This is a genomic window from Streptomyces sp. NPDC046122 (assembly GCF_056429965.1).
This window is the reverse complement of the sequence record NZ_JBWKLQ010000007.1, coordinates 261,423-318,444: the sequence shown is the minus strand read 5'-3', so window position 1 is coordinate 318,444 and position 57,022 is coordinate 261,423. Positions and strand designations below refer to the sequence as shown.

The 57,022-nt window shown below is 72.9% G+C and carries 47 protein-coding genes and 2 pseudogenes (1 of these 49 running past the window's edge); 29 read left to right on the top strand and 20 right to left on the bottom strand.

Annotated features, from left to right (window positions below):
• Positions 1 to 440, top strand: the final stretch of a protein-coding gene (locus tag AC07FK_RS21240) for an acyl-CoA dehydrogenase family protein (protein ID WP_479106461.1). It extends 769 nt beyond the left edge of the window; the window shows 440 of its 1,209 coding nt (coding positions 770-1,209); its start codon lies off the left edge, out of view; the stop codon is at positions 438 to 440.
• A gap of 12 nt (positions 441 to 452) precedes the next feature.
• Here the strand turns inward: AC07FK_RS21240 and AC07FK_RS21235 are convergent, their stop codons facing one another.
• Positions 453 to 893, bottom strand: a complete 441-nt coding sequence (locus AC07FK_RS21235) for a cell division protein SepF (RefSeq protein ID WP_479106460.1) — start codon at positions 891 to 893, stop codon at positions 453 to 455.
• 291 nt (positions 894 to 1,184) lie between these two features.
• Here AC07FK_RS21235 and AC07FK_RS21230 point away from each other — a divergent pair, with 291 nt between their 5' ends.
• The 4 genes from AC07FK_RS21230 to AC07FK_RS21215 all read left to right on the top strand — a co-directional run bounded on the left by AC07FK_RS21230 (position 1,185) and on the right by AC07FK_RS21215 (position 6,102).
• A complete protein-coding gene (locus AC07FK_RS21230; RefSeq protein ID WP_479106459.1) occupies positions 1,185 to 2,414 on the top strand; it encodes a DUF5685 family protein in 1,230 nt (409 codons plus the stop codon).
• Positions 2,415 to 2,625: 211 nt separating this feature from the next.
• On the top strand, positions 2,626 to 3,417 hold the full coding sequence (locus tag AC07FK_RS21225) for a DUF1684 domain-containing protein (protein ID WP_479106458.1): 792 nt from the start codon (positions 2,626 to 2,628) through the stop codon (positions 3,415 to 3,417).
• A 295-nt stretch (positions 3,418 to 3,712) separates the two neighbouring features.
• Positions 3,713 to 4,615, top strand: coding sequence for a S1 family peptidase (locus AC07FK_RS21220; protein ID WP_479106457.1), 903 nt, complete (start codon positions 3,713 to 3,715; stop codon positions 4,613 to 4,615).
• Between the two features lie 404 nt (positions 4,616 to 5,019).
• Complete coding sequence (locus AC07FK_RS21215; protein ID WP_479106456.1) at positions 5,020 to 6,102, top strand: S1 family peptidase; 1,083 nt, start codon at positions 5,020 to 5,022, stop codon at positions 6,100 to 6,102.
• A 197-nt stretch (positions 6,103 to 6,299) separates the two neighbouring features.
• On the opposite strand, the gene AC07FK_RS21210 is transcribed toward AC07FK_RS21215, so the two are convergent.
• The gene (locus tag AC07FK_RS21210; protein WP_479106455.1) at positions 6,300 to 7,325 is read right to left on the bottom strand and encodes a DUF3533 domain-containing protein; all 1,026 of its coding nucleotides are present in this window, start codon (positions 7,323 to 7,325) and stop codon (positions 6,300 to 6,302) included.
• Between the two features lie 151 nt (positions 7,326 to 7,476).
• Between AC07FK_RS21210 and AC07FK_RS21205 the strand changes: the two genes are divergently transcribed.
• From AC07FK_RS21205 to AC07FK_RS21195, 3 genes are all read left to right on the top strand, one after another.
• Positions 7,477 to 10,968, top strand: a complete 3,492-nt coding sequence (locus AC07FK_RS21205) for a DNA polymerase III subunit alpha (RefSeq protein ID WP_479106454.1) — start codon at positions 7,477 to 7,479, stop codon at positions 10,966 to 10,968.
• The gene (locus AC07FK_RS21200) at positions 10,965 to 11,942 is read left to right on the top strand and encodes a DNA polymerase Y family protein (RefSeq protein WP_479106452.1); all 978 of its coding nucleotides are present in this window, start codon (positions 10,965 to 10,967) and stop codon (positions 11,940 to 11,942) included. Before AC07FK_RS21205 ends, AC07FK_RS21200 begins: the two co-directional genes overlap by 4 nt.
• A gap of 176 nt (positions 11,943 to 12,118) precedes the next feature.
• Entirely contained in the window at positions 12,119 to 12,979 is an 861-nt protein-coding gene (locus AC07FK_RS21195) for an esterase/lipase family protein (RefSeq protein WP_479106451.1), read from the top strand.
• Between the two features lie 104 nt (positions 12,980 to 13,083).
• Here AC07FK_RS21195 and AC07FK_RS21190 read toward each other — a convergent pair whose 3' ends face one another.
• The gene (locus AC07FK_RS21190; RefSeq protein WP_479106450.1) at positions 13,084 to 14,142 is read right to left on the bottom strand and encodes a lytic polysaccharide monooxygenase auxiliary activity family 9 protein; all 1,059 of its coding nucleotides are present in this window, start codon (positions 14,140 to 14,142) and stop codon (positions 13,084 to 13,086) included.
• A gap of 413 nt (positions 14,143 to 14,555) precedes the next feature.
• Here AC07FK_RS21190 and AC07FK_RS21185 point away from each other — a divergent pair, with 413 nt between their 5' ends.
• The 3 genes and pseudogenes from AC07FK_RS21185 to AC07FK_RS21175 all read left to right on the top strand — a co-directional run bounded on the left by AC07FK_RS21185 (position 14,556) and on the right by AC07FK_RS21175 (position 19,090).
• Positions 14,556 to 17,099 (top strand): tetratricopeptide repeat protein, encoded by a 2,544-nt coding sequence (locus AC07FK_RS21185; RefSeq protein WP_479106449.1) that lies wholly within the window; start codon positions 14,556 to 14,558, stop codon positions 17,097 to 17,099.
• A gap of 191 nt (positions 17,100 to 17,290) precedes the next feature.
• A pseudogene (locus tag AC07FK_RS21180) lies at positions 17,291 to 18,382 on the top strand (methyltransferase domain-containing protein); the annotation flags it as partial.
• Positions 18,383 to 18,442: 60 nt separating this feature from the next.
• Entirely contained in the window at positions 18,443 to 19,090 is a 648-nt protein-coding gene (locus tag AC07FK_RS21175) for a hypothetical protein (RefSeq protein WP_479106448.1), read from the top strand.
• Positions 19,091 to 19,219: 129 nt separating this feature from the next.
• On the opposite strand, the gene AC07FK_RS21170 is transcribed toward AC07FK_RS21175, so the two are convergent.
• Both AC07FK_RS21170 and AC07FK_RS21165 read right to left on the bottom strand, forming a co-directional pair.
• Entirely contained in the window at positions 19,220 to 19,723 is a 504-nt protein-coding gene (locus AC07FK_RS21170; RefSeq protein WP_479106447.1) for a ribonuclease FAU-1 family protein, read from the bottom strand.
• Complete coding sequence (locus AC07FK_RS21165) at positions 19,701 to 20,624, bottom strand: GNAT family N-acetyltransferase (protein ID WP_479106446.1); 924 nt, start codon at positions 20,622 to 20,624, stop codon at positions 19,701 to 19,703. Before AC07FK_RS21165 ends, AC07FK_RS21170 begins: the two co-directional genes overlap by 23 nt.
• Positions 20,625 to 20,694: 70 nt before the next feature.
• Between AC07FK_RS21165 and AC07FK_RS21160 the strand changes: the two genes are divergently transcribed.
• Positions 20,695 to 21,069: a GntR family transcriptional regulator gene (locus AC07FK_RS21160; RefSeq protein WP_479106445.1), complete on the top strand. Its 375-nt coding sequence runs from the start codon at positions 20,695 to 20,697 to the stop codon at positions 21,067 to 21,069.
• A 45-nt stretch (positions 21,070 to 21,114) separates the two neighbouring features.
• Here AC07FK_RS21160 and AC07FK_RS21155 read toward each other — a convergent pair whose 3' ends face one another.
• Entirely contained in the window at positions 21,115 to 22,209 is a 1,095-nt protein-coding gene (locus tag AC07FK_RS21155) for a DUF5925 domain-containing protein (RefSeq protein ID WP_479106444.1), read from the bottom strand.
• Positions 22,210 to 22,348: 139 nt separating this feature from the next.
• Here AC07FK_RS21155 and AC07FK_RS21150 point away from each other — a divergent pair, with 139 nt between their 5' ends.
• A complete protein-coding gene (locus AC07FK_RS21150) occupies positions 22,349 to 23,773 on the top strand; it encodes a xylan 1,4-beta-xylosidase (protein WP_479106443.1) in 1,425 nt (474 codons plus the stop codon).
• A gap of 38 nt (positions 23,774 to 23,811) precedes the next feature.
• Here AC07FK_RS21150 and AC07FK_RS21145 read toward each other — a convergent pair whose 3' ends face one another.
• The 6 genes from AC07FK_RS21145 to AC07FK_RS21120 form a co-directional block, all read right to left on the bottom strand.
• Complete coding sequence (locus AC07FK_RS21145) at positions 23,812 to 27,609, bottom strand: lipopolysaccharide biosynthesis protein (protein ID WP_479106442.1); 3,798 nt, start codon at positions 27,607 to 27,609, stop codon at positions 23,812 to 23,814.
• Positions 27,602 to 28,375, bottom strand: coding sequence for a polysaccharide deacetylase family protein (locus tag AC07FK_RS21140; protein ID WP_479106521.1), 774 nt, complete (start codon positions 28,373 to 28,375; stop codon positions 27,602 to 27,604). The genes AC07FK_RS21145 and AC07FK_RS21140 overlap by 8 nt, the downstream gene beginning before the upstream one ends.
• A 20-nt stretch (positions 28,376 to 28,395) precedes the next feature.
• On the bottom strand, positions 28,396 to 29,547 hold the full coding sequence (locus AC07FK_RS21135; RefSeq protein ID WP_479106441.1) for a glycosyltransferase family 2 protein: 1,152 nt from the start codon (positions 29,545 to 29,547) through the stop codon (positions 28,396 to 28,398).
• Positions 29,544 to 30,365, bottom strand: a complete 822-nt coding sequence (locus tag AC07FK_RS21130) for a glycosyltransferase family 2 protein (protein ID WP_479106440.1) — start codon at positions 30,363 to 30,365, stop codon at positions 29,544 to 29,546. Before AC07FK_RS21130 ends, AC07FK_RS21135 begins: the two co-directional genes overlap by 4 nt.
• A 371-nt stretch (positions 30,366 to 30,736) precedes the next feature.
• Positions 30,737 to 31,840 carry a GNAT family N-acetyltransferase gene (locus AC07FK_RS21125; RefSeq protein WP_479106439.1) on the bottom strand — a complete coding sequence of 368 codons (1,104 nt, stop codon included), beginning with the start codon at positions 31,838 to 31,840 and terminating at the stop codon, positions 30,737 to 30,739.
• Positions 31,841 to 31,842: 2 nt separating this feature from the next.
• Positions 31,843 to 32,238: a hypothetical protein gene (locus AC07FK_RS21120; protein WP_479106438.1), complete on the bottom strand. Its 396-nt coding sequence runs from the start codon at positions 32,236 to 32,238 to the stop codon at positions 31,843 to 31,845.
• A 184-nt stretch (positions 32,239 to 32,422) separates the two neighbouring features.
• Between AC07FK_RS21120 and AC07FK_RS21115 the strand changes: the two genes are divergently transcribed.
• The gene (locus tag AC07FK_RS21115) at positions 32,423 to 33,232 is read left to right on the top strand and encodes an SGNH/GDSL hydrolase family protein (protein ID WP_479106437.1); all 810 of its coding nucleotides are present in this window, start codon (positions 32,423 to 32,425) and stop codon (positions 33,230 to 33,232) included.
• Here AC07FK_RS21115 and AC07FK_RS21110 read toward each other — a convergent pair.
• Complete coding sequence (locus AC07FK_RS21110) at positions 33,216 to 34,937, bottom strand: serine/threonine-protein kinase (RefSeq protein ID WP_479106520.1); 1,722 nt, start codon at positions 34,935 to 34,937, stop codon at positions 33,216 to 33,218. The two genes, AC07FK_RS21115 and AC07FK_RS21110, sit on opposite strands and share 17 nt — an antisense overlap.
• A 371-nt stretch (positions 34,938 to 35,308) precedes the next feature.
• On the opposite strand from AC07FK_RS21110, the gene AC07FK_RS21105 reads away from it, so the two are divergent.
• The gene (locus AC07FK_RS21105; protein ID WP_453406141.1) at positions 35,309 to 35,572 is read left to right on the top strand and encodes a hypothetical protein; all 264 of its coding nucleotides are present in this window, start codon (positions 35,309 to 35,311) and stop codon (positions 35,570 to 35,572) included.
• Positions 35,573 to 35,601: 29 nt separating this feature from the next.
• On the opposite strand, the gene AC07FK_RS21100 is transcribed toward AC07FK_RS21105, so the two are convergent.
• From AC07FK_RS21100 to AC07FK_RS21090, 3 genes are all read right to left on the bottom strand, one after another.
• Positions 35,602 to 36,798 carry a CaiB/BaiF CoA transferase family protein gene (locus tag AC07FK_RS21100; protein WP_479106436.1) on the bottom strand — a complete coding sequence of 399 codons (1,197 nt, stop codon included), beginning with the start codon at positions 36,796 to 36,798 and terminating at the stop codon, positions 35,602 to 35,604.
• A gap of 62 nt (positions 36,799 to 36,860) precedes the next feature.
• Entirely contained in the window at positions 36,861 to 37,643 is a 783-nt protein-coding gene (locus AC07FK_RS21095; RefSeq protein ID WP_479106435.1) for an ABC transporter permease, read from the bottom strand.
• Entirely contained in the window at positions 37,640 to 38,605 is a 966-nt protein-coding gene (locus AC07FK_RS21090; RefSeq protein ID WP_479106434.1) for an ATP-binding cassette domain-containing protein, read from the bottom strand. The genes AC07FK_RS21095 and AC07FK_RS21090 overlap by 4 nt, the downstream gene beginning before the upstream one ends.
• A gap of 64 nt (positions 38,606 to 38,669) precedes the next feature.
• Here AC07FK_RS21090 and AC07FK_RS21085 point away from each other — a divergent pair, with 64 nt between their 5' ends.
• The gene (locus AC07FK_RS21085) at positions 38,670 to 39,383 is read left to right on the top strand and encodes a TetR/AcrR family transcriptional regulator (protein WP_479106433.1); all 714 of its coding nucleotides are present in this window, start codon (positions 38,670 to 38,672) and stop codon (positions 39,381 to 39,383) included.
• Positions 39,384 to 39,428: 45 nt separating this feature from the next.
• On the opposite strand, the gene AC07FK_RS21080 is transcribed toward AC07FK_RS21085, so the two are convergent.
• From AC07FK_RS21080 to hmgA, 3 genes are read right to left on the bottom strand one after another with little or no spacing between them, the layout of a single operon-like run.
• Positions 39,429 to 40,640: a type ISP restriction/modification enzyme gene (locus AC07FK_RS21080; RefSeq protein ID WP_479106432.1), complete on the bottom strand. Its 1,212-nt coding sequence runs from the start codon at positions 40,638 to 40,640 to the stop codon at positions 39,429 to 39,431.
• A 34-nt stretch (positions 40,641 to 40,674) separates the two neighbouring features.
• A complete protein-coding gene (locus AC07FK_RS21075; RefSeq protein WP_479106431.1) occupies positions 40,675 to 41,424 on the bottom strand; it encodes a GntR family transcriptional regulator in 750 nt (249 codons plus the stop codon).
• A gap of 21 nt (positions 41,425 to 41,445) precedes the next feature.
• Positions 41,446 to 42,765: a homogentisate 1,2-dioxygenase gene (gene hmgA / locus AC07FK_RS21070; protein ID WP_479106430.1), complete on the bottom strand. Its 1,320-nt coding sequence runs from the start codon at positions 42,763 to 42,765 to the stop codon at positions 41,446 to 41,448.
• Positions 42,766 to 42,871: 106 nt separating this feature from the next.
• Here hmgA and AC07FK_RS21065 point away from each other — a divergent pair, with 106 nt between their 5' ends.
• From AC07FK_RS21065 to AC07FK_RS21045, 5 genes are all read left to right on the top strand, one after another.
• A complete protein-coding gene (locus tag AC07FK_RS21065; RefSeq protein WP_479106429.1) occupies positions 42,872 to 43,486 on the top strand; it encodes a TetR/AcrR family transcriptional regulator in 615 nt (204 codons plus the stop codon).
• A gap of 243 nt (positions 43,487 to 43,729) precedes the next feature.
• Positions 43,730 to 45,949, top strand: coding sequence for a molybdopterin oxidoreductase family protein (locus AC07FK_RS21060; protein WP_479106428.1), 2,220 nt, complete (start codon positions 43,730 to 43,732; stop codon positions 45,947 to 45,949).
• A 120-nt stretch (positions 45,950 to 46,069) separates the two neighbouring features.
• Positions 46,070 to 47,461, top strand: a complete 1,392-nt coding sequence (locus tag AC07FK_RS21055) for a CitMHS family transporter (protein ID WP_479106427.1) — start codon at positions 46,070 to 46,072, stop codon at positions 47,459 to 47,461.
• The gene (locus AC07FK_RS21050; RefSeq protein ID WP_479106426.1) at positions 47,461 to 48,729 is read left to right on the top strand and encodes an MFS transporter; all 1,269 of its coding nucleotides are present in this window, start codon (positions 47,461 to 47,463) and stop codon (positions 48,727 to 48,729) included. Before AC07FK_RS21055 ends, AC07FK_RS21050 begins: the two co-directional genes overlap by 1 nt.
• Positions 48,730 to 48,832: 103 nt before the next feature.
• Positions 48,833 to 49,465, top strand: a complete 633-nt coding sequence (locus tag AC07FK_RS21045) for a hypothetical protein (protein WP_479106425.1) — start codon at positions 48,833 to 48,835, stop codon at positions 49,463 to 49,465.
• A 138-nt stretch (positions 49,466 to 49,603) separates the two neighbouring features.
• Here AC07FK_RS21045 and AC07FK_RS21040 read toward each other — a convergent pair whose 3' ends face one another.
• Positions 49,604 to 49,861: a hypothetical protein gene (locus AC07FK_RS21040; RefSeq protein ID WP_479106424.1), complete on the bottom strand. Its 258-nt coding sequence runs from the start codon at positions 49,859 to 49,861 to the stop codon at positions 49,604 to 49,606.
• On the opposite strand from AC07FK_RS21040, the gene AC07FK_RS21035 reads away from it, so the two are divergent.
• From AC07FK_RS21035 to AC07FK_RS21000, 8 genes and pseudogenes are all read left to right on the top strand, one after another.
• Positions 49,845 to 50,357, top strand: a complete 513-nt coding sequence (locus AC07FK_RS21035; RefSeq protein WP_479106423.1) for a class F sortase — start codon at positions 49,845 to 49,847, stop codon at positions 50,355 to 50,357. The genes AC07FK_RS21040 and AC07FK_RS21035 overlap by 17 nt on opposite strands.
• Positions 50,358 to 50,541: 184 nt before the next feature.
• A pseudogene (locus tag AC07FK_RS21030) lies at positions 50,542 to 50,747 on the top strand (Scr1 family TA system antitoxin-like transcriptional regulator); the annotation flags it as partial.
• On the top strand, positions 50,744 to 50,989 hold the full coding sequence (locus tag AC07FK_RS21025; RefSeq protein WP_479106422.1) for a DUF397 domain-containing protein: 246 nt from the start codon (positions 50,744 to 50,746) through the stop codon (positions 50,987 to 50,989). The pseudogene AC07FK_RS21030 and the gene AC07FK_RS21025, both read left to right, overlap by 4 nt.
• Before the next feature lie 17 nt (positions 50,990 to 51,006).
• Positions 51,007 to 51,891 (top strand): helix-turn-helix domain-containing protein, encoded by an 885-nt coding sequence (locus AC07FK_RS21020; RefSeq protein WP_479106519.1) that lies wholly within the window; start codon positions 51,007 to 51,009, stop codon positions 51,889 to 51,891.
• A gap of 47 nt (positions 51,892 to 51,938) precedes the next feature.
• Positions 51,939 to 52,766, top strand: a complete 828-nt coding sequence (locus AC07FK_RS21015) for a dioxygenase family protein (RefSeq protein ID WP_479106421.1) — start codon at positions 51,939 to 51,941, stop codon at positions 52,764 to 52,766.
• 85 nt (positions 52,767 to 52,851) lie between these two features.
• A complete protein-coding gene (locus AC07FK_RS21010; RefSeq protein ID WP_479106420.1) occupies positions 52,852 to 54,246 on the top strand; it encodes an aldehyde dehydrogenase family protein in 1,395 nt (464 codons plus the stop codon).
• 17 nt (positions 54,247 to 54,263) lie between these two features.
• Complete coding sequence (locus AC07FK_RS21005) at positions 54,264 to 55,349, top strand: Zn-dependent alcohol dehydrogenase (protein ID WP_479106419.1); 1,086 nt, start codon at positions 54,264 to 54,266, stop codon at positions 55,347 to 55,349.
• Between the two features lie 208 nt (positions 55,350 to 55,557).
• Entirely contained in the window at positions 55,558 to 56,898 is a 1,341-nt protein-coding gene (locus AC07FK_RS21000; protein WP_479106418.1) for an MFS transporter, read from the top strand.
• Positions 56,899 to 57,022: the final 124 nt, after the last annotated feature.

Below are 57,022 nucleotides of genomic sequence, written 5' to 3'. Positions count from 1 at the left end.
TGAGCCACGCGCGCTACGGAATCGTGTGGGGCGCGATGGGCGCCGCGCGCGCCAGCTTCGAGGCGGCGGTCGACTACGCGAAGACGCGCGAGCAGTTCGGCAAGCCGATCGGCGGCTTCCAGCTCACCCAGGCCAAGCTCGCCGACATGGCGGTCGAACTGCACAAGGGCATCCTGCTCGCCCACCACCTCGGGCAGCGCATGGACGCGGGCCGGCTGCGCCCCGAGCAGGTCAGTTTCGGCAAGCTCAACAACGTGCGGGAGGCGATCGAGATCTGCCGCACGAGCAGGACGATCCTGGGCGCGAACGGGATCTCGCTGGAGTACCCCGTGATGCGGCACGCGACGAACCTCGAATCGGTGCTCACCTACGAGGGCACCGTGGAGATGCACCAGCTCGTGCTGGGCAAGGCGCTCACCGGCCTGGACGCCTTCCGGTGAGCGGCTCGCCCCTCAGCTCTGGTTGAAGAAGCCGTGCGTGTCGCGGCCCGCGGCCTCACCGCTGACGACCTCGGTGTCCGCGGGGCTCAGCAGGAAGACGCGGTTCGCGACGCGCTCGATCGAACCGCGCAGGCCGAAGGTGAGGCCGGCGGCGAAGTCGACGATGCGCTTGGCGTCGGAGGGCTCCATGGACGTGAGGTTCATGATGACCGGGACACCGTCCCGGAAGAGCTCGCCGATGCCGCGCGCGTCCCGGAAGCCGTCCGGGGTGACCGTGGCGATCCGGGGGCTCTTGTCGTCGGCGGACTCGGAGACCGCCTTGACCCGCGGGTCCGTGACCCAGGGCTCGGCGGTCTCGTTGTTTCCCTCGGCGTACTCGTCGTCGTAGTAGCGGTCGTCGTCGCTGTCCTCGACGAGCCCGAGCCAGGCACTGGCCTTGCGCACCGATCCCATGGGACGCCTCCTTTCACCGCGGTCGGTCTGTGTACCGCTCCCCCTATCGTCGTCCATCATGCGGATTACGCGCCAAGTGGATAGCCGCCGCGCAGGGGATTCGTGACGGTACTGGTGCAGAAGTTGTGGCGATTCGTCAAGGTCCGTCCTGTGTCGGGCTGCTGACAGGGTGAAAAATAGGACCGTCGGGCCACACGGGTGATGAGGGGGACGGACGGGTGAACACGGCGTCCTCCCGACCGCCTCGGTACGATGCGGGCCGCACCGTTCAACAACTCTCGGGGGAGCGCCTTGTTCGGAATCGTCAGGCCATGCAGCCACAGGCTCTCGGAAGGGCTCAGGGCCGAGTGGATGGCCCATCTCTGCGGTCTGTGCCTGGCACTTCGCGGTGACCACGGGCAGCTCGCGAGGGTCGTCACCAACTACGACGGGCTCATCGTCTCGGTTCTGACGGAGGCTCAGTCCGAGTCCGTCACGGGTCGGCGGCGTACGGCCGGGCCCTGTCCACTGCGCGCGATGCGCACCGCGCCCGTGGCGCAGGGCGAGGGGGCCAGGCTCGCGGCCGCCGTCTCGCTCGTGCTGGCCTCGGCGAAGATGCGGGACCACGTCGCCGACCGGGACGGGCTGTTGGCCCGCAAGCCGGTGGCGGCGGCGGCCCGGCGGGTCGCCGCGGGCTGGGACAGGGCCGGTGCGCGCACCGGCGCCTCGCTGGGCTTCGACACCGCGCTGCTGGTCGACGCGGTGGACCGGCAGGTCGGCATCGAGGCGCTGGCGGGGCCCGGCACCTCCGTCCTCGCGGTCACCGAACCGGCCGAGACGGCCACCGCCGCGGCCTTCGCGCACACCGCCGTACTCGCGGGCCGGCCGCAGAACGCCGCGCCGCTCGCGGAGGCGGGCCGGCTCTTCGGCCGGCTCGCGCACCTGCTGGACGCCGTGGAGGACCTCGAAACTGACGTGGCGTCGGGTAAGTGGAACCCGCTGACAGCCACCGGGACCACGCTCGCCGAGGCGCGCCGGCTCTGCGACGACGCCGTGCACGGCGTACGGCTGGCACTGCGCGACGCGCACTTCACCGACGACAGGCTGGCGCACGTACTGCTGGCGCACGAGCTGAGCCGCTCCGTGGACCGGGCGTTCGGAACGGTGGCCTGCGGCCACGAGGGGCAGGTCCAGGCGTACGGCGCGCCGCCGCCCGGGGCCGGGCACGGTGGCGGCAATCCGTACGGCTCGAACAACCCCTACGGCGGCGCCGGGGCCGGCGCCGGGGCTCCGGGCGGCGGTTACGGCGGTTACGGTCCGCCCGGCGGTCACGGCGGGATGCCGCCCGGCTTCAACGGAGAACCGCACCGGCCCGGCAGGCGCGGCTTCTGGGCGGGGTGCGCCGTCGCGATCGGGCTGTGCTGCACCTGCAAACTGTGCTGCGCCAAGGAGTACGAGGGGGCCTGGTCGCGGAAGAAGCGCGAGGGCCTGTGCCACAAGTGCGACTGCGACTGCTGCGAGTGCTGCGGCTGCGACTGCTGACGCGGGCGACTCGGGTGGTTGCCGTGGGCGGTGCGCGGGACCGGGTGGCCGGTGACGGGGGCGGTGCGCGGGCTTGGGCGGGTGACGGGCCGGGCGGTGTGCGGGTGCGGGGTGGCCGGTGCGTGGGAGCGGGCGGTTGCGGGCCCGGCGCCGGCCGGTACGAGGTGTCCCCTCGGCGTGACCGGGGCGCCCGTGTGGAAGGGTGGCGCGCATGAGCACCGACCCCCGGCAGCAGTGGCAGCACTGGCACGAGCGGCGCGCCGAGACGGTCGCCGCGCCGTACGGTCCGCTCTCGCTCACCGGCACCCACTGGCTCTCCGACTATCCGGAAGGTCGCATTCCAGGCGTTCCGGGCCGGTGGGCGGCCGACTGCGACGAGGTCGTCCTGACCGTCTCGCCGCACGACGGGATCACGGTCGACGGGGAGCCGCCGGCCGGCGAGGTCCGGCTGACCGCCGACACGGGGCCCGTCCCGGAGTCCCGGGTCGCGGCGGCCGGCCACCGGCTGGTCGTGCTGCGCCGCGAAGGGCTGTGGGCGGTGCGGGTCTTCGACCCCGGGTCCCCGGCGAGGCGGGGTTTCACGGGCATGGAAGTGACGCCGTACGACGCGAAGTGGGCGCTGCGGGGCCGGTTCCGTCCGTACGCCGAAGGGCGCACCACCGTCCGGGTCGAGAACGCGGACGGGCGGGAACGGGGGCTCGGGCTCGCCGGGGAGATCGCCTTCGAGATCGACGGCGCCGAGCACACGCTCCAGGTCGCCGTCGAGGGCGACGGCTCGCTCTGGGCCGTCTTCGCCGACGCGACCGGCGGGGCCGGTTCGTACCGCTTCCGCTTCCTGCGCCCGCCCGCGCCCGCTGCCGACGGCACGGTGACGGTCGACTTCAACCGGGCGCTGCTGCCGCCGTGCGCCTTCGCCGACCACTTCATCTGTCCGTTCCCGCCGCCGGGCAACACGCTGCCGGTCGCGGTGCCGGCGGGGGAGCGGAACCGTATCGACCGCTGACCCGTCCCAACGGCGGACACCGGCCCCGGCCGGCTCCTCGCCCCACGCCGCAACCCGCTCGGCGAACCGTGCCGCACCCGCCCCGCCGGCCCCGTGCCGCCGGGGCCGCGAGCCGTGCCCGGACGCGCGCGGCCGAAAGGCGCCCTTGCGCGCGCTGTTGGCGCCCCGAATACTCCCGAGGAGCGCTTGTCAGGAGCACGACGTGTCCGGAATCCGGACCCGTTCTCTGACTGCGCCTCACGGACCTGCTCACCCCACGAGCGGGTCACCTACTTCCCCCCGGGAGGAACGAGAAGTGAGGATCAAGCGCACCACCCCCCGCAGTGGCACAGCGAGACGATCCCGCCTGGTCGCCGTCACGGCAGGTCTCGTCGCCGCAGCCGCACTCACCGTACCGAGCGCCAGCGCCGACACGGCCGGCACGTTCAGCGCCAACCAGCTCTCCTCCGCGAGTGACGCGGTCCTCGAAGCCGATGTCGCCGGTACCGCCTGGCACATCGACAAGGCGAAGAACACCCTGGTGGTGACGGCCGACAGCACCGTCTCCGCCGCCGAGATCGCCAAGATCAAGCGGGAGGCCGGTGCGAACGCGTCCGCCATCCGCGTCGAGCGCACCCCCGGCAAGTTCTCCAAGCTCCTCGCCGGCGGCGACGCGATCTACGCCACGAGCTGGCGCTGCTCGGCGGGCTTCAACGTCCGCAACAGCGCGGGTACGTACTTCTTCGTGACCGCCGGCCACTGCACCGACGGCAACCCGCCCTGGTACACCAACTCCTCCCGCACCACGAGCATCGGCCCGACGGCCGGATCGAGCTTCCCGGGCAACGACTACGGCCTCGTGCGGTACGCGAACACCTCGCTCTCGCACCCCGGCACCGTCGGCAACCAGGACATCACCAGCGCGGCCAACGCCACGGTCGGCATGTCCGTCACCCGTCGCGGTTCCACCACCGGCACCCACAGCGGTTCCGTCACCGGCCTCAACGCCACGGTGAACTACGGCGGCGGCGACATCGTCTACGGCATGATCCGCACCAACGTGTGCGCCGAGCCCGGCGACAGCGGTGGTCCGCTGTACTCCGGCACCCGCGCCATCGGTCTGACCTCGGGCGGCAGCGGCAACTGCTCCTCCGGCGGCACGACCTTCTTCCAGCCGGTCACCGAGGCGCTGAGCGCGTACGGAGTGAGCGTCTACTAGAGGAGCCGTCCGTACCACGGGCCCTGAGCCCGAAGGACGCAGCCAGCGGCACACGTGTCCCCGTCCGGTCCGACCGGACGGGGACACGTTCGTTCCGCAACCCGCTGCGACGCGAGCTGAGTTGACCGCGATGCGTGTCGTGGCCGCCGGAATCCGGCCCGCGAGGGCGAGTACCGGACAGGACTAGTCCTCACCCGCTGCTGCCCGAGTGATCGCACCCGGTGTTCGCGAACGTGACCGGCGCAAGCGGCGCCCGGCTTGTAAAGACCTCGGGGGCGCACGGGGGTTGTCGTGTGCGCGTCCTGAAGTCGACCTTGTGTGCTACCGATCAGCCTCGGAATAGTGGGCGTACTCGGTCCTGCCCCCCACTTCGCAGGGCCGAACCCCCCACAGGAGGTCATTACGTGAAGCACCGACGCATAGCCAAGCGGCGTGTGGCGATCGCGGGAGCAGGCATCGCGGCCCTCGTAGCAGCGGGAGTCACCTTGCAGACTGCGAACGCGAGTGAGGAACCCCCTCAGTACACCGTCAAGACGCTGTCGGCGAGCGGGGCCGGAAAGCTCGCCTCCGACCTCGACTCGCTTCTGGGCGGCGACGCGGCCGGGGCGTACTACGACAGCGAGTCCAAGGCGCTCGTGGTCAACGTCGTGGACGAGGCGGCGGCCCAGGGCGTGCGGAAGGCGGGCGGCAAGGCCAGAATCGTCGAGAACTCCCTCGCCGAACTGAAGGCCGTGCGCAGCACCCTGAGCGACAAGGCCACCATTCCCGGCACCGCGTGGGCCACCGACCCGGTCACCAACAAGGTCGTCGTGACGGCCGACCGTACGGTCAAGGGCGAGGAGTGGGCGAAGCTGGAGAAGGTCGTCGGCGCGCTCGGGCAGAAGGCCGAACTCAAGAAGTCGGCCGGGGAGTTCAAGCCCCTCATCGCGGGCGGCGACGCGATCCTCAACGGCGGCGGGCGGTGCTCGCTCGGCTTCAACGTCGTCAAGGACGGCGCTCCGCACTTCATCACGGCGGGTCACTGCGGCCAGGCCGGCACCCAGTGGACGGACTCCACGGGCGGGGCGCTCGGCACGATGGCCGCCTCCACGTTCCCCGGCAACGACTTCGCGCTCGTGAAGTACGACGACGGGGTCGAGCACCCGAGCGAGGTCAACCTCTACAACGGCAGCACGCAGCCGATCACCAAGGCGGGCGAGGCGACCGTGGGCATGAAGGTGACGCGCAGCGGTTCCACCACGCAGGTGCACGACGGTGAGGTCACCGCGCTCGACGCGACCGTGAACTACGGCAACGGCGACATCGTGAACGGGCTCATCCAGACCACGGTCTGCGCCGAGCCCGGCGACAGCGGCGGTTCGCTCTTCGCGGGCGACACGGCGATCGGTCTCACCTCGGGCGGCAGCGGCGACTGCACGTCGGGCGGCGAGACGTTCTTCCAGCCGGTGCCGGCGGCGCTGGCGGCACTGGGGGCGGAGATCGGCTGACGCCGCCCGACCGCTGAGGCCCCGTCCGGTACGCGCGTACGCCACGTACCGGGCGGGGCCTCGCGCGGTACTTTCGCCGTCGCGAAACCGCGGCCCTCGCGCGGCCGCGCCGACAGCGGGCTCCGGAGCCCGGGCGGCCGCGATTCCGCCGCCGCGGGCTTCAGGCTCCGTGCGTCGTGATTCCGCCGCTGCGGGCTCTAGGTTCCGACCGGGCGCGAATCCGCCGCGGCGGGGCCGCGTCGCCGGGCCGCCATCGCCAGGGTGATCGCGCCGCCCGCGACCGCCCACGCGGCGAGGACCAGGAACGGGCCGAGGAGCGCGTTCCCCCCGAAGTACGCGATCGAGCGCGCCGCCCACGTGCCCGCCCCCGGCGGCAGGGCCGGCCCGATCGCCTCCCAGAACGGCGGCAGCATCGGCAGCGGGAACGCGCCGCCCGCGCTCGGGTTGCCGGCGATCACCACCAGCAGGACCGCCAGGCCGATGCCCACGATGCCGGTCAGCGCCTGGAGCGCGAGCGTGATCGCGCCGACGGCGAAGACGACCAGGGCGCCGAGGCCCCACAGTCCCATGATGCTCCCGGGCAGGGCGCCCAGGATCGGGCCGACGATGACCGCGCCGCCGATCCCGCCCGCGACCGAGTAGAGCGCCATGACGCCGAGCCGGATCACGGCGCGCTGTCCGTTGGCCGGCCGGGAGCCCGCGCTGATCGCGAGGATCGAGGCGCAGAGATAGCCGCCCACACACCACCCCACCACCAGGTAGAAGGCGGAGAGACCGTCGAAGTCCTGGTCGGAGGCCGGGGCCACGTCGACGGTCTTCACCTCGCGCTGCTGGGTGGCCTCGACCTTGGTCACGAGGGTGGTCAGGGCCGAGGACAGCACGGTGCCGCCGCCCGAGGCGACCAGCAGGGTGTCGGTCTTCGACGCGGGGGCGACGATCAGCGCGCCGTCGATGTCACGGTTCATGATCTGCCGGCGGGCGGTGGCCTCGTCCGCGACCGCCCGGGGATCCAAGGGATCCCCGGGCAGCCCTTCGAGCTGCTGGACGAGCCGGCCGGACACCTGCTCGGGCGCCACGACCGCGAAGGGGACGTCCCTCATCTTCGGGTCGTGCAGCGCCCCCACGTACGACGTGATGAACAACAGCTGGAGCGCCAGCACGCCGATCACGAGCAGCGCGGCCCGTGGCGTGACGGCGTTCTTCACCTCGTCGACGAAGGTCATGCCCCCACGCTCGGCGGCCCCCGGAGTTTGCGCAGGTGGGGCCGGGCCGAATGGCTGAGGACGCGGCTATCGCACGTGCGTTCGAAACTTGGTCTATGGTGGAGATGGGGGAGGTGAGAGCAGGATTGATTCAGGGGACTCAGGAGGTGCGATGCCCGCGTTCACGCATCTGCACACCGTTTCGGGGTTCTCCGTGCGCTACGGCGCCTCTCACCCCGAGCGGCTGGCCGCGCGTGCCGCCGAGCACGGCATGGACGCCCTCGCCCTGACCGACCGCGACACCGTCGCCGGCGCCGTCCGCTTCGCCAAGGCCTGCGCGAAGGCCGGCGTCCGCCCGCTCTTCGGCGCGGAGCTGGCGCTGGGGCCGGGGGAGCGCACCCGCGACGAAGAGGGGCGTACGCAGCGTCGGCGCACGCCGGTGCGCGGCGGTGCCTTCGTCGACGAGTCCGCGCCCCGCGCCACCTTCCTCGCCCGGGACGGCGCGGCGGGCTGGGCGGACCTCTGCGAGCTGATCACCGCCGCCCACGAGGCCGGCGGACGCAACCCCGTCCTGGAGTGGGAGCGCAATCACGGCGACGGGCTCACCGTGCTGCTCGGCCCCGGCTCCGACGTCGGCCGCGCGCTGGCCGCCGGCCGGCCCGACCGGGCCGCCACCCTGCTCGCGCCCTGGCGGGAGGTCTACGGCGACGCCCTGCGCCTCGAAGTCGTCCACCACGGCCGTACGGGCACGGGCCCCGGCTCGCTGCGGCTGGCCGCCCGCACCCTCGGCCTCGCCGCCGAGCAGGGCGTGGCCCCCGTGCTCACCAACGCCGTCCGGTACGCCGACCCGGGCCTCGGACCGGTGGCCGACGTGCTGGACGCGGCCCGCAGACTCGTCCCCATCGACCCGCGCGGGCCCCTCGACAGCGGTGAGCGCTCGCTCAAGAGCGCGGCGGAGATGGCGCGCGCCGCCGAGCTGGTCGCGGAGGCCGCCGGTTACCGCCGCGCCGCCGCCCACCGGCTGCTGGCCCTGACCGAGGAGACCGCCGCCGCCTGCCGCGTCGACCCCGAGGACGACCTCGGGCTCGGCACCGTCCACTTCCCCGAACCGCACCTCGTCGGCGCGGGCCGCCGCACCGCGCAGCGCGTGCTGGCGTCCCGGGCGGCCGCCGGAATGGTGCTGCGCGGCTACGACCGCGGGCCGCGGGCCCGCGCGTACTGGGAGCGGATGCACCACGAGCTGGACATCATCGCCCACCACGGGTTCGCCTCCTACTTCCTCACCGTGGCCGGGGTCGTCGACGACGTGAAGACCATGGGCATCCGGGTCGCCGCGCGCGGCTCCGGCGCGGGTTCGCTCGTCAACCACCTCATCGGCATCGCCCACGCCGACCCCGTCGAGCACCACCTGCTGATGGAGCGCTTCCTGTCCAAACGGCGCTCCGCGCTGCCCGACATCGACATCGACGTCGAGTCCGCCCGCCGCCTGGAGGTCTACCGCGCGATCATCGGCCGCTTCGGCGCCGAGCGGGTCGCGACCGTCGCCATGCCCGAGACGTACCGGGTGCGGCACGCCGTACGGGACGTGGGCGGCGCACTGTCCATGGACCCGGCCGAGGTGGACCGTATCGCCAAGGCTTTCCCCCACATCCGGGCGCGCGACGCCCGCGCCGCGATGGAGGAACTGCCCGAACTGCGCGAGGTGGCCGACGAGAAGGACCGGTACGGACGAATGTGGGAACTGGTCGAGGCGCTCGACGCACTGCCGCGCGGGATCGCCATGCACCCGTGCGGCGTGCTGCTCTCCGACGCCTCGTTGCTGCGCCGCACCCCCGTCATGCCCACCAGTGGCGAGGGCTTCCCCATGTCCCAGTTCGACAAGGACGACGTGGAGGACCTCGGGCTGCTCAAGCTCGACGTGCTGGGCGTCCGGATGCAGTCGGCCATGGCGCACGCGGTCGCGGAACTGCGGCGGGCGGCGGACGTGGCGCTCGACCTCGACGACCCGGAGCAGGTGCCGCAGGGCGACCCGGCGACGTACGGACTGATCCGCTCGACCGAGACCCTCGGCTGTTTCCAGATCGAGTCGCCGGGCCAGCGCGACCTGGTCGGCAGGCTCCAGCCCGCGACCTTCGGCGACCTGGTCGTCGACATCTCGCTGTTCCGGCCGGGCCCCGTCGCGGCCGACATGGTGCGGCCCTTCATCGAGGCCAGGCACGGCCGCGCGCCCGCCCGCTACCCGCATCCGGACCTGGAGGAGGCGCTGCGGGAGACGTACGGCGTGGTCGTCTTCCACGAGCAGATCATCGAGATCCTGCGGATCATGACGGGCTGCGACCGGGGCGAGGCGGACCAGATGCGGCGCGGGCTCTCCGACCCGGAGATCCAGGCGCAGATCCGGGCCTGGTTCGCGGAGCGGACCGCGCAGCGGGGTTACTCGCCCGAAGTGACCGCCCGTACCTGGGAGATCGTCGAGGCGTTCGGGTCGTACGGCTTCTGCAAGGCGCACGCGGTCGCCTTCGCCGTGCCGACGTACCAGTCGGCGTGGCTGAAGGCCCATCACCCGGCCGCCTTCTACGCCGGGCTGCTCACGCACGACCCCGGCATGTACCCGAAGCGGCTGCTGCTCGCGGACGCGCGGCGGCGCGGGGTGCCCGTGCTGCCGCTGGACGTCAACCGGTCGGCGGGCGCTCACCAGATCGAACTGGTGTCTGGCGAAAAAGGCGCTAAAGGCTCTTCTAGTGGGATGTGGGGTATCCGGCTCGGGCTCATGGACGTCCACGGCATCAGCGAGGCCGAGACCGCGCGGATCGAGGAGGGCCGCCCCTACTCGTCGCTGCTCGACCTGTGGCAGCGCGCCCACCCGAGCAGGCCCGTCGCCGAACGGCTCGCCCAGGTGGGGGCGCTGGACGCGTTCGGCGCCAACCGCCGTGACCTGCTCCTGCACCTGTCCGAACTCCGCGCCGGGCAGCGGACCTCCGGCGCGTCCGGCGGTCAGCTCTTCCTCGGTGAGAGTCAGAAGGCGGCCCCGGCCGGCCTGCCCGACCTCACCGAGGCGGAGCGCCTCAGCGCCGAGCTCGGCGTCCTCGGCATGGACGCCTCCCGGCACCTGATGGGGGACCACTACTCCTTCCTCAAGGAGCTGGGCGCGACCTCCGCCAAGCGGCTGCGGATGGCCGAACACGGCCAGACCGTCCTGGTCGCGGGCGCCAAGGCCGCCACCCAGACCCCGCCGGTCCGCTCCGGCCGCCGGGTCATCTTCACGACCCTCGACGACGGTACGGGGCTGGTCGACCTCGCCTTCTTCGACGACAGCCACGCGGCGTGCGCCCACACCGTCTTCCACTCCTGGCTGCTGCTGGTGCGCGGAGTGGTGCAGCGGCGCGGGCCGCGCAGCTTCAGCGTGGTCGCGTCGGCGGCCTGGAACCTCGCGGAACTCGTGGAGCTGCGGCGCACGGGCGGCCTCGACGCGGTCGCCGCGCGGCTGGCGGCTCCCGCCGGCCCGGCGGACGAAGCGCCGGGCAAGGACGGGGCGGACGACGGCCGGACCATCCAGATGCCCACCGGCTACCGGATGAACCCGTGGGCGGACCTCCGGCCCGCGGGCGAAGGTGCCCCGACCGGGCGCAAGTTGTGGCATTCGAGCCCGGGGAGCGCGGGATGATCCTTTACGTACGCTTCCACGTCGCGGGCGCCGAGCTGTCCGAGGCCGCGCTGCCCACGCTGCTCGGGCTGATCGAGGACATCACCCCCGTCGTCCAGGCGCTCCCGCCCGACGGCGCACTCGTCGACGTCCGGGGCGCCGAGCGGTACTTCGGGCGGGACGCGGCCGGGCTCGCCGCCCTGCTGCGGGTGCGCGCCCTCGCGCACTGCGGCGCCGACTGCACGATCGGCGTGGGGGCCAATCCGCTGCTGGCCAGGACCGCCGCGCAGGACGCGCCGCCGGGCAGGACGCTGGTCGTACCCGGCGACCCGGAGGCCGTCGCCGCGTACCTCGGCCGCAAGCCCGTCGCCTCGCTCCTCGGCGTCGGCCCCGCCACGGCCCGCACCCTCTGCTCGTACGGGCTCGACACCGTCGGCAGGGTCGCCGCCGCACCGCTTGCCACCCTCCAGCGGATCGTCGGCGCGCGGGCGGGGCGCGAACTCCAGGAGAGGGCGCGCGGCATCGACCGTACGCCGGTCGTCCCCAACGCGGCCTCCCGCTCGCTCGCCGCCGAACGGCGCTTCGACCGCGACGAGCTGGACCCGGTCCGCCACCGCCGCGCCCTGCTCTCGCTCGCGCAGGAGGTGGGGGTCAGGCTCCGCGGCGAGGAGCAGGTCTGCCGCTCGCTGGCGCTCACCGTGCGCTACGCCGACCGCTCCACCACCACCCGAACCCGGACCATGCCGGAGCCCACGGCCCACTCGGCGGCGCTCACGGCCACGGCGTACGGGCTCTACGCGGCTCTCGGCCTGCAGCGGGCCAGGGTGCGGGCCGTCGCGCTGCGCGCGGAGGGCCTGACTCCGGCGGAACAGGCCGCGCACCAGCTGACGTTCGACCCGGCCGACGAGAAGGCCCGCCGGATCGAGGCGGTGGCGGACCGGGCGCGGGCGAAGTTCGGCCCGCGGGCGGTGCTCCCGGGGTCGCTGTCGGCCTGACGGCTGCCTAACGGAGCAGTCGGACCCCTCTTGTTGACTCTTCGTCAACTTTTACCTACGCGTCACTTCACTCCTCATCTACTCGCGCGTAATTTATGGCCAGCACGGCATCTGTGTGATCCGGATCACGTCCCCCTTCCCCTTGAGTTCCCCTTGAGCCGCAAGGAGATCACCCGATGCTGCCCTGGAAGCGCGCCCTCAGACCGGCCGCCGCCCTGCTCCTGGTGCTCGCCGCCACTCTCACCCCCACCGCCACGGCGAGCGCCGCCGCGTCCGCCCCCACCAGCGGGTGGAACGACTACTCCTGCCGGCCGTCCGCCGCCCATCCCCGCCCGGTCGTCCTCGTCCACGGCACCTTCGGGAACTCCGTCGACAACTGGCTCGGCCTCGCCCCGTACCTGGTCAAGCGCGGCTACTGCGTCTTCTCCCTCGACTACGGGCAACTCCCCGACGTGCCGTTCTTCCACGGCCTGGGCCCGATCGACAAGTCGGCGCAGCAGCTCGACACGTTCGTCGACACGGTGCTCGCCGCCACCGGCGCGCCCGAGGCCGACCTCGTGGGGCACTCCCAGGGCGGTCTGATGCCGCGTCACTACCTCAAGTTCCTCGGGGGAGCCGACGAGGTGAACGCCCTCGTCGGCATCGCGCCCGACAACCACGGCACGACGCTCCTCGGGCTCACCCGACTCCTCCCGTACTTCCCGGGCGTCGGTCACCTGCTGACCGCCAAGACGCCGTCCCTCGCCGACCAGATCGCCGGGTCCGCCTTCCTGACCAGGCTCAACGAGGGCGGCGACACCGTTCCCGGGGTGCGCTACACCGTCATCGCGACCCGGTACGACCAGGTGGTCACCCCTTACCGCTCGCAGTTCCTCGACGGCCCCGGCGTACGGAACGTGCTGCTCCAGGACCTGTGCCCGGTCGACCTCTCCGAGCACGTGGCGATCGGACTGATCGACCGGATCGCGTTCCACGAGGTGGCCAACGCCCTCGACCCGGCCCGGGCCACCCCGACCACCTGCGCGTCGGCGGCCTGAGACAGGGCTGCCGCCCCCACCCGGGAAACGAGGTGGGGGCGGCAGCGGTCGTGGGGCGCGGGCCGCACGGGCCCGGTCGTACGCTCCGGCCGTACGCGGGCCGGTCAGCGGCGGGCGGCCCTGCGGCGGGCGGAGCCGAACATCACCGCGGCGCCGACGGCCAGCGCGGCGGCGCCGCCGATCGCCAGGTACGGGGTGGCGCCGTCGCCGCCGGTCTCGGCCAGGTTCTCGTCCGCGCCGCCGGCGGCGACGGGCCGCGCGGTGTCGCTCTTCGCCTCCGGCGCGCTGGCGGCGGGCTGCTCGGCGGCGGGCTTCTCGTCGGCCCGGCCGCCGTCGCCGGTGGCGTCCTGGCCGGCGGCGTCGTCCTGGCCGGCGGCCGGGGCCGTCGCCTCGGCGCCGGTCTTGTGGTCGCTGTCGCCGTGGCCGCCGTGCTCCACGGACGACTCGTCGGCGCCGTCCGCGATGTCCTGCTCGCTCGGCGCGGACGCGGCCGGGGCCGGGGCGGCGCCGGCGCCGCCGCCGTTGTCCTCTCCGAACACCACGTCGGAGCAGGTGTAGAAGGCTTCCGGGCTGTCCGAGCGCTGCCAGACGCTGTAGACGAGGTGGCGGCCCGACTTGCCCGGGACCGTGCCGTCGAAGACGTAGTCGCCGTTCTCCATCGCCGGGTCGGTGACGCTGACGAACGGCTCGGCCTCCAGGTCGGACCACTTCAGCGGCTTGGCCGGGTCGTAGCCGTCCTTGGTGATGTACAGGTCGAACGAACCCCTGTGCGGCGCGGTGCCCTTGTAGCGGAAGGTGTGCTTGCCCGCGGTGAGCTTCGACGACGGCCAGTCGGCGCGCGGGAGGTCCAGGCCCCGGTACTTGTCGTTGCCGGCGCTGCACAACTTCCCGTCCGGGATCAGCTGCCGGTGCTTTCCGGCGGCGTTCGCGATGTTCACTGCGTTCCAGTCGTAGAACGCCTGCCCGCCACTGGCGGCGACCGCCGCCTTGCACGCCGCCGAGTCGGGGCTCTCCGGACCCTCCGCGTAACACGCCGACACGCGGGAGACCGGGTCCGTCATCGAGCCGTGGGCGGAAGCGGGAGCGGCGGACAGGACGGTCAGCGCGAGCGGCGCGACGCCGAGGGCGGCGACCGAGGCGGCGGTACGGCGACGAGCGGTCATCGGGACGTTCTCCTTGCGATGGGGGAGCGTGTGGGGGCACGGGGGCGGGGATCGAGTCCGCCGGCGCAGCCCCCCGAAACCAGCGGCGCCGACGGACTGAACCCCGCCCCGGCACTCAGCACGCTAGCCCCGGAAACCGGCGGGAACCGCTGCTGAAAGGGGTGCCGGGCGATCTTTATGCTGGGTTTAAGGAGTCGCTAAGAAGGGCCTGAGGAACCGGCGGCCGGCGGGCCTGCCGCGCGGCGCCGGGGCGGTCGTTGCGCTGTCTACCACCGGCTTTTCGCCTAGCGTGGAGAGCGGGGACCGTTCCTCGCTCGGAGACGCGCATGTTCAACCGGCGAAGGGAAAGCGAAACCAGTCTGACGTCCCCGCTTCCCGCGCCACGCCGGATCGCGTGGTGGGCGTGGAGCGCCGTGGGGACCTTCGCTCTGCTCGGCCTGCTCCTGTGGGCGGGTGAGGACCACCGGGCCTGGACCGACAGCCCGTGGGACGACGGACTGTGGGGCTGGGCGGAGAGCGCCGTGGGGTGGCTGGCGCAGGTGTGCGGTGGTCTGGGCCGGGTCTTCTCGAGCGGCGACGGACTCTCCCTCGGCCAGCGGCTCGGTTTCTTCCTCGTCGTGCTCGGCGTCCTCTACCTCTACTGGAGAGCGACGCGGGCCTGGCTGGCGTACAAGCCGGGCCCGGTCGACGTACAGGACCTCATCGACGCGACGCCCGGGGGAACACTCGGTCTGCCGCCCGAGGACCTGACGGCCGAACTGCGCCAGCAGTTGTCCGGCAGCAGCCTGTACGCACCGACGACGCTGCCCGCCGAGGCGCCGCCGACGAGTTTCCTGGAGCTGGTCGGCGACGTGGAGCTCGACCCGAACAAGATCGGCACCGCGCTGCCGCGCCTGCTGAGCCGGCTGCGGCCCAAACTCGCCTACCGCGTCGGCGGGGTGCTCCGGGTCCGGGCGCAGGGGCCGGAGAAGCTGGGTGTCACGGTGACCGTCACGGCGTACGTGTTCGGCGGAGCCCGTTCGACGACCGTGTGGGGATGCGAGTGGAGCGAGGTCATCCGCAGGGCCGGATGCTGGGTGATCAGCACGCTGCTGCCCGCCACGCGCGCCGGCAGGCAGCCGCCCTGGCGCCGGTGGTGGGGGCGGGAACTCAGCCCCGAGCTGTACGAGGCGTATCAGAACGCGAGTGAGCTCAGCCGGGCCGGCCGGTACCACGAGGCCCTGTCCCGGTACTACGAGGCGATCTCGTTCGACCCGGCCAACCCCTATCTCCGCGGCGAGCTGGCGGAGGTCCAGGAGAAGATGGGGCTGCACATCGACGCGCTCGACACCTGCCAGCGCGCCCTCACCCTCGACGGCCAGACCGCCGAGCAGTACAACCTCCGCCTGTGGCAGCGCTATCGCCCCCTGCGCCACCTCCGGCATCCCCGCCTCTACGCGGAGGGTCTCGGGCTGCGGTACCGCAACGCCATCATCCTGGCGACCGCCGAGGAGACCGTGAGGCAGTGGTACGAGAGCCGCGGCGCCCGCCACCGGGAGACGACGGAGCGGCTGGCGCCCCTGCTCGCGGACCGCTACTGGCCGGCCGCCACCGGTCTCGCGCCTCCCGGCGCCGAGAAGACGGCGCTCCTCGCCGCGCTGCGGCCGTCCGCCCGTCCCCGGCCGGGCGGGAACCGGGAAGCGGACGCCGGGCTGCTCCTCGCCGTGTTCCAGCGGGCCGCGCGACGGGAGCTCGACCGGCTGGCCGACGACGACCGGTGGGCCCGGCTCGCCGGGCTGTACTGGCCGGCCCGGCTGCGGAGCCTGACCGGGGTCGTATGGCCCTTCTCGTACGTCCAGAGCGTCAAGGGCTCGCGTGAGCCGGTGACGCGGGGCGCGCTGCGGTTCAACCAGGAGGTGTGGGCTCCGCTGCGTCTGGCCCCGGGCACCGGAACCCCGGCGTGGGCGGCGGCCGGGGCGCGGGAGGTCGAGAAGCGGATCAACACGGCCCAGAGCCGGGTCCCGCTGCTGCGCCACGTCCTTCCGGTGTGGCGCTGCCGCGACTGGCTCACCCACTACAACAGCGCCTGTGCGTACGCCATGGCGATGAAGGCGGCCGGCGGCGGCCCGGACGGCAGAGAGCAGCACGCCCGGCGTGCCGTGGCGGAACTGGAGAAGGCCGTTCTCGTGCCGAAGGGCGGTTTCACGACGGTGGAGCGCACCTGGATGGTCCACGAGGATCCCGACCTCGACCTGCTCCGGAGCGAGGAGTCGTTCAAGGGCTTCGTCAGGACCGCCTACCCGGGGCTCGAGGCCCCGGACGCGGCGCCTGCGGACAACTGGTCCGAGAAGCAGATGCGGGGTTACGACTACCGGCTCCTCGAAGCGGTCGCCAAGGTGATGCGGCAGGTGTGGAACCTGCGGGGCGAGGAACGCGGGGTCGACATCCAGGTCGCGACCGAGTGGCTCCGCGGCGAATGCGACATCTGGGCGGGCGTCCACGGGGTGACCGACGGCGACCGCTGCGGGCAGTGGGAGGACCGCGTGGACCTCATCGGCCATGTCGGGGCCAGCAGGCAGCCGGATCTCTTCTTCGCACCGGAGTTTCCCCCTCCGATGCTGTGCGACGGCGCCTGCGCGGACGACTGTCCGCCGGACGCCGGCCGCCGTCTCGAACTCCTGGCGCGGGACCTGGCGTCCCAGGAGGGGGAGGCGGGCGTACTCCACCTCAGCAGCCGGCAAGGGCAGGACGTTCTCAGAGAGGCCACGGCCGGCGGAGTCGTACGGCTGAACCGGGCGTCCGTGCGGAAGCTGGCCACCGGGTACGCCGCGGTCTGGCAGACGCTCGGCGAGTGGCTCGGCCCCGAGGACCGCGGCGAAGAGCCCTTCCTCCACGCGCTGGCGAGAGTTCCCCGGCCGACGCGGCGACGCCGTGCGCACCGCTCGGTCGTCGCCGACCGGGCGCGCGTGCGGATCTGAGCCGGACAGGCACGCTCGGCCGCGCGGCACGCGAGAACGTCCGGCCGTCCGCACGGCACGAGAAGCGCCTCCCGAAGCGCAAGGAGGAGTTCGGCAAGGGCGCGATCGAGGGCGTGGCCGGTCGGCGGGCACCGCCCCGTGGCGGGGGCGGCCGGCCCCGATTGTCAGTGGCGGCTGCGACGATCGGAGGCATGAGGTGGACTGACTGGGACGCGACCGCGGACTGCTTCGACCAGGAGCCGGACCACGGCCTGCTCGACCCCGTGGTGCGGGCCGCCTGGGCGGCCCGGATGAGGAGCTGGCTGCCGGCGGCGGGGCGGCCGCCGGCCGACGTGCTGGATCTCGGCTGCGGTACAGCAAGCCTGTCGTTGCTGGCGGCCGAACAGGGCCACCGGGTGACGGGGGTGGACCGCTCGCCGCGCATGGTGGATCTGGCGCGGATCAAACTCGCGGGCACGGACGCGGAGATCCTCCTCGGCGACGCGCTCCGGCCGCCGGTCGGCGGGCGCCGGTTCGACGTGGTGATGGCCCGCCACGTGCTCTGGCTGCTGCCGGACGCGGGCGCGGCGCTGCGGCACTGGTGCTCCCTGCTCAAGCCCGGAGGGCGGCTGCTGCTCATCGAGGGCGTCTGGGCCGGCGACGGCATCCCGGCGGCGGAGGTGGTGGAGGCGCTGGCCCCGCTGACCTCGCACGTACGGCACGAACCGCTGTCCGCCGACGCGTCCCTGTGGGGCCGCACCGTCGACGACGACCGGTACGCGCTGGTCGCCCACGCCGCGCCGCGCCCCCGGCACACCGAAGTGGTCGACGTGCACCTCATCCTGCGCAGGGGCGACGAGGTGCTGCTCGCCCGCCGGGCCGGCACCGGATACGCGGACGGGCTGCTGAACGGGCCGTCGGGACACGTCGAGGACGGCGAGGACGTACGGGCGGCGATGATCCGGGAAGCGGCGGAGGAGATCGGCGTCGCACTGGCCCCCGACGACCTGCGCGTGGCCCTGGTCATGCAGCACCGGGGGCCGGGCGGCAACCCGAGGACGGGCTGGTTCTTCGAGGCCGAGTGCGGCCCGGACCACGAACCGTACAACCGGGAACCCGACAAGTGCTCCGGACTGGCCTGGTACTCCCTGAACGCCCTGCCCTCGGACATGGTCGCCTACTGCCGGGCCGGCCTCGACGCGTATCTGGCGGGGGAGCGGTTCGTCCTCCACTGGCACGAGGACGGCGACCGGGTCGCCCACGACGAGGGGGAGCGGAGAGCGGTCCACCTGCCGGCGACGGGGACGCCGGCCTGAGTATCCGTACCCGTGCGGGCGTGAGTGCCCCGGCGGCAGGATGTCCGTATGACTCGTCATGCGCGTGTGCTCGCCGCCCTGCTGCTTCCTTTCGCGCTCGGTGCCTGCGGTGCCGAGAAGACGGAGGACGCCGGCGCCCCGCCGTCGGCCGAACTCAGGGCGCGGGCCGGGGAGTCGGCGCTGGAACTGATCTACGTGACGGAGGCGCCGGGGTACGAGCTGGCCGAGCAGTCGGTCGGCGTCCTCGGGCACGACGGCTTCTCCGCCGCGTACGTCTCACCGGGCGCCGGCGGACAGATACAGCTGTCGGTCGACCGGGGGAAGCTCGACGGGGCGAGCTGCCCGGAGCAGCCGGTGGGCTCCCCGGGGGCCGGGGCCGGCGGGACCGTCACGTGCGAACGGGACGGCGACCTCTGGTACCGCGCGGCGGCCGCCTCGCACGAGTACGCGCGGGCGCACGACGGACACGTGGTGCGGGTCGGCGCCGACGCGGAGCTGGTGGACCGCGCCACCCTGCGGCGCGCCGCCGAGAAGGCACACCGGGCTGACAACGAGGAGCTGGACGAGGTGCTCCCGGCGAACGGCCGGGGCTCCGCCGGCGCGGGCGGCGCCGGGTCGCCGGAGATGCCCGAGCGCGGCGACCTGCCGCCGGTGGGGGACGGCGCACCCGACAACGAGGTGGGCGCTTCCGGCTGAGCCCGCCCCCGGGCCCCCAGAGGCCGAGCCGTGCGGGCCAGTCGGGAGGGCGAGCCTCGGGCCATCACGGACTCCCCCGCCCCCGGAACAGACATCGGGCCCTGTCAGCAGCCGAGTCGTGCGGGCCCCTCAGCGGCCGAGCAGTGCGGCGAAGCCCCCGCCGCGGGCCCGCAGTTCCAGGTCGTCGAGGGAGCGGCTCGCCTCGGCCGCCGCCCGCGGGTCGCTCGCCGCGAGCCCGCTCGCCGCGAACTCGTCCTCGTCCAGCCGCAGGACCTGGGCGCCGTCCGCCGACACCCACAGGTCCAGGTCCAGGTCCTCCACCTCCACCCGGCCGCCTCCGACGAGCGCCGGTCGCGTCACGTCGCAGTACCAGCCCTTCAGCGCGCCGTCGCCGGCCCTGACCTCCTTGACGGCGTACCACCGGTCCCGCCAGTAGTGCTCGGTGAACACGTCACCGGGTTCGAACCGTACGAAGCCGAAGTCCCGTACGCCCGGCGCCGCCCACGGCGCGCGCACCACGAGGTGCGTGCCGTCGTCGGACAGGACGGACGCCGGGTAGCGGATCTTCGTACGCCCGGCCTTGACGAGGACGACCTCGATCTCGTCGCCCCTATCCGCCGAGCTCACGGACATGACGCACCTCCGAGGCGCAGATCTCGTACCCGAACCACTTGTTGACGGCGAGCATCGGACCGTTGTCCGCGTCGTTGCTCGTGAACGCGTCCGTGTAGCCGGCCGCCCTGGCGCGGTGCAGGGAGTCGGCCTTGGCGAGCTTCGCGAAACCCCGGCCGCGGTGGGCGCGCAGTGTGCCGGTCATGCCGGACCAGTAGCGGGTGAGGCCGTCGGTGTGGACGGCCGTGAAGGCCGCGACCCGGCCGTCGGCCATCACGACCGTGGACAGGTCGTGGTCGAGGAGCGGATGGTTCCAGGTGTGGTTGATCCAGTCGTCGAAGTCCGTGAAGTCCGTGCTGATGTCGCTCGGCTCGTCGGCGGTGGTCTCCGCGTCGGCCTCGAACATCGGCCTCGGGTCGTCCAGGAAGTCCGCAGCCGTGCGGAGTTCGACCCCGGCGGGGAGCGGCGGCCGCTCGGGAAGCAGGCCGTTCGCCAGGTCGAGCCGCTGGAAGTGCAGGGACCGGGTCGGCCGGTAGCCGTGCCTCTCGGCGAACGCGCGGGACCCGGGCGTGTCCAGCACCCAAGCGTAGACGGCCGTCGCCCCCTCGGCGGCGAGGTGCTCCTCCGCCGCGCGCAGCAGCAGCGCCCCCGCGCCCCGGCGGCGGTGGCCCGGGCCGATGTGCGGCGTGACGAAGGACTGGCCCGGATCGGAACTGTCGTACGCGATGCCGGCGAGCGCCGTGCCGACGACCTCGCCGTCCTCCTCGGCGACCAGCATGCGCTGCTTCTTGTCGGGGTGGGCGGTCTCCCGTTCGAACGCGACGGACTCTCTGGTCGTCACGATGAAGGGAACGGAGGCACGGCGCACGCGGACCCAGGCATCGGTGTCGGCGGGCGTGAAGTCACGTACGAGCAACGTCATGGTGCGGCACGCTACGCGCGGGACATGCTCCGGTGCCTCCCATTTTCCGGCGGTGGGGGACAATCGGGCCGTGACCTTGACGATCTCCCTTGACGCGGACTCCGGTACCGCTCCGTTCGAGCAACTGCGCACCCAGATCGCGGAACAGGCCCGTGCCGGTGAGCTGCCGGTCGGCTACCGGCTGCCGACCGTGCGCGGTCTCGCGGAGGACCTGGGGCTCGCCGCGAACACCGTCGCCAAGGCGTACCGCGCGCTGGAGAGCGACGGGGTGATCGAGACGCGGGGGCGGAACGGGACGTTCGTGGCGGCGGCGGGGGACGCGGCGGACCGGCAGGCCGCGGCGGCGGCCGCGGGGTACGCGGACCGGGCCCGGCGCCTCGGCCTCGGCCACGCCGACGCGCTGGCGGCGGTCGAGGACGCCCTGCGCGCGGCGTACGGGAAGTAGGGGCGCGGCGCGGGAAGCGGCGCACACGCCGCGCCCGCCCGCCCGCTACAGGTACAGGCCCGCGTCCGGGCCGTCGGCCTGTGCGGGGACCGACGCCGGTCCCGTGCCGCGGCGCAGCGCGTACAGCTCCGCCAGCGTCGCGCCCTCGCGGCCGATGCCCTCCTCGGTCCCCAGCCAGCCCACCGCCTCCGCCCGCGTCAGCGACCCGACCTCGATGCGCGCCATGCAGCGCCCCGGCCGCACCACCGCCGGGTGCAGGCGTTCCAGGTCCTCGTTGGTGGTGACGCCGACCAGGACGTTGCGGCCCTGCCCCAGCAGACCGTCCGTCAGGTTCAGCAGCCGGGACAGGGCCTGGCCCGCCGTGTGCTTGGCCTCGCCCCTGATCAGCTCGTCGCAGTCCTCCAGCAGGAGCAGCCGCCACCGGCCCTTCGCCGACCCGTCGTCCTCCCCGATCGCGATGTCCATCAGGTAGCCGACGTCGTTGAACAGCCGCTCCGGGTCCAGGACGCAGTCGACCTGGCACCAGTCGCGCCAGGAGCGCGCCAGCGTGCGCAGCGCCGACGTCTTTCCCGTACCCGGCGGCCCGTGCAGCAGGAGCAGCCGGCCGGCGATGTCCTCCGGGGTCACCTTCATCAGGCGGTCCAGGGCCTCGGCGACCGGAGCGGTGTAGTTGGGCCGCACCTCCTCCCACGTACCGGCGGAGATCTGCCGGGTGGTGCGGTGCGGGCCGCGGCGCGGGGAGACGTACCAGAAGCCCATCGTGACGTTGTCGGGCTGCGGTTCCGGCTCGTCCCGCACCCCGTCCGTGGCCTGCGCGAGGATCTGTTCGGCGAGCTCGGAGGTGGTGGCCGTCACCGTGACGTCCGCGCCGCGGGTCCACCGCGAGACCAGCAGCGTCCAGCCCTCTCCCTCGGCGAGCGTCGCGCCGCGGTCGTCGTCGCGGGCGGCGCGCAGGACGCGCGCGGTCGGCGGAAGGAGTGTGGCGCCCGGTCTGACGCGGTCGATCGACCTGCTGTGGGAGTACGGCTGCTCGCCCGTCGCGAAACGGCCGAGGAACAGCGCGTCGACGACGTCCGACGGCGAGTCGCTGTCGTCGACGTTCAGCCGGATCGGCAGAGCGGCCTCAGGGGGTGCGGACATGGCGCCCATGATCCGGCACGGGGCCGTCCCGTGCACCCGGTTTCCGACGTTCATCCGTTCCAGGGAACAGCGTGCCGTTACGTGCCGGTTCCGCTGATACCTGCCGGAATGGCAACCCCCGGCGATACGCTGAGGGGTGATGGGACGCCATGGGTGGGAATCCGGGACAAGGCGGTGGCGGCTCACCGCGCTGATCGGCGTGGGCATGGCCGCGATCGCCCTCGTACTGACGATGGTGGTGACTCTTCCCGACGATGCGGGAAACGGCCGTGACGCGGGCACCACCACGGACGGCGACAAGGTGCACGGCACCCCCGCGCCGCCGCGCGGCGCTCCGCGGCCCGAGCTCGGCTGGGGCTTCACGCACACGCAGTACAGCGCCGACGAGGGGAACGCCGACGCCCGGCGCCGGGCCGAGGAGACGCTCTCCGCGCAGTCGCTGCCGCAGATCCAGCACATCATGGGCTGGGGCGCCGAGAACCCGGAGCCGTCCCCCGGCCGCTACCGGTTCGACGAGCTGGACAGCCGCGTCGACCTGATCCGCAGGACGGGCGGCACCCCCGTCATCACCCTGTGCTGCGCGCCCGACTGGATGAAGGGCGGCAAGGCGGGGGCGGACAACACCGACTGGAGCAAGAAGGCGCTGGAGACCGCTCCGCTGCCCGAGCACTACGAGGACTTCGCGAAACTCGCCGGCACCGTCGCCAGGCGCTACCCCGACGTACGCCACTTCATCGTCTGGAACGAGTTCAAGGGCTTCTTCGACGACCGCCGCGGGCGCTGGAACCACGAGGGCTACACCGAGCTCTACAACCTGGTGTACGCCGAGTTGAAGAAGGTCGACCAGGCCAACCTCGTCGGCGGCCCCTACCTCGTCATGGACAGCCGCGAGCCGCGCGACCCCGCGTACGCCTCCGCGCTGAAGGGGCCGTGGGGCAGCGTCGACCAGCGTGTCCTCGACAGCTACGCGTACTGGAACGCGCACAAGAAGGGCGCCGACTTCGTCGTCGTCGACGGCTCCAGCTACACCCGCGACGACGAACTGCTGCCGGACGAGTTCCGCGCCACGGACAAGCTGACCGCGGTGAGCGAGTGGATTCGCGACCGTTCGGACGGTCTGCCGCTGTGGTGGGCGGAGTACTACGTCGAACCGGGCGACGACGACGACGATCGCGACGGCTGGAGCGAACCGCGCCGTGCCGCCGTCCACGCCGCCGGTCTGATGGCGATGGCGAAGGGCGGCGCCGGCACGGCGTTCTACTGGAATCCGCAGAACAGGGGCGCCGCCTGCGCCGGATGTCTGTGGCGCTCCACGCAGCTGAACGACGGAGGCGGGGCGCTGCCCATGATGAGGCTCCTGTCGCGGTTCGCGAAGGAGTTCCCGCCCGGGACGCGGTACGACGACACCGTGCGGGTGGCCGCCGACGACCTGCCCCATGTCCGTGTCCTCGCGGACGAGAAGGTCGTCCTCGTCGTGAACACCCTCGACCGGCCGATCAGCGCGAAGATCGACGGGAAGTCGTTCGACATGCGGGCATACGAGGTGAAGTGGCTGGCGCGCTGAAGCCGCCCCGGCCACCGCCCCTCACGACAAGACGCCCCTCACGACATGGTCAGGAAGCGCTGCACCAGCGACGCCAGCAGCACCGCCACCAGCGGCAGCGAGAACCAGAACGAGCTCTGGAGCCACTGCAGCTGCCGCACGCCCGGCGCCACCGCCACCCGTACGACCTCCCGCGTCGCCAGCAGCACGATCAGCGCCAGCGCGGCCAGCGCCCCCACCACCGACCACGGCGTCCAGGTGATCTTCGGGCCCGGCGGCCCGGGGGCCGGCTTCTCGACCGGGCCGTCCGGCTGCTCGCGCAGCGCGTACAGGGAGACGTCCGCGTTCGTCAGGACCTTCTTCAGTTCCGGCCGCCTGTCGAGATGGGCCGTCAGCCGCTTCTCCCAGGTGGGCGAGTAGCCGGCGTCGAGCCGCAGATACGTCGACTGGCTCCGGTTGATCATGAGGTACGAGTTCGGGCCCGCGTCCTTGAGGGACTTGACGAGGCCCGCCACCAGCACCGGATCCGCGGGCGCGAGCGTCGGCAGGTAACCGACCTTCTCCATGTCCCGCGCGCCCCACGGCATCGCGGGCGTGACGTTGTCGACGGTGTCGTTGCTCATCCACAGCAGCCGCACCGACGGGTCGTCGTGCGCGTACACGAACTCCATCGCGGCCACCTCACCGCTTCGGGTCCGCTCGAAGGATTCGTTGCCCCAGCGCGAGACCAGGAAGCCGCCCATCAGCAGCAGGCCGATCAGCAGCGCGGCCGGCGGCGCGAGGCTCCTGCGGTCCGCCTCCCGCTCGGCGGCCGTGACGCCGGTGCACGGGAACAGCGCGAGCCCGGCCAGCAGCGCGGCGCCCGGCAGCGCGAACATGAAGACGCGCAGGGCCATCTCCCCGCCGTACGACTGCATGCCGAAGCCCAGGAACGGCACGAAGGCCAGTACGAGCAGTGAGCGTTCGCGGTAGCCGGCGAAGCGCCGCCGCCACCAGCCCCAGCACGCGAGGGCCATCACACCGCCGGCCATCGCGACCCGGACGTACAGCACCAGCTTGTGCGCCGAGCTGCCGCCCTCGATGCGGCCGGATACGGACGAGGTCACGTTGCCGCCGACGCCGCCGACCCCGCCGAACAGCTCGTCGAAGTGCCCCGACCAGTACGGCTCGGCGAAGAAACCGATCCAGACCGCGACCAGCACGCCGAAGAGCATCGGCAGGCCGCGCAGCGTCGACCGGCCCGCCACCACCAGGACGGCGAGCACCCCGAGCATGACGAACGGCGTGAGCTGATGGGCCGGGACGGTGGCCGCGAAAAGCCCGATCAGGACGAGCAGCAGCACCGCCCGCTCGCGCCGCCCGGCCGGCCTGACCTCCGCCTCGCCCGGCCGTCGCTTCGACCACAGCACGCGCGGCTCGCGGAACCAGACCAGCAGCACCGCGACGAACGCGAGGTACATGCCGTACGTGAAGCCCTGCGGCGAGAAGTAGTCCTGGCCGACCCAGCCGCTCAGTACGAAGATCCAAACGCCCGTCCAGGTGGCCCGCCAGCTCGCCCGCATCGAGCGCGTCAGCAGGAACAGCGGCGGCAGGTAGAGGAGTTGCATGGCCAACGGCCACCAGCGGATCACCGGCGACATGTCCGACACGCCGCACGCCTCGGCGACGAAGGCGGCCAGGGCGAAGAAACCGGGCCAGCTCCAGCGCGCGTCGAGGTCGGGCACCGCCGTGCCGGTCCGGTCGATGTAGTCCAGGAAGCCAAGGTGCTGCCAGGCCGTCGGGAAGCGCGGTTCGGTCTCCAGTACGGCGGGCAGGGCGTGCAGCGACACGACCGTGGCCAGCAGCACGACGGTCAGCAGTACGGTCCTCGGCCGGTCCAGCCACAGCAGCGAGGCGAAGGACAGCACGAGCAGGCTCGCGCCGATCAGCGTCGCAGTCGGCAGTACGGAGATCAGGCCCAGGCCGCCCATGCGGTCCAGGTCGGCCTCCCCGATGCCGCGCACCGGCAGCCAGTACAGCGCCAGCGCCGCCACGAGCAGCAGGGCGACACCGAGTTCGGGCACGCGGGCGCGCGGGACGGGGCGGCGCGGCGCGGCCGGTGAGCCGTGCGCCGCGGCAGCGGCGGGGGCACGCTCCTCGCTCGCCTCCGGAGACGGCGGACCGGCCGGTACGGACGAGGGGGAGCGGGCGGGCGCCGCCCCGGGCAGCGGGGACGCGAGCGCCCACGTCGGCCGGTGGCCCTCACCGCTCGGGCCGGGCGTCGCCACCGGTGTGCCGGTGGCCGGAGTCTCCGGGCCCGGCCGCACGTCCGGCCGGCGCTCCTGGTGGTCGAAGTCCAGCCGCGCCCCGAGCGGCAGGGTGGGCGAGTCGAGCGCCGAGCGCAGCGCCCAGCGCGTCCCGAACTCGCCGGGGGACCGGCCTTCGACCGTACGCTCCCCGGCGGGGGCGCCCGCGCCGCCGGGGCCGTCGCCCGCCGCGAGGTCCGCCGGGTCGCCGTCCGGGGCCGCCGCGTCCGCGTCCGGGCAGGCGGCCGGCGGCGTGGAGCGCACCACCCGGTACAGCATCACGCCCGCCACGGAGGCCACGACCGCCAGGCTCGAGATCTCCGCGATCCCCGCCCCCACCAGCCCCATGCGCGGCAGCAGCAGCAACGTCAGCCCGAGCACCAGGACGCACAGCCCGCCCTGGAGATAGGCGAGCCCGGAGGTGCGGCTCTGGGCGCGCAGGACCGCGAAGTACACCTCGATGACGACGCGGAGCAGCGCGCCGACGGCGAACCAGCGCAGCAGCGGCGTAGCGGCCTCGGCGTACCCCTCGCCGAACACGCCCAGGATGTACGGGGCGCCGAAGAACAGGACCGCGGCGACCGGCAGCATGATGCGCGCCATGCGGCGCAGCGCGGCACGGCAGTTCCGCGCCAGGGTGCTCGGGTCGTGCGCGCCTTCGACCGTGAGGGAGGCGCCCATGTTGATCGCGAGCAGGTTGACCGTGCCGCCGATGGTCGTGGTGATGTAGAAGTACGCGTTGTCCTCGGCGCTGACCTGAGAGGCGACGATCACCGGCACCGCGTAGACGACGGCCAGCGAGAAGAGTGAGCCCGTGTAGTCGCCGGCCAGGAACCGGCCCATCTGCCGCAGCGTCGGCGGCTGGGCCCGGCCCTCGGTGGCCGCCACGTGCCGGGGGACCAGGCGCCGGAAGACCAGCCATCCCAGCGGGACCACCGACACGGCGATCGCCGCCACCCACGAGACGAAGACGCCCGCGGTGGGGACCGAGGCCGCGATCACGATCAGCAGCACCAGTTTGACGGCCGAGAAGACGGTGTTGCCGACGGGCACCCACAGGGCGCTGCGCAGGCCCGTCAGCACCCCGTCCTGGAGGGTGAGCAACGACCAGGCGACCACGGCGAGCACGAAGCCGGTCCCGTTCAGCGGGCCGTGCAGGAAGCTGTACGAGGGCCCCCACAGGCCGAGCGTGGACAGGAACACCAGCGCCGCTCCGGCGACCACCACGGAGCTCGCCGCGTACGTGTGCAGGACCAGCCGGCCCGTCCTGCGGCCCGCCACCGGTATGAAGCGGGCGAGCGCTCCGGTGAGCGTCAGCGCGGTCAGGCCGGCCAGCAGCTTCATCGCGGCGATGGCCGCGGAACCCTGCCCGACCGCGGACTCCGAGTAGTAACGGGCCGCCGCCAGCCAGAAGCTGAGACCGAGCAGTGCGCTGATCCCCGTGTTGAGCATCAACGCGTAGGCGTTGCGGAAGAGCGGGTTCCCGCCGTCGCCGGGCAGGCGCAACCGCCGTCCGGCCGGCGGCCGGTCCTTCGCCGGGCTTTCGGCCCGGGCGGTGGTCGTGTCAGACACGGCTCCTGCTCACCTTCCGGCCGGCCGCGCGGGCTCTTCGGACCATGGCGTACCCCTGGGTGAGGATCCGGCTCCCCACGAAGGTACGGGCGATCGACCGCCCGTGCACCAGGCGCTCGAACTCCTCGATGCCGGTGGTACGCCGTACGGTCACGCGCGCCAGGGCGTACGGCCCCTGGCGCCGCTCGGCGAGGGCGTTGCGCACGGCGAGCGACTGCGCGAAGCCGGCCTCGCGCACGGTGCGGCGCACGCGCCGGTCGGAGTAACCGTACGGATAGGCGAAGGACACGGGCCGGGCGCCCAGTTCATCCGTGAGGATCTCCCGGCAGCGCAACGTCTCGAACCACAGCTTCCGGTCCGGCAGTTGGTCCATCTGCGGATGGGAGTGGCTGTGGCCGCCGATCTCGGTGCCGGCGGCGGCCAGTTCCCTCACCTGGTCCCAGTCGAGCATGGTGTCGAGAGCGCCGCCGCCGTCGTACGGGCCGCGCAGCCAGCCCGTCGAGACGAAGACGGTGGCGACGAAGCCGTGGGCGGCGAGGGCGGGGAGGGCATGCCGGTGCACGCCCTCGTAACCGTCGTCGAAGGTGATCAGAACCGGCCGCGGCGGCAGGGGAGCGCCGCTCCGCCAGGCCGTGCAGAGTTGCGCGGTGGTGAGCGGGGTGAAGCCGTGCGCGCCGAGCAGGTCCATCTGCTCGGCGAACGCCTCGGGGGAGACCGAGAGGCCGTACGCCGCCGTCGCGGGCCGGCGCCCCACCGCGTGGTACATCAGGATCGGAACCGGGCCGCTCACCCCGTCTCCCCCCGCGCCCGCGGTCTCGCGGAGGCGGGCACGGCGCCCGGCACCGGCGCCGCGCCCGGTGCCGCCTCCGCCCCTGCCACGGAGTCCGCCCCCGCCGTCGATTCCTCCCCCGGCACCGGCGCCGCGCCCGGCTCGGGGACCGCGCCCGGTGCCGTCTTCGCGTCCGGCACCGAGAAGGTGGCTCCGTTCCGGCGCGCGCGCAGGCTGCCCAGCACGTAACCGCCCGCCGCGGCCGCCACCCCGGCCACGATGGCCCCGGCGCGCCCCGCGCCGCCCGGCCGCCCGCGGACCGCGTCGCGCAGCCCGCGGGCGATGCCGGCCGGGAGGACCCGGGTGGTGTACCGGCGTTCGGACTCGAGCCCCTTCGCGGCGCCCACGCTGCGCGCGACCAGGGCCTTCGAGAGCCCTTCGGCGTACGTCCGCGTCCGGAAGTACGCGAAACGCTCGCGGACGGCCGGGACCTTGTGGTGGATCACCGAGCGGTCGTCGATCAGCAGCACCGCGTCCGGCAGGGCCCGGGTGAGCCTGATGCACAGTTCCGTCTCCTCGCAGCCCAGCGGCCGCTTGTCGCCGTCCCTGCCGATGCCGGTGGCGAAGCCGCCCACCGTGTCGAACGCCGACCTGCGGAAGGAGGCGTTCCCGCCGAGGACGTTGCGGACCCGCACCCGCCCCGGCGGCAGTCCCCGGTACGTACAGCCGACGACCCAGTCGAACTCCTCCGGGAACCAGTCGGGCCGGCGGCCGGACGCCCAGGCGGGCACGGTCCGGCCCCCGACCGCCATCACGCGCGGGTCCTCGTACGCCTCGGCGAAATGCCGCAGCCAGTCGCGCTCGGCCACGGCGTCGTCGTCGAGGAAGGCGACGATCTCGCCGCGGGCGGCGGCGATACCGGTGTTGCGGCCGGCGGAGAGGCCGCGGGGGCCCGCGTTGGCGAGCACCCGTACCTCCCCGTCCTCGTGCGTGTGCTCGCGCGCTTCCCCGCCGAGCCGCTCCAGCAGCGCCGGATTGTGGTCCACGACCAGCAGGGTTTCGGCGGCGGGCCGTGACTGGCGGCGCACCGATTCGACCGCCGCGAGGATGTCCTCCCAGCGGTCCTCGGTGTACACGCAGATCACCACCGAGATGTCGGGGTGGCTCAAGACACCTCTCCCCGGCCGGCGCCGGGTGCGAAGACCGGCGGGCGGCGCCGTCCGGTGCGCCGCTTCCCCTGCTCCTTCAGGATCACTCTCAGCACGCGCAGCCCGTCCCGCACCGCGCGGAGGTTGCTCATGCCGTGGATGCGGACGTACTCGTGGCTGGGGATCTCCTGGACCCGCAGGCCGGCCTTGACCACCCGGATGTTCATCAGGGTCTCGACCTCGAAGCCCGTGCAGTCGAGGTCGATCGTGTCGAGGCAGTGCCGCCAGAAGGCGTTGTAGCCGTAGCAGAGGTCGGTGTAGCGGGCGCCGAACTTGGCGTTGACCACCGCGCACAGCACCCGGTTGCCGAGCTTGCGGATCGGTGTCATGTCGTCCGTGCCGCCGCCGTTGGCGAAGCGCGACCCCTTGGCGAAATCGGCCCCCGAGACGAGCGCCGACACGTAACTGACGATCTCGTGACCGTCGGCCGAGCCGTCCGCGTCGACCATCACGATGATCTCGCCGGTGCAGGCGGCGAATCCGCTGATGAGTGCGTCGCCCTTGCCTCTTCCGCGCTGCTTGACGACCGTGATTCCCGGCCAGAGATCACGGGCCACCCGGACGGTGTCATCGGTCGAATTCCCGTCGACCAGGACCACTTCATGGATCCAGGCCGGAAGGGTCTTGAAGACGTACGGAAGATTCTCCGCCTCGTTCATGGCGGGGATCACGACGCTCACCGGCGGCGCGATGGCGAGATGTGAGGAGACAGGACGGTATCGGCTGTCGGATATCAGTGGATCCTGGCCCTCGATCGCAGGGCGGAGGAATGAGCTCATGAGTCTTTTCCCTCTCCACCGGTGGACCGCCCGCCCGCGGGCGGTCCGGATGAGTTTCCGGTTCGAAAGGGGGGTTCTCACCTGCCCATGACGGAATACCACTCCGTACTGGCCGGGCGAGCTGGCACAGCTTTCCCACGCGGCACGCGACCCGGCACAGCACTGATCGAGACAGTGCTGGTCACCGGGCACGGCACCCCCCTACCGCGCCCCGCACCGGCCCCCCATCGCGACGCCTGAGCCCTCCCCTGGAGTCGCTTTGCGTGATGGCCCGTTGCGGGTGGATGTACGACGGTATTGATGATGTGGACCGTATGGCAAGACCCGCAACGCGGGCTTGCTTTTTTAGCTCTTTCGCGTTACGCCGACGGTCACTTGCGCACCCGCCCCGCTCGGAATTCGCCAATCCGTTTGAGCAGTTTATCGGCGGGCTCGAACAGTTCTGGACGTTCGACGACTGTATTGCGCAGCGCGCGGACCGGGGCCCGGTGGGCCCAATGACCGAAGGCGATCGGATGGCGTCGCATCACCCATCCCTCCGACACCATGATTTCGCGTGTCTTGAGGGAGTCCTTGTACTGTTTCTGGCCCCGGCCGAGATCGATGTACGCGATACCGTCGGCAGCCGCCGCCTCCGCGATGCGCAGGTGCATGAGCAGGCCGGGAGAGAATTTCGCGAACTCCGGATCATAGGCGGGAAACCAGCAGCACATGATCCTTTCCGAACGCGGACCGAAATGGGCGGCGATCGGCCGGCCGTCCGCGTACAGCACCGAGAGCAGACCGGCGAACGACGGCGTCCTGGTGTGGAACAGGTGATCGACGAGCCCGGTGATCCAGGACTGCGTGAAGCGGTCGCTGCGCCCGGTCCTGCGGTATTGCGCCGATTTCCAGCGCATCAGCGTCCGCAGTGCCGCGGGATCGCGCTCGTCGTGCACGTACGTCAGTTCGCCGACCGAGCGGATCAGCTTGCGTTCCTTGGCGAGGGTCGTCTTGAGGAACTTCGGCGAGTTCACCCGCAGGTACGCGAGGTACGCCTCGTAACCGTCCTCCGTGTCGATGACCGGTGAGGGGAACGAGCCGGTGACACCCGCGCCGAACGCGTCCTGCCCCTGCGCCAGATGGTCGAACTCCCACACCGCGAGCCCGCAGGCCCGCAGCAGCTCCCGCGCGTCCCAGGTGAAGCCGGGCCTGTGCACCAACCCCTGGCTGTCCGACACGCCCAGACCGGCCGCCCGGCCGACGCCCGCGGCGGACCGCTGGTGCGGGAAGAAGGCCGCCGGCTCGCCGTCCTCGCGTACGACGGCGACGCGCACCCCGCGCCGGTACCGGTCGAGCGCCAGGGTGAACTCCGGTGAGAGGAAGGGGTTCGCCAGCTCGGGCGACCCGTGCAGATGGGCTTTGGACTGCATGGCGGTCCAGGCCGCCCGGTCGGCGGAGCCGAGTTCTCCGGGGCGGTGCACTGTGATGTCCATGGTCAGGTGGTCCGCCTTCTCGCCGGGGAGCCTCCGGGGCGCCGTACCAGTGCCAGCAGGAAGAGCAGCGCGCTGATGCCGGCGATCGCCGCGACCCCGCTCCTGATCGACCACACGTGCGTGGCCAGCATCGCCTGGGCCACCAGCAGGTTGAGCGCGACGGCCCCCGCCGCCGACGCTACCAGGCGGCCCAGCGGATCGAGGCCCCGAAGGCCCACGCCCACGGCGAAGCCGGGCGCGACGAGCAGGAAGAAGAGGGTGAACGGCGCGCGAAGCGGCGACGCCAGATCGGCGAACGCCAGGACGGCGCCGACCGCCGACACGGCGAGCGCCGCGCCCGCCAGAGCGGGCAAGGAGTCCGCGACACGACTCAATGGCTTGTCTTCGATGGTCTGCATTGGCGACTTTGCCCCCTGAAGCGCCGGATGCCGGGCTTCAATGTCGCGCAGCGCACTCCGGCGCGTCAAGGATGCGGAGGGGTTGTGCGGAAGCCCTCGGCGAAAGTTCTTGGCATGAACACTTCCCGTGATGTAAGGGGCCTGCTACGACAGTTGAGGCGGAAATCCTGCTAAGGGAGGTTCCATGAAACTGTCCCGAATCGCGGCATTCTCATCCTCACTCCTGCTCACCGTCGCCCTTGCCCTCACCGGGGCGAGCGCGGCGCAGGCGGCCCAACAGGCCGAATCCCCGGACTACGTGGCCCTCGGCGACTCCTACTCCTCCGGCGTCGGGGCCGGCAGCTACGACAGTGCGAGCGGCAACTGCAAGCGCAGCACGCGTGCCTACCCCGTCCTCTGGGCGGCGTCCCATTCACCCTCGACGTTCGCGTTCACCGCTTGCTCGGGCGCTCGCACGGGTGATGTGACAGCCGGTCAGCTCGCCCCGCTCAGCGCCTCGACCGACCTCGTCTCCCTCACGGTCGGCGGCAACGACGCCGGCTTCGCGGACGTCATGACGACGTGCGTCACCCAGTCCGAGTCCAACTGCCTCGCCCGGATCGCCACGGCTCGCGCCTACGTCGACTCCACCCTGCCCGGCAAGCTCGACTCGGTGTACTCGGCGATCAGAGCGAAGGCCACCGCGGCCCGCGTGGTGGTGCTCGGCTACCCCCGCTTCTACAAGCTGGGCGGCAGCTGCATCGCCGGGCTCACCGAGCGCGAGCGCTCCGCCATCAACGACGCCTCCGACTACCTCAACGACGCGACCGCCAAGCGCGCGGCGGACCACGGCTACACCTTCGCGCAGGTCAGCCCGGCCTTCGCGGGCCACGAGATCTGCTCGTCGGCGCCGTGGCTGCACAGTGTCAAGTGGACCAACATCGGCGAGTCCTATCACCCCACCGCGGCCGGTCAGTCGGGCGGTTACCTGCCCGTCTTCACCTCAGCCGCCTGAGCGTCGGCGCCTGCGCCGTACCACCGGCCGGGTAGGAGACTCCGCTCGTCGGGGTCTCCTGCTCGCAGGCCACCGAGAACGCCACGGCGCCGGACACCGCCTTCACCGGGCTCCTGACCTCGACGCTGATCTCGTCGTGGTGCGTCCCGTCCTCCTTGTACGTCAGCTCCGTGTGGTCCACCCGCTTCGACTTCTCGTCGCCCGCCGCGAACTGCAGGGTCTTCCAGCCCGGGTCGGAGGACTCCCCGCTCCCCGTCACCCACCGGTAGCCGACCTCGACGGGCACCCGCCCGACCGTGAACGTCGCGGTGAACGACGGCGCGTCGGCCTCCGGCGGCGGGCAGGCGCCGGAGTAACTCCCGTTCACGGCGGTGACGGTGACCTTCACGGACTGCTGCGGCAGAGCGGTCGTGCCCCCGTCGCCGCCGCCCCCGGTATGACCTCCGCCGTTCCCGCTGCCGCCTGTCGTGCCGCCACCGCCGCCGGTTCCGGGGTCCCCGCCGGTAGCGGTCCCTCCGCCGGCCCCGCCGTTGTCCGCAGAGCCGCCGTCCGTCCCTCCGTCGTCGCTCCCCCCGCCGTCCGCCCCGCCGTCGGCCGAGCCGCCCCCGGACCCGCCGTCGTCGCCGCCCGTGCCGGACCCGCCGCTCCCGCCGCCGCCCGTCGCCGACGAGCCGCCGCCCGAGGGGGCGTCCGGACCCCCGCCGGCGTTCATCACCGCCCACGTCACGCCCCCCACGGCGAGCAGCAGTGCGAGCACCCCCGCGGCCAGTGCCGGGGCGCGCCGCCGGGCACCGTCCCGTGACGGGGTGGGCACCGTCGTCGCGGGGAGGGGACCGGGCGATGGAAGAGGTGCGGCGCTCCCGTACGGGGACGTCCCCGCGACCGGCGCCGGGTCCGTGCGGACCGGGCTGTGGGGACCGGCCGCGAAAGCGGTGACGCCGGTGTGCGGCGTATCCCCGGAGCCCACGATCCGCAGCAGGTGCCCGGCCTCCGCCGCGGACATCCGCTCGGCCGGCTCCTTGCGGAGCAGCCCCTCGATCACCGGCGCCAGCGCGCCCGCCCGCGCCGGGCGGGGCAGTTCATCGTCGACCACGGCGCGCAGGGTGGCGAGCGGGGTGTCCTGGCGGAACGGGGAGTTGCCCTCCACGGCGGCGTACAGCAGCACCCCGAGCGACCACAGGTCCGACTCGGGCCCCGGCGTACGCCCGAGCGCCCGCTCCGGGGCCAGGAACTCGGGCGACCCGATCAGCTCGCCGGTCAGCGTGAGCGCCGACGTGCCCTCGACCGTCGCGATGCCGAAGTCCGTCAGCACGACCCGGCCGTCATTGGCCAGCAGTACGTTCGCCGGCTTCACGTCGCGGTGCAGCACCCCCGCCCCGTGCGCCGCGCAGAGGGCCGCCAGGACCTCCGCCCCGATCCGCGCGGCCCGCCGCGGAGGCAGCGGGCCCTCCCCGTCCAGTACGTCGGAGAGCGACAGCCCGCGCACCAGCTCCATCACGATCCACGGGCGGCCCTCCTCGGTCGCCACGTCGTACACGGTGATCACGTTGCGGTGGGAGACGCGGGCCGCCGCCCACGCCTCGCGCTCCAGGCGCGCGTACAGCCGCTGCCCGTCGGCGGCGCCGAGGCCGGACGGAGCCCTGACCTCCTTGACGGCGACCTCGCGGCCCAGCACGTCGTCGCGGGCGCGCCACACGACGCCCATGCCGCCCTCGCCCAGCGGCGCCAGCAGGCGGTAGCGGCCCGCGATCACCCGTTGCCCGTTGCCCGGCTGTCCGTTCACTGGCGAGCCCCCTGTCCGCAGCACAGCGGCATCGCGGTGGAAACCACTCCAAGCTAGCTCAACTCCGGGCGGATGAGGCCCCCTTGAACGTCAATCCGGCGCGCCCGGAGTGCGGCGACCTCAAAACTGTCCAACTCGCCCTGGAATCGCATGGATTCGGAGAGTAATTACCGACGTCGTGTCAACCCCCGTACAGGGGTGGTGAATCACACGGGCGGGATACACGAGTGTCTGGACGGGGCGATAGGGTTAACCTGCCCGGGCCGGGTGCCCTCGTACGGGTGGGGAGTGACATGGAACAGATAACGGTGCGCAGCAGGCCACGAGTGCCTGCCATCACATGCGGGAGCGGTGCGACCAGTTCGCGCCTCGACCGCCACCTCGCGGTGCTCGGCGGACCCGCCGTCCCGCGCGGCGAGGCGGCCGAGGCGACACTGCTGATGCGCGAGCTCACGTCACGTGACGTCGCGCACTCGCGAGCGAGCAGGAGCGCGCGGGTCTCGCTCTTCGCCCCGCTGCGACGCCTGCGTCGATCGCTCTTCGGCAGCCGCCACTGACCCCCGGCGGACCGCAGTCGCGGACGCGCTCAGGCGATCACACCGTCCCGGCGCAGCGCTGAGATCCGCACGTCCGTCATCCCCAGGCCGTGCAGCAGCGCGTCGGTGTGCTCGCCGAGCGCGGGTACCGGGCCCATCAGCGGCTCCGCCCCGCCCGGCATCGTGATCGGCGGCAGCATCGCCCGCAGCGGCCCCGCCGGAGTGCCGATCTCCCGCCAGCGGTCCCGCGCCGCGAGCTGCGGGTGCGCCGCCACGTCGGCCACCGTGTTCAGCCGGGCGCAGGCGATCCCGGCCGCCTCCAGCGCCGCGATCGCCTCCGGGGCGCTCATCCCTCCCAGTGCCTCGGCGACCACCGCGTCCGTCTTGGCCCGGTTGCCCGTACGCGCGGTGTTCGTGGCGAACGCGGGGTCGTCGGCCAGTTCCGGCCGCCGGAGCACCTGGTCGGCCAGCCGCCGCCACTCCCGGTCGTTCTGCACCGACAGCAGCACCTGGCCGCCGTCCGCCGTCGGATAGGCGTCGTACGGCGCGATGACGGCGTGCGCGACCCCGGTGCGCGCCGGGGCCCCGCCCCCGTGCATGCCGTGGTGCAGCGGATGGCCCATCCACTCCGTGAGCGCCTCCAGCATCGACACCTCGACCGGCCCGCCCCGCCCGGTCGTGGCGCGTCGCAGGAGCGCCGCGAGGACGCCGGAGAACGCGTACATGGCCGCAGCGATGTCGGCCGCCGGGACGCCGGCCTTGACCGGCTGCTCCGGGGTGCCGGTCACGGAGACCAGCCCCGCCTCGCACTGGACGAGCATGTCGTACGCCCGCTTGTCGGCGTACGGGCCCTCGGCGCCGTACCCCGAGATGTCGACGGAGACCAGGCGCGGGTGCGCGGCGCACAGCGTCGCGGCGTCGAGGCCGAGGCGGGCCGCCGCGCCGTTCGCGAGGTTCTGCACGAACACGTCCGCCCCGGCGACGAGTCGGCGCACCACGTCGAGGCCGCGCGGATCCTTGAGGTCCACGGCCAGGGACTCCTTGCCGCGGTTGCACCACACGAAGTGCGACGCGAGACCGCGCGCGGCGGTGTCGTAGCCACGGGCGAAGTCGCCGCCGTCCGGCCGCTCGACCTTGATGACGCGGGCGCCGAGATCGGCGAGCTGGCGGGTGGCGAAGGGCGCCGAGACGGCCTGCTCGACGGCGACGACGGTGATGCCCTCCAGGGGCAGCGGCTGAGTGCTCATGAGGACCTGACTATCGTGTACATCACACCTTAGTCACTCGGACAGGTTGGCGTAGAACCCGGTCACTTTCCGCCGTTCCCGTACTTGCGGACGGCGAGCGGCGCGAAGACCGCCAGCAGCACCAGTGACCAGGCGATGGTCCCTGCCACCGGATGGGCGACGGGCCAGGCGGCGTCCGCGGCCGGTGCGGCGTTCCCGCACAGAGCGCGGACCGCGCCGGCCACGGCACTGATCGGATTCCACTCGGCGACCGTACGCAGCCAGGCCGGCAGGCCGTCCGTGGGGATGTACGCACTGGAGAGCAGCGGCAGGACGAAGGTGGCGCTGCCGAGCTGGCCGGCCGCCTCCTCGTTGTGGATGAGCAGGCCCAGGTAACAGCCGACCCAGGCGGTGGCGAAGCGGAAGAGGACCAGGAGGCCGAAGGCGCCGAGAGCCCGGAGCGCGCCTCCCTCGACGCGCCATCCGACCGCCAGCCCCACCAGCATCAGCGGCACCATGCCCACGGCTGTCGTCAGCAGGTCGGCGGCGGTCTGGCCGAGCGGTACCGCGGCCCGGCTCACCGGCATCGTGCGGAAGCGGTCCATGACGCCGCGGTGGGAGTCCTGGGCGGCCTGGAACATGCCGGCCATGATGCCGTTGGCGGCGGTCGCGGCGAGCAGCCCCGGCACCAGGAAGGCGCGGTACTCCTGGCCGGGCACGGCGAGCGCGCTGCCGAAGACGTAGCCGAAGAACAGCAGCATGGTGATCGGCATGGTCTGCATAAGGATCAGCACGCCGGGTGCGTGCCTGATGCGCTGGAGATGGCGGCCCAGCATGGCGCTGCCGTCGTACACGATCGTGCTCATGCGGCGTGCTCCTCGAGGGTGGCGGGGCGGCGGTCGGTGAGGCGGAGGAAGACGTCGTCGAGTGTGGGCGGCCGCAGGCCGGCGTCGACGACGGGTACGCCCGCCGCGTCGAGTTCACGGACGAGACGGGGCAGTGTGAGACCGGGGCCGGTCGTGACGGCCCCCACGGTGCGCCGCTCGTGGTCCAGGACCGGTTCCGTGCCGGTGAGCTGGTCCAGAACAGCGGCTGCGGGCAGCATCGCGGACCCGTCGGCGACGACGACTTCGGCGTACGTGCCGATGCGGGCCTTCAGCTCGGCCGGGGTGCCGGTCACGGAGGCCCGGCCCCGGTCGATCAGCACGATGTCGTCGGCGAGCCGGTCCGCCTCCTCCAGGTACTGCGTGGTGAGCAGCACGGTCGTGCCCCGGCGTGCCAGGTCGCGTACCGCGTCCCAGATCTGGTTGCGGCTGTGCGGGTCGAGCCCGGTGGTCGGCTCGTCGAGAAACAGCACCTCGGGCCGGGTGAGCAGGCTGGCCGCGAGGTCCAGGCGGCGGCGCATGCCGCCCGAGTAGGTGCGGGCGGGCCGGTGGGCGGCGTCGGTGAGTTCGAAGCGCTCGAGCAGTTCGTCGGCGCGGGCGGGGCCCGCCGCACCCCTGATGCGCAGCAGCCGGGCGAAGAGCCGCAGGTTCTCGCGGCCGGAGAGCTCGCCGTCCACCGACGCGGACTGACCGGTGACGCCGATGACGCGGCGTACCGCGCCGGGGTCGTCGCGGACGTCGTGGCCGGCGACGGTGGCGGTGCCGGCGTCGGGGACGGTGAGGGTGGTCAGGACGCGGACGGCGGTGGTCTTGCCGGCTCCGTTCGGCCCGAGGATGCCGCACACCGTGCCGCGCTCGACGGCGAGGTCGAGGCCCCGCAGGGCGTGGACGTCACCGAATCGCTTTTCCACGCCTTCACTAAGTACAGCGTACGTAGTTGTCATGCGGCTCACCGTACCGCACTACGTACGCTGTACGTAACTAGGATGGTGGGCGAGGTGATGATCCATGGCAGTCGGCGGGCGTTCCGCGGCACCCGAGGTGATCTGGGCCCGCTCCGAACGGGCCGGCCGCGGGCCCAGGGCGGCGTACAGCCGTGCCGACATCGCGGCGGCGGCGGTGCGGATCGCGGACGCGGACGGTCTCGCCGCGGTGTCGATGCGCCGAGTGGCCGCAGAGCTCGGCTGCGGAACGATGTCGCTCTACAACTACGTCCCTCGCAAGGAGGACTTGTACGAGCTGATGGTCGACGCGGTCAGCGGTGAGTACGACTTGTCGCAGGAGCCGTCGGGGGACTGGCGCGCGGACATGCTGGCGTTGGCGCACCGGGCGCGGGCCCTGATGCACCGGCATCCCTGGCTGCCGGGCCTGATGTCGCCGGTCTACGGCTTCAGCCCCAACGTGCTCCGGTACCTGGAGTACTGCCTCGGCTGCCTGGAGGGGCTGGACGTGCCGCAGGGCACGAAGCTGGAGATGGTGGCGATGGTGAACGGCATGGTGACGACCTACGTCACCAACGAGCTCGCCACGGCGGAGCGCGCCCGCTCGCTGCCGTGGTCGCAGGAACAGGAGGACGCGGTGCGGATCGCCTACCTCCAGCGCGAGATCGCCTCGGGCAACTACCCGCGGATGGCGCAGGCGTTCGCCGAGGACGCGGGGCCGATCGATCTCGACGCGGTGTTCGAGCGGATGCTGGGGCGGGTGCTGGACAGCTTCGCTTAGAGCGGCCGGGCCCGGCGGTCCGCCCGCAGGACTCCGTCGCCGGGGTCAGAGCAGGGCGAACTGGCCTTCGGGGCCTTCCTCCCGGTGGTCCAGGACCGAGGCCGGGCGGCGCGCCGCCTCGGGGACCGGCAGTACGCCCGCCCCGGTCAGTTCGGCCCGGGTGATCCGCTCGCCGCCCCGCAGTCGTTCCCGGCCCGGCTCCAGCTCGGCGAGCAGCGCGAGGACGGTGATCAGTTCGAGCAGGTCGGACGTCCACTCCTGCGGCCATGCCGACGGACGGATCGCCTCCAGGGTGCCGGGCTCGCCGGGCGCCGTACGCCGCTCGAACCACGTCTCCAGCACCCGCACCCCGCCCACGCGGAAGTCCCAGGCCGCCGCCGGCACGGGGGAGATGCGGCCCTCGCCGAGGCACAGGGCCTCCTCCTGGGCGTCGTAGCGCAGTCCGGCAGGCCACGCCGGCACGGCGGACCGTACGTACGGGCGGCGGCCTCCCGGCAGCCGGGGGCGCTCACCGCCCCGCGCGCCCCGCACCTGCACCTCGGTCATCCGCCGGCCCAGCTCCACGCCCGCCGCCCAGATCTCCGGCCCGGCGGGCAGCGGAACCACCGCGCCCCCGGGCGACCCCTCGGCCGCGGCGACCGCCCACGCCAGCACGTCGCCGGCGGCGACCTCGTGCCCGTACCGCTCGCTCAGCAGCGGCAGGAGGCCCGGAGCCAGGTTCGGCTCCCGGCCGCCGGGACGGCGGTGCAGCGGGCGGATACGGCCGGGGCGCCCGGCGGGGGACCGGCCGTCCGGCAGCAGCGCGCTGACCAGCACGGGCGGGCCCGCCGCCGGGGGCACCTGGCCCGGTTCGACGGCGAAGAGCTGGTGCGCGTCGTCGGCGACCCGCCACAGCTCCGGCCGGGCGGCGTCGATCAGCCGGTGGTCGGGGATCAGCCACTGCTCGTCGAGGGGGCCGTGCGTGACGCGCACCGGCTCCGGGCAGGGGCCGCGCTCTCGCGCGAGGCGGCCGGTGCCGGTGCGCTGCCCCGGCAGCGCGGCGACCGAGGTCTGCGTCGTACGCGCCCGGGTGGCCCCGAAGAGCTCCTCCCGCCCGGCGCCCTCCGCCCGTACCAGCGCTTCCCAGCGGGCCCGCAGCGTCCGCCGGTCCGGGGCGAGCACCCAGCCGCGCCCGAGCCGCAGGGGCGCCACCGACCAGGGCATGAGGTCGCCGAGCAGCGGGTCGTCGGACCGCGTCGCGGGCGTGCGGGCAATCATGCGGGCATCGTAACCACGGCGGGCGGCACGCCGGTCAGTGCGCGTCCACCGTCACCGAGAAGGAGAAGCGGTCGCCCCGGTAGCGGATGCGGGCGACGTCGACCACCCGGCCGTCCCCGTCGTACGTCACGCCCGTGTAGTGCAGGATCGGGCTGAGCAGCGGGACCTTGAGGAGATCCGCCGTCTCCGGGTCGGCGAGCCGCGCCTCGACCGTGTCCGTGATCTTGCTGATCCGTACGCCCACCACGTCCCGCAGGACCTTCGTCATCGGCCAGCGTTCGAGGTCGGCGAGGTCGAGACCGGCGGCGACCTCCGGCCGCACCGCGTTCTCCGCCCAGTTGGTCGGCTCGCCGCTCTCGCCGTCGCGGCGCAGCCTCCGGTAGGTGACGACCTCGTCCGTGTCCGGGAAGTGTTCGACGAGTTCGCCGGGCACGGGCGTGGGCCCGTGCCCGAGGATCGTCGTCAGCTCGCCGGACTGCTGGGCCACGATGGCGTCGATCGAGCCGAGCAGCCGGCGCGGCGCGCCGCGCCGGGCGCCCGGCTCGATGAACGTGCCGCGCCGCCGGTGCCTGCTGATCAGGCCCTCGGCCTCCAGCTCCTTGAGGGCCTGGCGCATGGTGAGGACGCTCACGCCGTAATGCGTGGCGAGCTGCTCCTCGGTGGGCAGCCGCAGCGACGCGTCGGGCGTGCGTCCCAGTATCGAAGCGCGCAGGGACTGCGACACCTGGTACCAGAGCGGCAGCTTCCGGTTCAGGACCAGGGAGTCGGGGGCGAATGCGGTCACGGTTTCATTTCTCCGTAGGTACTACGACCTGAAGTGGCGTTGCAGACCCTGCCACACGTCGTCGTACGCCGTCTGGAGATGGTCGGCGGCAGCCGCCTGCGCGGTCGCCGTGACCGGCCAGCGGGTCTCGAACATGAAGGCCAGGCCGTCGTCGATCTTCTGCGGCTTCAGCTCGGCGGCGCTCGCCCGGTCGAACGTCTCGCGGTCGGGTCCGTGCGCCGACATCATGTTGTGCAGCGAGCCGCCGCCCGGGACGAAGCCTTCGGCCTTGGCGTCGTACGCGCCCTCGATGAGGCCCATGTACTCGCTCATCACGTTGCGGTGGAAGTACGGCGGCCGGAACGTGTCCTCGCCGACCAGCCAGCGCGGCGCGAAGACGACGAAGTCGACACCGGCGAGGCCCGGGGTGTCGGACGGTGACGTGAGGACCGTGAAGATCGACGGGTCCGGGTGGTCGTAGCTGATCGAGCCCATGACGTTGAAGCGGCGCAGGTCGTAGACGTACGGGACGTGGTTGCCGTGCCAGGCGACCACATCGAGCGGCGAGTGGCCGTACGTCGCCGACCAGAGGTTGCCGCAGAACTTGTTGACGACCTCCACCGGGCCCTCGACGTCCTCGTACGCCGCCGCCGGCGCGAGGAAGTCGCGGGCGTTGGCGAGGCCGTTGGCGCCGATGGGGCCGAGGTCCGGGAGCTGGAAGGGCTGCCCGTAGTTCTCGCAGACGTAGCCGCGGGCGCTCTCGTCGAGCAGCTCCACACGGAAGCGGACACCGCGCGGGATCAGCGCGATGTGGCCGGGCTCGCAGCGCAGCAGGCCGAACTCGGTGCGCAGCAGCAGGCCGCCGCGCTCCGGGACGATCAGCAGTTCGCCGTCGGAGTCGCTGAACACGCGGTCCGTCATGGAGGCGTTGGCGCAGTACAGGTGGATGGCCATGCCGGTGCGCTGGGTGACGTCGCCGTTGCCGCCGACGGTCCACAGGCCGGCCAGGAAGTCCGTGCCGGGCGCGGGGTCCGGCAGCGGGTTCCAGCGCAGCCGGTTCGGGTCGGGGACGGTCTCGGTGAAGGGCGCGCTGCGCAGGCCGCCGTTGTCGGTGCGCACGAACGGGGGATGCGCGGCCGAGGGCCGGATCCGGTACAGCCAGGACCGGCGGTTGTGGGCGCGGGGCTCCGTGAAGGCCGAGCCGCTCAGCTGCTCGGCGTACAGCCCGAGCGGCGCGCGCTGGGGTGAATTGCGTCCGTGCGGCAGGGCGCCGGGGACGGCCTCCGAGCTGTGTTCATTGCCGAAGCCGGAGGAGTGGGCCAGTCCCTCAGCCGCTTTCCTCGCCTGCTCGATGCCGCTCATCGTCCGCTCCCGGGGTGCCGAAGGAATCCTATGCTTGACAGTAGGATTCAGGAGGCCGCCCGTCAACGGGTGCCGCGCCGGGGGGCGGGGTCGGCATCATGGGTCCGTGCCCTCAACGAACTCGCTCCGCCGAGCCCCCGTGCAGCAGCGCAGTGCCGACCGGCTCGCCCGGATACTGGACGCCTGCGCCCAACTCCTCGACGAGATCGGTTACGAGCAGCTGAGCACGCGGGCGGTCGCCGCACGCGCGGGCGTGCCCATCGGGTCGGTCTACCGCTTCTTCGGCAACAAGCGCGCCATGGCCGACGCCCTCGCCCAGCGCAACCTCGACCGGTACGCCCAGCGGATCAGCGACCGGATCGCCACCATGCCGTCCGAGGACTGGCGCGGCGCCGTCGGCGCGGTGCTCGACGAGTACATCGCCATGAAGCGCACCGTCCCGGGCTTCCGCCTCGTCGACTTCGGCGTCCAGATCCCCGTCGGCGACCGGGCGGCCGACGCCGACATCAACTACCGCGTCATCGACCGCCTCACGGACCTCCTGCCGGCCCACCTGGGGCGCACCCCGGACCCGGACCTGCGCCGCACCGTCCTGGTCGCCGTGGAGGCCGCCGACGCGCTGCTCCAGCTCGCCTTCCGCGTCGACCCGGACGGCGACCCGGACCTGATCACCGAGACCCGCGCGGTGCTGCACGCCTACCTGGCCAGGATCCTCGACTGAGCACGGCACGGGCCGGGCCACCTGCCCCAGGTGCCGGTGACCGGCCCGCCGGGCGGACACGTGCCGGTCACCGGCCCGGGCGGACACGCCGCGCGCCCCGCACCGGATCCTCCGGCCGGTCGCCGCCGCGGCCCGGCGCGAACCTCGTGCGATCCGCGGCCCCGGACCCCTCCCCACCATGCCTACCGGTCGGTATGCTCGCTGGTGCCCACGCGCCACCGTCGACGCCGCCCTGGAGGGCCCGTGCCCGGTCACGACGAAGCCACCCGTACCGCCCTGCGTGTCTGCCCCCTCTGCGAAGCCACCTGCGGTCTCACCCTCACCATCGAGGGCACCACGGTCACCGGCGCGCGGGGTGACCGCGACGACGTCTTCAGCAGGGGGTTCATCTGCCCCAAGGGCGCGTCGTTCGCGGAGGTCGACGCCGACCCCGACCGGCTGACCGGGCCCCTCGTCCGCGAGAACGGCGCACTGCGCGACGCCACCTGGGCCGAGGCGTTCGACCTCGTCGCCGCCCGGATGCGGCCGCTGATCGAGGAGTACGGGCCCGACTCCGTCGGCGTCGTGCTCGGCAACCCCAACGTCCACACCATGGCGGGCGCCCTCTATCCGCCCGTTCTGCTGTCCACGCTGGGCACCCGGAGCCTCTTCACCGCCAGCACCGTCGACCAGATGCCCAAGCACGTGTCCAGCGGACTGCTCTTCGGCGACCCGCACGCCATCGCGGTGCCCGACCTCGACCGTACGGACCACCTGCTGCTCCTCGGCGCCAACCCGCTGGAGTCCAACGGCAGTCTGTGCACCGCCCCCGACTTCCCCGGCAAGCTCAAGGCGCTGCGCCGGCGCGGCGGCACGCTCGTCGTCGTCGATCCGCGCCGCACCCGCACCGCGAAGCTCGCCGACCGGCACGTCCCCATCAGGCCGGGGACGGACGCGCTGCTGCTGGCGGCGCTCGCGCAGGTCCTCTTCGAGGAGAAGCTGGCCGACCCGGGCGCCCTGGCGGAGCACCTCGACGGACTGGACGAAGTGCGGGAAGCCGTACGGGACTTCACGCCGGAGGCCGTGGCCGCCGCCTGCGACGTGCCCGCCGACGAGATCCGGCTGCTGGCCCGGGGGCTCGCCGCCGCGCCCACCGCCGCCGTGTACGGCCGGGTCGGCAGCTCCACCGTCGAGTTCGGCACCCTGGCCAACTGGCTCGTCGACGTACTGAACATCCTCACCGGCAACCTCGACCGCCCCGGCGGCTCCCTCTTCCCGCTCTCCGCCACCGCGCCCGCGCCCCGCCCCGCAGGGCCCGGCAAGGGGTTCGACCTCGGCCGGTGGAAGAGCCGCGCGGGCGGTCACCCCGAGGCCAAGGGCGAACTGCCGCTGGCCGCGCTCGCTGAGGAGATCGACACCCCGGGGGAGGGGCGGGTGCGCGCGCTCGTCGCCATCGCCGCCAACCCCGTGCTCTCCGCCCCCGACGGGCTGCGCCTCGACCGCGCCCTGAGCGAGCACCTCGACTTCATGGTCAGCGTCGACCCCTACCTCAACGAGACCTCACGCCACGCCGACGTGGTCCTGCCGCCACCGCCGCCGTCGCGGAGCGCGCACTTCGACTTCGCGTTCAACGCCTTCGCCGTGCACAACCAGGCGCGGTTCACCCCGGCCGCCGTGCCCCTGGAGGACGGGCGCATGGACGAGAGCGAGATCCACGCCCGGCTGATCCTCGCGGCCGGCGGCATGCACGGCGCGGACCCCTCGGCGGTCGACGACCTCGTCATCGAGCGCGCCCTCGCCAAGGCCGTCGCCACCCCGCACTCGCCCGTCCACGGCGGTGACCCCGCACGGATCGCCGCCGGGCTGACCGGGGCGAGCGGACCGCAGAGGCGGCTCGACATGATGCTGCGCCTCGGCCCGTACGACCTGGTGCTGGAGGACCTGCTGGCCAACCCGCACGGCGTCGACCTCGGCCCGCTGCGGCCCCGCCTCCCGCAGGTCCTCAAGACCCGCAGCGGGAGGATCGAACTGCTGCCGCGGCCCGTCGCGGACGACCTGCCCCGGCTGCGGCGCGCGCTGGACGAACGACCGGCGGCGCTCGTGCTGGTCGGCCGCCGTCACCTGCGCTCCAACAACAGCTGGATGCACAACATCCCGTCGCTGACCGGTGGCACCAACCGCTGCACGCTCCAGGTCCACCCGGACGACGCGGCGCGGCTCGGCCTCACCGACGGAGCGGACGCCCGGATCCGCGCCGAGGGCGGCGAAGTGGTGGCCCCCGTCGAGGTCACGGACGCCGTGCGCACCGGAGTGGTGAGCCTGCCGCACGGCTGGGGGCACGACCGGAAGGGCGTACGGATGGCGGTCGCCGCGGGCACTCCGGGCGTCAACGTCAACCAGCTGCTCGACGGCAGCCGGCTCGACCCGCTGTCCGGCACGGCAGTGCTCAACGGATTCGCCGTCGAGGTGACACCCATATCGTGACCTGGGGTTTTGCGCTTATTGCTCGCGCGTCGACATCTTGTTAACGCGTCGCGGGGCGACCTAACGTCATCGAACCGCCTGGCCTGGTGGGAGTTCAAGGGCGAACGTTAGGGACCCCAAATGCTGACCATCCTCGGATTCGTCATGATCGCGACCTTCCTGGTCCTGATCATGATGAAGAAGATGTCGCCGATCGCGGCGCTCGTGCTGATACCCGCACTCTTCTGCGTGCTGGTGGGACAGGGCGCCAAGCTCGGCGACTACGTCCTCGAAGGCGTCGGAAACCTCGCGCCCACCGCGGCGATGCTGATGTTCGCCATCGTGTACTTCGGCGTCATGATCGACGTGGGTCTCTTCGACCCGATCGTGCGGGGCATCCTGCGCTTCTGCAAGGCGGATCCGCTGCGGATCGTGGTGGGCACGGCCGTGCTCGCCGCGATCGTCTCGCTCGACGGCGACGGCTCGACCACCTTCATGATCACGGTCTCGGCGATGTACCCGCTCTACAAGCGGCTCGGCATGAGCCTGGTCGTGATGACCGGCGTCGCCGCCACCGCCAACGGCGTGATGAACACGCTGCCCTGGGGCGGCCCCACCGCCCGCGCCGCCACCGCGCTGAAGCTCGACGCGGCGGACATCTTCGTGCCCATGATCCCGGCGCTCGCCGTCGGGCTGCTCTTCGTCTTCGTCCTCGCCTACGTGCTGGGCCGCCGGGAGCGCAAGCGGCTCGGCCACCTCGCGCTCGACGAGGCGGTCGAGGCGGAGGCCGAGGTTCTGGTCACCGCCGGCGGCGGGGAGATCCGCGGCGGCGCGGGCGCCGGTGGCGGCGACGCGGACGGCGGACCGGCGTACGCCGCGGACGGCGAGGGCTTCCAGGGGCTCGACCCGAACCGCGCCACCCTGCGCCCCAAGCTGTACTGGTTTAACGCCGGGCTCACCGTCGTGCTGCTCACCGCCATGATCACGGAGCTGCTGCCGATCCCGGTGCTCTTCCTCATCGGCGCCGCCCTCGCCCTCACGGTCAACTACCCGAACATGGCCGACCAGAAGGCCCGCGTCGCCGCCCACGCCGACAACGTCCTCAACGTCGCCGGCATGGTCTTCGCCGCCGCCGTCTTCACCGGCGTCCTCACCGGCACCGGCATGGTCGAGCACATGGCCGACTGGCTCGTCGGCACCATCCCCGACGCCATGGGCCCCCACATGGCCCTCGTCACGGGCCTGCTGAGCCTCCCGCTGACGTACTTCATGTCGAACGACGGCTTCTACTTCGGCGTCCTGCCCGTGCTGGCGGAAGCGGGCGCGGCGCACGGCGTCTCGTCGCTGGAGATCGCCCGCGCCTCGCTCGTCGGCCAGGCGCTGCACATGTCGAGCCCGCTCGTGCCCGCCGTGTACGTCCTGGTCGGCATGGCCAAGGTGGAGTTCGGCGACCACACCCGGTTCACCGTCAAGTGGGCGGCGCTCACCTCGCTGGTCGTGCTCGGCGCCGGAATCCTCTTCGGCATCATCTGATGCGTGACAGGGGCTGGTTGCTGCGGCTGGTCATAGCCTTCGGCTTCGCGCAGGCCGCCGTGTCGATGGCCCGCCCGGCCGTCTCGTACCGCGCCCTCGCCCTGGGCGCGGACGAGCGCGCGGTCGGTGTGATCGCGGGCGTCTACGCGCTGCTTCCCCTGTTCGCCGCCGTACCGCTGGGGCGCAGGACGGACCACGGGCGGTGCGCACCCCTGCTGCCCTTCGGCGTCGTCCTGATCTCCGGCGGGTGCGCCCTCAGCGGTACGGCGGACTCCCTCCCGGCGATGGCGGCCTGGAGCGGGGTCATGGGACTCGGGCACCTGTGCTTCGTCATCGGCGCCCAGTCGATCGTCGCCCGCCAGTCGGCCCCGGCCGAACAGGACCGCAACTTCGGCCACTTCACCATCGGGGCGTCGGTCGGCCAGCTCGTCGGGCCGGTCGCCGCGGGCCTGCTGGTCTCCGGCCAGGACGGCGCCATGGCCCGTACGAGCGCCGTCGCGCTGGTGGTCTCGGCGGGCGTCGCGGCGGTGTCGTTCACCTCGCTCTGGCGGATCGAGCACCGCGCGCGGGGGACGGCGCGCCGGAAGGGCGCGGCCAGGGTCCCCGTCCACCGGATCCTGCGCACGCGGGGTGTGCCGGGCGGGATCTTCATCAGCCTCGCGGTGCTCTCCGCCACCGACGTCCTGACGGCGTACCTGCCGGTCGTCGGTGAACACCGGGGGATCGCCCCTTCCGTCGTCGGCCTGCTGCTCAGCCTGCGGGCCGCGGCGACGATCGCCTGCCGGCTGGTGATGACGCCGATGATCCGGCTGCTCGGCCGCACCGCGCTGATGACCGTCACGTGCGTGCTGGGCGCACTGCTGTGCGCGGGCATCGCGCTTCCCGTTCCGGTGTGGGCGCTGGCGGCGATGCTGGTCCTGCTCGGCTTCTGCCTGGGCGTGGGCCAGCCGCTGTCGATGACGACGGTGGTCCAGGCGTCGCCGCCCCAGGCGCGCTCGACGGCACTGGCCCTGCGCCTGACCGGAAACCGCCTCGGCCAGGTCGCCGCGCCCGCCTCGGCGGGCCTGGTGGCCGGCATCGCGGGCACGGCGGCCCCCTTTCTGATGCTCGGCGCGCTCCTGCTGGGGGCGGCGGGGCTGGCGGTGCGGGGCGGACGCGCCGCGAACGGCGGGGGCGACGGTACGGGCGGGGCCGGCCGGACCGGCGCGGGAGGGCCTTCCTCCCCCGGTCGGCAGACACCGGCTGTCCGCCAGTCAGGTCATATCTGACGATTTCTCAGCGTTTCTAGGCTTCTTCGCGCCCGATATGTGACATCTAATCAGGCGATCGAGTGATCAGTACGACAATCATCTCGGCTTGAAGGAGCCCCGCATGACCACCTCGACATCTCTTCGCTCCCACGGTGCCCGTTCGGGCATGGCCGCTCTCGCCGCACTGGCCCTCGCAGGGGTGTCCCTGTGGGGCGCGCCGGCCGCCCTCGCCGTGGAGGGCGACAGCGGAGACATCAAGATCCACAAGGCCGGAACCCGCGCCGCCGACACCAACGACCACTACGAGGTCTGCACGTTCAACATGGCGGCGTCCAACTTCGAAGGAGTGAAGCTGGTCAACTGGACCGTCACCCCGCCGCAGCCGAAGACGCCCGTCGAGCCCATCCTGTCGGGGGGCCTCGTCCTCATGAACGGCAAGGGCAACACCGCGGACTACTCGCTCCCGGACGGTCACTACCAGCTCAGCTGGACGTTCCCGGGCGGCGTCCCGAAGCAGAAGATCTTCAAGGTCAACTGCGCGAAGAAGCAGGACAACAAGCCCGCGCCGCGCGGCGCCGTCCCCGCGGGCGGCGGCGGGGCCGCGGACATCGGCACCGGCACCGGCACGGGTACGGGCACCGAGACCGACGACGGTTCGTCGGTCATGGCGCCCGCCCTGGTCGCGGGCGCCGCGGGAGTGGCCGGGCTGATGTTCGTACGTCGGGCACGCCGCCGCGCCAATGGCGCCGCGTAACACCCGCTCCCGCCGCCGGCGCGGACCGAGCCGGGGCCTACGCCTGGCGATGACGGCGACCGCGACGGTGACGTTGATGACCGGTGTCGTCCGGGGGTGCGGCGAATCACCTCCGGACGCGCCGGTCGTCACCGCCGCTCACGACACCGCCGCGCACGACACGGCCGCCAAGAACCCGGCGCCCGAGCCGTCCCCGGCGGTGCCGTCCCCGGCAGTGCCGACGCCGGCGGCGCCGTCCACGGCGGCGTCGAAGCCGGGGGCGCCGACGTCAGCGGCGCCCCGGCCGACGGTGGCGAAGCCGGCGGTTCCGTCACCGTCGGCGTCCCCTCCGGTGACGAATCCGGCGGCGCCCCGGCCGGCTCCACCTCCGCCCCCGGCGGTGAAGCCGGTCCCCAAGCCGGCCGCCGCCTCCGGGCATCCGCCGCTGCCGTACTCGCCGCCGGTGAGCGTGGCCGTGCCCGCCCTCACCATCGAGGCGCCCGTCGTCGGCCTCGGACTCGAACCGCAGGGCCACCTGGCCGCCCCGCAGGTCGACAATCCGCGCCTGGTCGGCTGGTACCGCGACGGAGTGACCCCGGGAGAGACGGGAACCTCCCTTCTCGTCGGGCACCGGGACACCCGGACCGGGCCGGCCATCTTCCTCAACCTCAACGCCCTCAAACCCGGTGACGTCATCCACGTCGTCCGCGCGGACCACCGCATCGCGGTGTTCACCGTGGACTCGGTGAAGACGTACAAGAAGGAGGCATTCCCCGACGCCGAGGTGTACGGCAACAAGTCCGGCCGCCCCGAGCTGCGCGTGCTGACCTGCGGAGGAACCTTCGACAAGAAGAAGGGGTACGCCTCCAACGTCGTCGTCTTCGCCCACCTCACGGGCTTGAACTTCGTCTGACGGTCCCCACCGCCGCCCGGAGCGTCGCCCACACGGTCTTGCCCACCTGCCGGTCGACGACCCCCCAGGTCTCGGCCAGTGCCTCGACGAGCAGCAACCCTCGCCCCGCCTCCGCGTCAGGAGGCGGGGCATGGGGCGTTGACGCGGGCGGACGGTGTCCGGCGCGGGCGTCGGTGACCTCTTCCATGCCTGCTCGGACGGGCCTGTGCAGCTCCTGGAGACGCCGGACGGCCAGCGGCTCGCCTACTCGGAAGGGCAGGAGAACGGCCGGCTGATTGCCGACCCGGAAGGGTCGCCGTGCTCCTACGGCGGTATGCGACACTGCGCTCGCAGGTCCTCTCTCCCAAAGGCACCAGGGGTCTGCTGGAGCGATTGCGAGGAGCGTTATGAGCACCGAACTCGCTTGGTTCAAGAGCAGTTACAGCGGGACGGAGGGCGACAACTGCGTCGAGGCAGCCCTCTCCTGGCACAAGTCCAGCTACAGCGGCACCCAGGGCGATGACTGCGTAGAGGTGGCAACCTCCCCTCACACCGTCCGCGTCCGCGACTCCAAGGACACGTCCGGCCCCGTCCTCGCGCTCCCGCCCCGCGCCTGGACCCGGTTCCGCGGACTCGCCGCCGCGCGAGGCTGATGGACGGGCCCGTGCCGATGCACCGGCTGGAGGTGCCCGCGCCCCACCTCCTGCCGTTCGCCATCGGGTCCTTCGACACCATCGGGCCGCTCTCGCGGGCCGGCTTTCCGCACCGGCACACGTTCTACGAGATCGTGCACGTCACCGGCGGGACGGGCGCCCACGTGATCGACCTCTCCCGGTGGGAACTGCGCCCTCCGCACCTGTGCTTCGTCGTGCCCGGACAGATCCACTACTGGGAGGACGTGGCGGACCTCCAGGGCGAGGTCATCCTCTTCACCGACGACTTCCTGCTCGACCACCCCGGTGACCGCGACGCCCTGCGCGAGCTCGGGGAACGGCCGTGGCTGAGTCTCTCCGCCGCCGACACGGCCGACTTCACGCCGCTGGTCGCGGACATGCGGCGCGAATACGCCCTCGGACGCCCGCGGTTCCCCGCCGTGCTGCGGGCCCTGCTGCACGTACTGATCCTTCGCGCCGCCCGGCTGTCCGGGCCCGCCGGCGCGGAACCCGGCAGTCCGCGCCGGGCGGGCGCGGTCGCCAGGGAGTTCGTACGGCTGCTCGCCGGTCCGGCGTCCGGTGTCCGGTCGGTGCGGTCGCTGGCCGCGCGGATGGGGGTGACCGTCGGGTACCTCAACGAGGTCGTCAAGCAGGCGACCGGCCGTACGCCCGGGCAGCTCGTCCGCCAGACCCGGACCCACGAGGCGAAGCGGCTGCTCGCGCTGACCGACCTGACCGTACGGCAGGTGGCGGGAGAGGTCGGGTTCCTGGACCCGGCGTACTTCTGCCGCTACTTCCGGCGGGAGACGGGCCTGAGCCCGAGCGAGTTCCGGCGGGGCAGCGACGCTTCGCACCACGACTACCGCATTCCGTCCATCGACCCTCCCGGGCCTCCTGCGTAGCTTCGGATCGCACCCCCGATCCCGACCCCAGTACGAGGAGAGCCCTCATGGAACGTGACAGCCGCACCCCCGGGCACGCCGGTGACCACCTCAGCCGCAAGACCGTGCTCAAGGCCGCCCTCGCCGCGGGCGCCTCCGTGCCGGTGGCCATGGTCGGCGCACCGGCGCTCGCGCGGACCGTGCGCGAGGACGGCGGGTTACCCGCCTTCACCCCGGCCTGCGACGACGGGGACGACCCGACCCCCGCGCAGATGGAGGGGCCGTACTTCAAGCCGAACTCGCCCCGGCGCACCTCGCTGGCCGACGCGACCACCCCGGGCGTGCGGCTGACCGTCACCGGTTTCGTCTTCGGCGCGGCGTGCCTGCCGGTCGCGAACGCGCTGCTGGACTTCTGGCAGGCGGACACCAACGGGGCGTACGACAACACCGGCTTCCGGTTCCGGGGCCACCAGTTCACCGACGCCCGGGGAGCGTTCTCCCTCACCACCGTCGTGCCGGGGCTCTATCCGGGGCGCACGCGTCACCTCCACGTCAAGGTGCAGGCGCCCGGCCGGCCCGTGCTGACGACGCAGCTGTACTTCCCGGGCGAGCCGCGCAACGCCACCGACGCGATCTTCGACCCCGCGCTGCTGATGACGGTCCGGGCCAGTGGTCCGGCGCGCGAGGCGAGCTTCGACTTCGTACTCGACGTGCCGCAGTCTCCCGGGCCGGGCGACCCGACCGATCCGCCGGCCGGCGCCTGGAGGGCGGGCGTCGCCTACCGGGCGGGCGAGCGGGCCGCGTACGGAGGCCGCGCGTACGCCTGCCTCCAGGCACACAGCGCGCGGACCGGCTGGGAGCCGCCGAACGTCCCGGCCCTCTGGCGGGCGCAGTAGGTTTCCTTCGGCCCTGGCGCCCAAAAACTAACAGCGCTAGTTTGGATGCGGACGCTCACGCAGCTTGGCATCTGGAGGATGTGCGATGAAGGCCCATGACGCGATGTACATCGGCGGCCAGTGGCGGCCCGCCGCCGGCCAGGACACGATCGCCGTCGTGAACCCGGCCGACGAGCAGGTCATCGGCCACGTGCCGGCCGGCACCGCCGAGGACGTCGACACGGCGGTACGGGCCGCGCGCGACGCCTTCCCCGGCTGGGCCGCCACCCCGCCGGCCGAGCGCGCCGCCAGGATCGCGGCGCTGCGTGACGTCCTGGTGGCCCGCAAGGACGAGATCGCCGAGACGGTCACCGCCGAGCTGGGCGCGCCGCTCGGGTTCTCCCAGGCGGTGCACGCCGGGGTGCCGGTCCTGGTCGCCGGTTCGTACGCCGAGCTGGCCGCGACGTACCCCTTCGAGGAGAAGGTGGGGAACTCCACCGTGCTCCTGGAGCCGGTGGGGGTCGTCGGGGCGATCACGCCGTGGAACTACCCGCTGCACCAGATCGTGGCCAAGGTGGCCCCGGCGCTTGCGGCGGGCTGCACGGTCGTGCTCAAGCCCGCCGAGGACACCCCGCTGACCGCTCAGCTGTTCGCCGAGGCCGTGGACGAGGCCGGGGTGCCCGCCGGCGTCTTCAACCTCGTCACCGGCCTCGGCCCGGTCGCCGGGCAGGCGCTGGCCGAGCACGAGGGCGTGGACCTGGTGTCCTTCACCGGGTCCACGGCCGTGGGCAGGCGGATCGGCGCCACGGCGGGCGCGGCCGTCAAGCGCGTCGCGCTGGAGCTGGGCGGCAAGTCGGCCAACGTCATCCTGCCGAGCGCGGACCTGGCGAAGGCCGTCAACGTCGGCATCGCCAACGTCATGGGCAACTCGGGTCAGACGTGCAGCGCGTGGACCCGGATGCTGGTCCACGAGGACCAGTACGAGGAGGCGGTGGCGGCGGCCGTCGCCGCCGTGGCGAAGTACACCGTCGGCGAGCGGGTCGGTCCGCTGGTCAACGCCAAGCAGCAGGCGCGCGTGCGCGGCTACATCGAGAAGGGCGTGGAGGAGGGCGCACGCCTCGTCGCGGGCGGCCCCGAGGCCCCGCTCGACCAGGGCTACTACGTCGCGCCGACCGTCTTCGCGGACGTCACCCCGGACATGACCATCGCCCAGGAGGAGATCTTCGGCCCGGTCGTCTCCCTCCTGAAGTACGCCGACGAGGAGGAGGCGCTGCGCATCGCCAACGGCACCGTCTACGGCCTGGCCGGCGCGGTCTGGGCGGCGGACGACGCGGAGGCCGTGGCCTTCGCCCGCCGCATGGACACCGGACAGGTCGACATCAACGGCGGCCGGTTCAACCCCCTCGCCCCCTTCGGCGGCTACAAGCAGTCGGGCGTCGGGCGGGAACTGGGGTCGCACGGCCTCTCCGAATACCTCCAGACCAAGTCCCTCCAGTTCTGAGCCGGGAGCCGCACACCATGGCCCGCGTCCGCGCCGCTGTCCTGTCCGCCGTCGGTGCTCCGCTGGAGATCACCGACATCGAGCTCCCACCGACCGGCCCCGGCCGGGTGAGGGTCCGCCTCGCCGCCGCCGGGGTCTGCCACTCCGACCTCTCCCTGTCCAACGGCACCATGCGTGTGCCCGTGCCCGCCGTGCTCGGTCACGAGGGCGCCGGCACGGTCGTCGAGGTGGGCGAGGGCGTCACGCACGTCGCCCCCGGCGACCGGGTCGTCCTCAACTGGGCGCCCTCGTGCGGCGACTGCCACCACTGCGGCATCGGCGAGGTGTGGCTGTGCGCCAACGCCCTGTCCGGCGCCGGCGACACCTACGCCCGTACCGCCGACGGCACCGACCTCCATCCCGGCCTGAACGTCGCGGCGTTCGCCGAGGAGACCGTCGTCGCCGCCCACTGCGTCCTGCCGGTCCCCGACGGCATTCCGCTGACCGACGCGGCCCTGCTCGGCTGCGCGATCCTCACCGGGTACGGCGCCGTCCACCACAGCGCGCGGGTCCGCGCGGGGGAGTCGGTCGCGGTGTTCGGAGTCGGCGGGGTCGGACTCGCCGTCCTCCAGTCGGCCCGGATCGCGGGAGCGGGACGGATCGTCGCGGTCGACGTCTCGCCGGAGAAGGAGGAACTGGCGCGGGCCGCCGGAGCCACCGACTTCGTCGTCGCGTCCGAGACCACCGCCAGGGAGATCCGCAAGCTCATCGGCGGACAGGGGGCGGACGTCGCGATCGAGTGCGTCGGCCGGGCCGTCACCATCCGCACGGCCTGGGACTCCACCCGCCGCGGCGGGCGCACCACGGTCGTCGGCATCGGCGGCAAGGACCAGCAGGTCACCTTCAACGCCCTGGAGCTCTTCCACTTCGGCCGCACGCTCACAGGCTGCGTGTACGGGAACTCCGACCCGGAGCGCGACCTGCCCGTGCTGGCCGAGCACATCCGGGCCGGGCGCCTGGACCTCGGCGGCATGGTCACCGAAAGGATCGACCTCGACGGCATTCCGGCCGCCTTCGACAACATGATCGCGGGCAAGGGCGGCCGCGCGCTGGTCGTCTTCTAGGACGTATCGCCCGCCCCGGCACCCCGGCCGCCCCCGCGCGGCCGGGGTTCTCGTGCTGCCCGGGCGCATTCCCGGCTCGGCCGGCCGGGGTCGGTGTGAAGTGCCTGTGCCGCACCCGTTGACCTCCGTACCGCCCGGTCGGTACGGTCCCGGCACATCACGACGCCACCCCCTGTCCCGTCCCCGCACCCACCGGAGTGTGCACCTCATGGACACCGCGTCCTCCCCGCTCACGGACATCACGGCAGCCGCGCCTGCCGACCGCAACCGCCGCAAGGTGGCCACCGCCGCGGCCCTCGCCTCCGCCGTCGAGTGGTACGACTACTTCGTCTTCGGCATCGCGGCGGCGCTGGTCCTCGGCGACCTCTACTTCCCCTCCGGCAGTTCGTCGGCCGGCGTGCTCGCCGCCTTCGCGACGTTCGCCGTCGGCTTCCTCGCCCGTCCCGTCGGCGGGATCATCGCCGGGCACCTGGGCGACCAGCGCGGCCGCAAGCCGATGCTGGTCATGGCCCTGACCCTGATGGGCCTGGCCACGACCGGAATCGGCCTCCTGCCCACGTACGAGACGATCGGGATCGCGGCGCCCGTCCTGCTCGTCCTGCTCCGCGTCCTGCAGGGGATCGCCGTCGGCGCCCAGTGGGGCGGCGCGATGCTGATGGCCACGGAGTACGCCCCCGAGGGCAAGCGGGGCCTGTACGGCAGCCTGGTGCAGCTCGGCGTGCCCATCGGCGTCGTCACCGCGAACACCGTCTTCCTCGTCGCGGGCGCCACGACCAGCGAGAGCGCGTTCACGTCGTGGGGCTGGCGGGTGCCGTTCTTCGTCGGCGTACTGGTGCTCGTCCTGGCCTGGTACATCCACACGCGGGTCGAGGAGACGCCGGCCTTCCGCGAGGCCGAGCGCGCGCTGGCGGAGCGGGAGAAGGGCGCGGCGCGCTCTCCGCTGCGCACGGTCCTGACCAAGCACCTCGGCACGGTCTTCCTGGCCGGCGGGTCGTTCGCGGTCAACACCGCGACCTTCTACATCATCATCACCGGGGTCCTGGACTACGCGACCCGCGAGCTGGACATGGAACGCGGCGCGGTCCTCGCGGTCTCCCTGTGCGTCAGCCTCACGCAGCTCGCGCTGATCCCGGCCTCGGCGGCGCTCTCCGACCGCATCGGGCGGCTGCGGATCTACGCGCTGGGGGCGGTGGGGCTGCTGGTGTGGGCGGTTCCGATGTTCCTGCTCATCGACACGAAATCGCTGCTGTGGCTGGCGGTCGGCACGTTCGTGACGAGCTGCTTCCTCAGCATCATGTACGGGCCGCAGGCGGCGCTGTTCGCCGAACTGTTCACGGCCGAGATGCGGTACACGGGAGCGTCGCTCGGCTACCAGATCGCGGCGGTGTTCGGCGGCGGTCTCGCGCCGTTCATGATGGTGCTGCTGCTGGAGGCGACGGGGACGTCGATGGCGGTGTCGGCGTACATCATCGGACTCGCGGTCATCGCCCTGGTCTCCATCAGGATCCTGGCGAACCGGGCGCGGGCGGCCGAGCCCGGGGCGCGGTAGGGAGCGGGGGGGGGGGGGGGGGGGTGGGCCCCCCCCCCCCCCCCCCGACGCCCCCCGGACCCCCCCCCCCCCCCCCCCCCCCCCCCCCCCCCCCCCCCCCCCCCCCCCCCCCCCCCCACACCAC

Coding starts and splice junctions, on each gene's coding strand:
- AC07FK_RS21235 (WP_479106460.1), bottom strand. CDS start 893: ATGGGATCGGTGCGCAAGGCCAGTGCCTGGCTCGGGCTCGTCGAGGAC.
- AC07FK_RS21225 (WP_479106458.1), top strand. CDS start 2,626: ATGAGCACCGACCCCCGGCAGCAGTGGCAGCACTGGCACGAGCGGCGC.
- AC07FK_RS21210 (WP_479106455.1), bottom strand. CDS start 7,325: ATGACCTTCGTCGACGAGGTGAAGAACGCCGTCACGCCACGGGCCGCG.
- AC07FK_RS21205 (WP_479106454.1), top strand. CDS start 7,477: ATGCCCGCGTTCACGCATCTGCACACCGTTTCGGGGTTCTCCGTGCGC.
- AC07FK_RS21200 (WP_479106452.1), top strand. CDS start 10,965: ATGATCCTTTACGTACGCTTCCACGTCGCGGGCGCCGAGCTGTCCGAG.
- AC07FK_RS21195 (WP_479106451.1), top strand. CDS start 12,119: ATGCTGCCCTGGAAGCGCGCCCTCAGACCGGCCGCCGCCCTGCTCCTG.
- AC07FK_RS21190 (WP_479106450.1), bottom strand. CDS start 14,142: ATGACCGCTCGTCGCCGTACCGCCGCCTCGGTCGCCGCCCTCGGCGTC.
- AC07FK_RS21175 (WP_479106448.1), top strand. CDS start 18,443: ATGACTCGTCATGCGCGTGTGCTCGCCGCCCTGCTGCTTCCTTTCGCG.
- AC07FK_RS21170 (WP_479106447.1), bottom strand. CDS start 19,723: ATGTCCGTGAGCTCGGCGGATAGGGGCGACGAGATCGAGGTCGTCCTC.
- AC07FK_RS21165 (WP_479106446.1), bottom strand. CDS start 20,624: ATGACGTTGCTCGTACGTGACTTCACGCCCGCCGACACCGATGCCTGG.
- AC07FK_RS21155 (WP_479106444.1), bottom strand. CDS start 22,209: ATGTCCGCACCCCCTGAGGCCGCTCTGCCGATCCGGCTGAACGTCGAC.
- AC07FK_RS21150 (WP_479106443.1), top strand. CDS start 22,349: ATGGGACGCCATGGGTGGGAATCCGGGACAAGGCGGTGGCGGCTCACC.
- AC07FK_RS21140 (WP_479106521.1), bottom strand. CDS start 28,375: ATGTACCACGCGGTGGGGCGCCGGCCCGCGACGGCGGCGTACGGCCTC.
- AC07FK_RS21130 (WP_479106440.1), bottom strand. CDS start 30,365: ATGAGCTCATTCCTCCGCCCTGCGATCGAGGGCCAGGATCCACTGATA.
- AC07FK_RS21125 (WP_479106439.1), bottom strand. CDS start 31,840: ATGGACATCACAGTGCACCGCCCCGGAGAACTCGGCTCCGCCGACCGG.
- AC07FK_RS21120 (WP_479106438.1), bottom strand. CDS start 32,238: ATGCAGACCATCGAAGACAAGCCATTGAGTCGTGTCGCGGACTCCTTG.
- AC07FK_RS21115 (WP_479106437.1), top strand. CDS start 32,423: ATGAAACTGTCCCGAATCGCGGCATTCTCATCCTCACTCCTGCTCACC.
- AC07FK_RS21110 (WP_479106520.1), bottom strand. CDS start 34,937: ATGGGCGTCGTGTGGCGCGCCCGCGACGACGTGCTGGGCCGCGAGGTC.
- AC07FK_RS21105 (WP_453406141.1), top strand. CDS start 35,309: ATGGAACAGATAACGGTGCGCAGCAGGCCACGAGTGCCTGCCATCACA.
- AC07FK_RS21100 (WP_479106436.1), bottom strand. CDS start 36,798: ATGAGCACTCAGCCGCTGCCCCTGGAGGGCATCACCGTCGTCGCCGTC.
- AC07FK_RS21095 (WP_479106435.1), bottom strand. CDS start 37,643: ATGAGCACGATCGTGTACGACGGCAGCGCCATGCTGGGCCGCCATCTC.
- AC07FK_RS21090 (WP_479106434.1), bottom strand. CDS start 38,605: ATGACAACTACGTACGCTGTACTTAGTGAAGGCGTGGAAAAGCGATTC.
- AC07FK_RS21085 (WP_479106433.1), top strand. CDS start 38,670: ATGGCAGTCGGCGGGCGTTCCGCGGCACCCGAGGTGATCTGGGCCCGC.
- AC07FK_RS21080 (WP_479106432.1), bottom strand. CDS start 40,640: ATGATTGCCCGCACGCCCGCGACGCGGTCCGACGACCCGCTGCTCGGC.
- hmgA (WP_479106430.1), bottom strand. CDS start 42,765: ATGAGCGGCATCGAGCAGGCGAGGAAAGCGGCTGAGGGACTGGCCCAC.
- AC07FK_RS21055 (WP_479106427.1), top strand. CDS start 46,070: ATGCTGACCATCCTCGGATTCGTCATGATCGCGACCTTCCTGGTCCTG.
- AC07FK_RS21050 (WP_479106426.1), top strand. CDS start 47,461: ATGCGTGACAGGGGCTGGTTGCTGCGGCTGGTCATAGCCTTCGGCTTC.
- AC07FK_RS21045 (WP_479106425.1), top strand. CDS start 48,833: ATGACCACCTCGACATCTCTTCGCTCCCACGGTGCCCGTTCGGGCATG.
- AC07FK_RS21025 (WP_479106422.1), top strand. CDS start 50,744: ATGAGCACCGAACTCGCTTGGTTCAAGAGCAGTTACAGCGGGACGGAG.
- AC07FK_RS21020 (WP_479106519.1), top strand. CDS start 51,007: ATGCACCGGCTGGAGGTGCCCGCGCCCCACCTCCTGCCGTTCGCCATC.
- AC07FK_RS21015 (WP_479106421.1), top strand. CDS start 51,939: ATGGAACGTGACAGCCGCACCCCCGGGCACGCCGGTGACCACCTCAGC.
- AC07FK_RS21010 (WP_479106420.1), top strand. CDS start 52,852: ATGAAGGCCCATGACGCGATGTACATCGGCGGCCAGTGGCGGCCCGCC.
- AC07FK_RS21005 (WP_479106419.1), top strand. CDS start 54,264: ATGGCCCGCGTCCGCGCCGCTGTCCTGTCCGCCGTCGGTGCTCCGCTG.
- AC07FK_RS21000 (WP_479106418.1), top strand. CDS start 55,558: ATGGACACCGCGTCCTCCCCGCTCACGGACATCACGGCAGCCGCGCCT.